At 60.1% G+C, this 57671-nt stretch carries 44 protein-coding genes, 1 tRNA gene, 1 rRNA gene and 1 pseudogene (1 of these 47 running past the window's edge); 27 read left to right on the top strand and 20 right to left on the bottom strand.

All coding sequences use genetic code 11. The features are described from left to right. The 4 genes from AC1EJZ_RS09090 to AC1EJZ_RS09075 form a co-directional block, all read left to right on the top strand. A protein-coding gene (locus tag AC1EJZ_RS09090; RefSeq protein ID WP_480294659.1) for a LacI family DNA-binding transcriptional regulator crosses the window boundary here: on the top strand, nucleotides 1–783 show its 3' portion. 252 nt of this gene lie to the left of the window's left edge; the window shows 783 of its 1035 coding nt (coding positions 253–1035); its start codon lies beyond the left edge, outside the window; it ends in the stop codon at nucleotides 781–783. A gap of 239 nt (nucleotides 784–1022) precedes the next feature. Then, entirely contained in the window at nucleotides 1023–1742 is a 720-nt protein-coding gene (locus AC1EJZ_RS09085; RefSeq protein ID WP_070725670.1) for an L-ribulose-5-phosphate 4-epimerase, read from the top strand. 64 nt (nucleotides 1743–1806) lie between these two features. Then, nucleotides 1807–3315 carry an L-arabinose isomerase gene (gene araA / locus AC1EJZ_RS09080; protein WP_480294658.1) on the top strand — a complete coding sequence of 503 codons (1509 nt, stop codon included), beginning with the start codon at nucleotides 1807–1809 and terminating at the stop codon, nucleotides 3313–3315. Nucleotides 3316–3562: 247 nt separating this feature from the next. After that, complete coding sequence (locus AC1EJZ_RS09075) at nucleotides 3563–3847, top strand: HU family DNA-binding protein (protein WP_070725665.1); 285 nt, start codon at nucleotides 3563–3565, stop codon at nucleotides 3845–3847. 107 nt (nucleotides 3848–3954) lie between these two features. Here AC1EJZ_RS09075 and AC1EJZ_RS09070 read toward each other — a convergent pair whose 3' ends face one another. Both AC1EJZ_RS09070 and AC1EJZ_RS09065 read right to left on the bottom strand, forming a co-directional pair. Further along, on the bottom strand, nucleotides 3955–5178 hold the full coding sequence (locus tag AC1EJZ_RS09070; RefSeq protein ID WP_285016132.1) for a GHMP family kinase ATP-binding protein: 1224 nt from the start codon (nucleotides 5176–5178) through the stop codon (nucleotides 3955–3957). Further along, nucleotides 5175–5990 (bottom strand): nucleotidyltransferase family protein, encoded by an 816-nt coding sequence (locus tag AC1EJZ_RS09065; protein WP_285016133.1) that lies wholly within the window; start codon nucleotides 5988–5990, stop codon nucleotides 5175–5177. The genes AC1EJZ_RS09070 and AC1EJZ_RS09065 overlap by 4 nt, the downstream gene beginning before the upstream one ends. A gap of 261 nt (nucleotides 5991–6251) precedes the next feature. On the opposite strand from AC1EJZ_RS09065, the gene AC1EJZ_RS09060 reads away from it, so the two are divergent. The 5 genes from AC1EJZ_RS09060 (at nucleotide 6252) to AC1EJZ_RS09040 (ending at nucleotide 11346) form a co-directional block, all read left to right on the top strand. Then, entirely contained in the window at nucleotides 6252–7679 is a 1428-nt protein-coding gene (locus AC1EJZ_RS09060; protein WP_480294655.1) for a phosphoglucomutase/phosphomannomutase family protein, read from the top strand. 135 nt (nucleotides 7680–7814) lie between these two features. Then, nucleotides 7815–8588 (top strand): glucosamine-6-phosphate deaminase, encoded by a 774-nt coding sequence (gene nagB, locus AC1EJZ_RS09055; protein ID WP_058236061.1) that lies wholly within the window; start codon nucleotides 7815–7817, stop codon nucleotides 8586–8588. Nucleotides 8589–8696: 108 nt separating this feature from the next. Next, entirely contained in the window at nucleotides 8697–9077 is a 381-nt protein-coding gene (locus AC1EJZ_RS09050; protein WP_082628455.1) for a DUF3039 domain-containing protein, read from the top strand. Then, nucleotides 9074–10885 carry a DEAD/DEAH box helicase gene (locus AC1EJZ_RS09045; protein WP_480294653.1) on the top strand — a complete coding sequence of 604 codons (1812 nt, stop codon included), beginning with the start codon at nucleotides 9074–9076 and terminating at the stop codon, nucleotides 10883–10885. The genes AC1EJZ_RS09050 and AC1EJZ_RS09045 overlap by 4 nt, the downstream gene beginning before the upstream one ends. 74 nt (nucleotides 10886–10959) lie before the next feature. Further along, the gene (locus AC1EJZ_RS09040) at nucleotides 10960–11346 is read left to right on the top strand and encodes a DMT family transporter (RefSeq protein ID WP_480294651.1); all 387 of its coding nucleotides are present in this window, start codon (nucleotides 10960–10962) and stop codon (nucleotides 11344–11346) included. Between the two features lie 2 nt (nucleotides 11347–11348). Here AC1EJZ_RS09040 and AC1EJZ_RS09035 read toward each other — a convergent pair whose 3' ends face one another. After that, nucleotides 11349–12692 carry a nicotinate phosphoribosyltransferase gene (locus AC1EJZ_RS09035; protein ID WP_480294650.1) on the bottom strand — a complete coding sequence of 448 codons (1344 nt, stop codon included), beginning with the start codon at nucleotides 12690–12692 and terminating at the stop codon, nucleotides 11349–11351. A gap of 175 nt (nucleotides 12693–12867) precedes the next feature. On the opposite strand from AC1EJZ_RS09035, the gene clpS reads away from it, so the two are divergent. Genes clpS through AC1EJZ_RS09015 form a run of 4 tightly spaced genes read left to right on the top strand, consistent with a single transcriptional unit; the run spans nucleotide 12868 to nucleotide 15474 of the window. Next, nucleotides 12868–13182, top strand: a complete 315-nt coding sequence (gene clpS, locus AC1EJZ_RS09030) for an ATP-dependent Clp protease adapter ClpS (RefSeq protein ID WP_227469160.1) — start codon at nucleotides 12868–12870, stop codon at nucleotides 13180–13182. Then, complete coding sequence (locus tag AC1EJZ_RS09025; protein ID WP_285016139.1) at nucleotides 13179–13763, top strand: DUF2017 family protein; 585 nt, start codon at nucleotides 13179–13181, stop codon at nucleotides 13761–13763. Before clpS ends, AC1EJZ_RS09025 begins: the two co-directional genes overlap by 4 nt. A gap of 9 nt (nucleotides 13764–13772) precedes the next feature. Further along, on the top strand, nucleotides 13773–14687 hold the full coding sequence (gene murI, locus AC1EJZ_RS09020; RefSeq protein ID WP_070725660.1) for a glutamate racemase: 915 nt from the start codon (nucleotides 13773–13775) through the stop codon (nucleotides 14685–14687). A gap of 10 nt (nucleotides 14688–14697) precedes the next feature. Continuing rightward, nucleotides 14698–15474, top strand: a complete 777-nt coding sequence (locus tag AC1EJZ_RS09015; RefSeq protein ID WP_058236230.1) for an MBL fold metallo-hydrolase — start codon at nucleotides 14698–14700, stop codon at nucleotides 15472–15474. A 59-nt stretch (nucleotides 15475–15533) separates the two neighbouring features. Here AC1EJZ_RS09015 and rdgB read toward each other — a convergent pair whose 3' ends face one another. Further along, nucleotides 15534–16169 carry an RdgB/HAM1 family non-canonical purine NTP pyrophosphatase gene (rdgB, locus tag AC1EJZ_RS09010; RefSeq protein WP_070725657.1) on the bottom strand — a complete coding sequence of 212 codons (636 nt, stop codon included), beginning with the start codon at nucleotides 16167–16169 and terminating at the stop codon, nucleotides 15534–15536. 1 nt (nucleotide 16170) lies between these two features. Next, complete coding sequence (rph, locus tag AC1EJZ_RS09005) at nucleotides 16171–16953, bottom strand: ribonuclease PH (RefSeq protein ID WP_058236229.1); 783 nt, start codon at nucleotides 16951–16953, stop codon at nucleotides 16171–16173. Between the two features lie 37 nt (nucleotides 16954–16990). Between rph and nudC the strand changes: the two genes are divergently transcribed. Together nudC and AC1EJZ_RS08995 are read left to right on the top strand one after the other, a co-directional pair. Next, nucleotides 16991–18040, top strand: coding sequence for an NAD(+) diphosphatase (gene nudC, locus AC1EJZ_RS09000; RefSeq protein ID WP_480294648.1), 1050 nt, complete (start codon nucleotides 16991–16993; stop codon nucleotides 18038–18040). A gap of 12 nt (nucleotides 18041–18052) precedes the next feature. After that, a complete protein-coding gene (locus AC1EJZ_RS08995; RefSeq protein ID WP_480294646.1) occupies nucleotides 18053–20272 on the top strand; it encodes an ATP-dependent DNA helicase UvrD2 in 2220 nt (739 codons plus the stop codon). A 90-nt stretch (nucleotides 20273–20362) separates the two neighbouring features. On the opposite strand, the gene AC1EJZ_RS08990 is transcribed toward AC1EJZ_RS08995, so the two are convergent. Together AC1EJZ_RS08990 and AC1EJZ_RS08985 are read right to left on the bottom strand one after the other, a co-directional pair. Further along, on the bottom strand, nucleotides 20363–21316 hold the full coding sequence (locus AC1EJZ_RS08990) for a hypothetical protein (RefSeq protein WP_480294644.1): 954 nt from the start codon (nucleotides 21314–21316) through the stop codon (nucleotides 20363–20365). A gap of 131 nt (nucleotides 21317–21447) precedes the next feature. Continuing rightward, nucleotides 21448–23040 (bottom strand): zinc-dependent metalloprotease, encoded by a 1593-nt coding sequence (locus AC1EJZ_RS08985; RefSeq protein WP_480294643.1) that lies wholly within the window; start codon nucleotides 23038–23040, stop codon nucleotides 21448–21450. A 126-nt stretch (nucleotides 23041–23166) separates the two neighbouring features. Here AC1EJZ_RS08985 and AC1EJZ_RS08980 point away from each other — a divergent pair, with 126 nt between their 5' ends. Then, a complete protein-coding gene (locus AC1EJZ_RS08980) occupies nucleotides 23167–24495 on the top strand; it encodes a YlbL family protein (protein WP_480294641.1) in 1329 nt (442 codons plus the stop codon). 78 nt (nucleotides 24496–24573) lie between these two features. Here the strand turns inward: AC1EJZ_RS08980 and AC1EJZ_RS08975 are convergent, their stop codons facing one another. Then, the gene (locus AC1EJZ_RS08975; protein WP_058236053.1) at nucleotides 24574–25146 is read right to left on the bottom strand and encodes a PPA1309 family protein; all 573 of its coding nucleotides are present in this window, start codon (nucleotides 25144–25146) and stop codon (nucleotides 24574–24576) included. Nucleotides 25147–25547: 401 nt separating this feature from the next. Between AC1EJZ_RS08975 and AC1EJZ_RS08970 the strand changes: the two genes are divergently transcribed. After that, nucleotides 25548–28580 (top strand): UPF0182 family membrane protein, encoded by a 3033-nt coding sequence (locus AC1EJZ_RS08970; protein WP_480294683.1) that lies wholly within the window; start codon nucleotides 25548–25550, stop codon nucleotides 28578–28580. Between the two features lie 294 nt (nucleotides 28581–28874). After that, a tRNA-Met gene (locus tag AC1EJZ_RS08965) sits at nucleotides 28875–28948 on the top strand. Nucleotides 28949–29415: 467 nt separating this feature from the next. Here the strand turns inward: AC1EJZ_RS08965 and AC1EJZ_RS08960 are convergent. Beyond that, nucleotides 29416–29796: a YbjQ family protein gene (locus AC1EJZ_RS08960; RefSeq protein ID WP_480294640.1), complete on the bottom strand. Its 381-nt coding sequence runs from the start codon at nucleotides 29794–29796 to the stop codon at nucleotides 29416–29418. A gap of 127 nt (nucleotides 29797–29923) precedes the next feature. Beyond that, nucleotides 29924–30520: a mycothiol-dependent nitroreductase Rv2466c family protein gene (locus AC1EJZ_RS08955; RefSeq protein ID WP_092648322.1), complete on the bottom strand. Its 597-nt coding sequence runs from the start codon at nucleotides 30518–30520 to the stop codon at nucleotides 29924–29926. 139 nt (nucleotides 30521–30659) lie between these two features. Here AC1EJZ_RS08955 and AC1EJZ_RS08950 point away from each other — a divergent pair. Further along, nucleotides 30660–31817, top strand: a pseudogene (locus AC1EJZ_RS08950) (alpha/beta hydrolase); the annotation flags it as partial. 298 nt (nucleotides 31818–32115) lie between these two features. Here the strand turns inward: AC1EJZ_RS08950 and AC1EJZ_RS08945 are convergent. Further along, nucleotides 32116–33174 (bottom strand): glycosyltransferase family protein, encoded by a 1059-nt coding sequence (locus tag AC1EJZ_RS08945; RefSeq protein WP_480294639.1) that lies wholly within the window; start codon nucleotides 33172–33174, stop codon nucleotides 32116–32118. Then, nucleotides 33171–35630 carry a sodium-translocating pyrophosphatase gene (locus AC1EJZ_RS08940; RefSeq protein ID WP_480294682.1) on the bottom strand — a complete coding sequence of 820 codons (2460 nt, stop codon included), beginning with the start codon at nucleotides 35628–35630 and terminating at the stop codon, nucleotides 33171–33173. The genes AC1EJZ_RS08945 and AC1EJZ_RS08940 overlap by 4 nt, the downstream gene beginning before the upstream one ends. A 371-nt stretch (nucleotides 35631–36001) precedes the next feature. Here AC1EJZ_RS08940 and AC1EJZ_RS08935 point away from each other — a divergent pair, with 371 nt between their 5' ends. Beyond that, a complete protein-coding gene (locus AC1EJZ_RS08935; protein WP_285016162.1) occupies nucleotides 36002–37312 on the top strand; it encodes a DNA recombination protein RmuC in 1311 nt (436 codons plus the stop codon). On the opposite strand, the gene AC1EJZ_RS08930 is transcribed toward AC1EJZ_RS08935, so the two are convergent. From AC1EJZ_RS08930 to AC1EJZ_RS08910, 5 genes are all read right to left on the bottom strand, one after another. Beyond that, on the bottom strand, nucleotides 37281–37910 hold the full coding sequence (locus tag AC1EJZ_RS08930) for a dihydrofolate reductase (RefSeq protein WP_058236047.1): 630 nt from the start codon (nucleotides 37908–37910) through the stop codon (nucleotides 37281–37283). The genes AC1EJZ_RS08935 and AC1EJZ_RS08930 overlap by 32 nt on opposite strands. Beyond that, nucleotides 37907–38740, bottom strand: coding sequence for a thymidylate synthase (locus tag AC1EJZ_RS08925; RefSeq protein WP_070725633.1), 834 nt, complete (start codon nucleotides 38738–38740; stop codon nucleotides 37907–37909). The genes AC1EJZ_RS08930 and AC1EJZ_RS08925 overlap by 4 nt, the downstream gene beginning before the upstream one ends. A 36-nt stretch (nucleotides 38741–38776) precedes the next feature. Beyond that, nucleotides 38777–39544 (bottom strand): VPDSG-CTERM exosortase interaction domain protein, encoded by a 768-nt coding sequence (locus AC1EJZ_RS08920; protein WP_480294638.1) that lies wholly within the window; start codon nucleotides 39542–39544, stop codon nucleotides 38777–38779. Between the two features lie 4 nt (nucleotides 39545–39548). Then, a complete protein-coding gene (locus tag AC1EJZ_RS08915) occupies nucleotides 39549–39998 on the bottom strand; it encodes an OsmC family protein (RefSeq protein WP_070725630.1) in 450 nt (149 codons plus the stop codon). Nucleotides 39999–40166: 168 nt separating this feature from the next. Next, a complete protein-coding gene (locus AC1EJZ_RS08910; RefSeq protein WP_480294637.1) occupies nucleotides 40167–40667 on the bottom strand; it encodes a DUF2505 domain-containing protein in 501 nt (166 codons plus the stop codon). Nucleotides 40668–40734: 67 nt separating this feature from the next. On the opposite strand from AC1EJZ_RS08910, the gene AC1EJZ_RS08905 reads away from it, so the two are divergent. Continuing rightward, nucleotides 40735–42198 (top strand): sensor histidine kinase, encoded by a 1464-nt coding sequence (locus AC1EJZ_RS08905; RefSeq protein ID WP_058236043.1) that lies wholly within the window; start codon nucleotides 40735–40737, stop codon nucleotides 42196–42198. Nucleotides 42199–42310: 112 nt separating this feature from the next. Here the strand turns inward: AC1EJZ_RS08905 and AC1EJZ_RS08900 are convergent, their stop codons facing one another. Both AC1EJZ_RS08900 and AC1EJZ_RS08895 read right to left on the bottom strand, forming a co-directional pair. Then, complete coding sequence (locus AC1EJZ_RS08900) at nucleotides 42311–42559, bottom strand: WhiB family transcriptional regulator (RefSeq protein ID WP_058236042.1); 249 nt, start codon at nucleotides 42557–42559, stop codon at nucleotides 42311–42313. A gap of 254 nt (nucleotides 42560–42813) precedes the next feature. Then, the gene (locus AC1EJZ_RS08895) at nucleotides 42814–46446 is read right to left on the bottom strand and encodes an FtsK/SpoIIIE domain-containing protein (protein WP_480294636.1); all 3633 of its coding nucleotides are present in this window, start codon (nucleotides 46444–46446) and stop codon (nucleotides 42814–42816) included. 195 nt (nucleotides 46447–46641) lie between these two features. Between AC1EJZ_RS08895 and ligA the strand changes: the two genes are divergently transcribed. Next, nucleotides 46642–49239 carry an NAD-dependent DNA ligase LigA gene (gene ligA / locus AC1EJZ_RS08890; protein ID WP_480294635.1) on the top strand — a complete coding sequence of 866 codons (2598 nt, stop codon included), beginning with the start codon at nucleotides 46642–46644 and terminating at the stop codon, nucleotides 49237–49239. Here ligA and AC1EJZ_RS08885 read toward each other — a convergent pair. Next, nucleotides 49162–50430: a phospholipase D-like domain-containing protein gene (locus AC1EJZ_RS08885; RefSeq protein ID WP_285016173.1), complete on the bottom strand. Its 1269-nt coding sequence runs from the start codon at nucleotides 50428–50430 to the stop codon at nucleotides 49162–49164. The genes ligA and AC1EJZ_RS08885 overlap by 78 nt on opposite strands. Before the next feature lie 109 nt (nucleotides 50431–50539). On the opposite strand from AC1EJZ_RS08885, the gene gatC reads away from it, so the two are divergent. The 5 genes from gatC (at nucleotide 50540) to AC1EJZ_RS08860 (ending at nucleotide 57521) form a co-directional block, all read left to right on the top strand. Continuing rightward, nucleotides 50540–50836: an Asp-tRNA(Asn)/Glu-tRNA(Gln) amidotransferase subunit GatC gene (gene gatC, locus AC1EJZ_RS08880; protein ID WP_058236039.1), complete on the top strand. Its 297-nt coding sequence runs from the start codon at nucleotides 50540–50542 to the stop codon at nucleotides 50834–50836. After that, entirely contained in the window at nucleotides 50836–52344 is a 1509-nt protein-coding gene (gene gatA / locus AC1EJZ_RS08875) for an Asp-tRNA(Asn)/Glu-tRNA(Gln) amidotransferase subunit GatA (RefSeq protein ID WP_058236038.1), read from the top strand. Before gatC ends, gatA begins: the two co-directional genes overlap by 1 nt. Continuing rightward, nucleotides 52344–53846, top strand: a complete 1503-nt coding sequence (gene gatB, locus AC1EJZ_RS08870) for an Asp-tRNA(Asn)/Glu-tRNA(Gln) amidotransferase subunit GatB (RefSeq protein ID WP_058236223.1) — start codon at nucleotides 52344–52346, stop codon at nucleotides 53844–53846. The genes gatA and gatB overlap by 1 nt, the downstream gene beginning before the upstream one ends. Nucleotides 53847–54102: 256 nt before the next feature. After that, complete coding sequence (locus tag AC1EJZ_RS08865; protein ID WP_285016178.1) at nucleotides 54103–55530, top strand: NAD(P)-dependent malic enzyme; 1428 nt, start codon at nucleotides 54103–54105, stop codon at nucleotides 55528–55530. Nucleotides 55531–55969: 439 nt separating this feature from the next. After that, a 16S ribosomal RNA gene (locus AC1EJZ_RS08860) occupies nucleotides 55970–57521 on the top strand. The last annotated feature ends 150 nt before the right edge of the window (nucleotides 57522–57671 follow it).

The following is a 57671-nucleotide window of genomic DNA, read 5'->3' as shown; positions in this document are numbered from 1 at the left end:
ATGCTGGTGTCCATTGAGCTCGCCGCCAGCCGGGCCGGCTATTTCCTCGCCGTGACGCCGATTGATTCGTGTACACCTGACACGCTGGGCGACGCGATCGACCACATGCTCGGCCTGGCAGTTGAAGGCATCGTTATTTTGGCTCCCATCGAAGACATTGCGGAGGATCTGGGAACGATCCGCGTGTCTGTTCCCGTGGTGGCAGTGACGTCGGCCAGCACAGCAGAATCCCTGGGCGTCGTACCGGTCGCGGTTGACCAGTATGAGGGGGCACGCCTGGCGGTTGAGCATCTGGTCAGCCACGGGCACACGGCGATCACCCACCTGGCAGGCCCGTCCGACTGGTTCGAAGCTCAGGGGCGCGAAAAGGCTTATCGTGACGTGATGGCTCGCCATGGGCTAACGCCCTGTGTCTATTCCACGCGAGGGTGGGAAGCCTCTGTCGGATTCGAGGTTGGCACAGCGATCGCGAACGGCACCTTACCCACCGCTGTTTTTGCGGCAAATGACCCGCTTGCGCTGGGCCTGATCAACGCGTTCACCAGTGCGGGCATAACGGTGCCGGGCGACGTGTCGGTGGTCGGGTTCGATGATGAGCCGGGCGCACGCTACTTCATGCCACCGCTGACCACGGTGCGTCAGGATTTTCGCGGGCTGGGAGAGGCGGTCGTCACCGTCATGATGCACGCGTTGGAAGGCCGGGCCCCAGATGCGCCCACGCTGCTCACTCCTGAGTTGGTCGTGCGCGCCTCCACCGCCGCCCCGCCTCTTTCTGCGCATTGACGAGGGGAACGAGGCGCACTTCGTCGCGTGGCATCTGGAAAATTGATTGCGTGAAAAAGGTTCCATCCCTGGACACAGTGTGTTAACGTTAACCTCACCGGATCAAACAAAGCAGAAACGGCGTGGTGGCGTGCTGGGGAGGACATCGAAGCCGATGTCTGATCAACGCATGATCAGGTGGGCGAGTCGCCCTCGGCGCTCACACTACGACCGAGACGAATGCTGATGTGGAGGACTCAATGGACGTGCGAAACCCGGACACGTGGAGCGCTGAACTGACCAGCCGTGTAGCCAGGACGCGTGCCCTCGTCGCTGAACTTCATGCGGAACTGCCCAAATGGGGGCTGATCGTATGGACGGCAGGGAACGTGTCGCAGCGAATCAGAGGAGAAGCCGAAGATGGCTCCCAGGACCTGCTCGTCATCAAGCCGTCGGGAGTGTCCTATGACGAGCTGGACGCTGACGCGATGGTGGTGTGTGACCTGGAAGGAAACCTGATTCTGGGGGAGGGCTCACCCTCCTCAGACACGGCGGCGCACGCCTATGTCTACCGGCACATGCCTGAAGTGGGCGGCGTCGTGCATACCCATTCCACCTACGCGACCGCGTGGGCAGCGCGCGGCGAAGAAATACCGTGCGTGCTGACCATGATGGGCGACGAATTCGGCGGCCCCGTTCCTGTTGGTCCGTTCGCATTAATCGGAGATGACTCCATCGGGCGCGGAATTGTGGATACCTTGAAGGATTCTCGCAGCCCGGCAGTGCTGATGCAGAACCACGGGCCCTTCACGATCGGCAAAGATGGGCGCGCCGCAGTCAAAGCCGCAGCGATGGTTGAAGAAGTGGCGCGAACCGTCCACATTGCCAGACAGCTGGGCGAGCCGATCGCAATCCCTCAGGACAAAATCGACAGTCTCTACGCGCGCTATCAAAACGTGTATGGGCAACACAGCAAGTAGCAAGGTCGGCCAGCCACACGCGCAGGCACTGACCACAACATCATGAAACTAAGGAACAATACTCATGACGAGTTTCTATGACTCACGCGAAGTCTGGTTCTTCACCGGAAGCCAGGACCTTTATGGAGAAGACACCCTCAAGCAGGTAGCCGACCAGTCGCAACAGGTCGTGACGCTGCTGAACGAATCCGGGCTGATGCCTGCACCAATTGTGTGGAAGCCGGTGCTCAAGGATTCCGACTCGATTCGTCGCGCCATGCTGGACGCCTCCGGTGATGACTCGGTGCTCGGTGTCATCACGTGGATGCACACGTTCTCACCGGCAAAAATGTGGATTCGCGGCCTCGAAGTCCTCACGAAGCCAATGCTGCATCTGGCCACCCAGGCCGACGTGGAGATCCCATGGGACAGCATTGACATGGACTTCATGAACCTCAACCAGGCAGCTCACGGAGACCGTGAATACGGCTACATCCTGGCGCGCCTGGGCGTCGCACGCACCACCGTCGTGGGCCACGCATCCAACCCGAACGTCGCTCGAAAAGTCTCACGCTGGATCCGTGCCGCAGCAGGGTGGGTTGCCGCTCACGAGCTGCGCGTCGTGCGCTTCGGTGACAACATGCGCAACGTCGCGGTGACCGAAGGGGATAAGACCGAGGCTGAGCGCCGACTGGGAGTATCTGTGAACACGTGGGGAGTCAACGATCTTGTCGAAGCAGTGGAAGCGGTCAGTGACGCTGACATCGACACCCTCCTTGACGAGTACGACGAACTGTATGACATCGCACCTGAACTGAAGAAAGACGGTGAACGCCACGACTCATTGCGGTATGCCGCCCGTCAGGAAATTGCGATGCGCTCATTCCTTGAAGCGCGCGGAGCCAGCGCATTTACCACGAACTTCGAAGACCTTGGAGCCCTTCGGCAGCTGCCCGGCCTGGCCGTGCAACGCCTGACAACAGACGGCTATGGGTTCGGTGCCGAGGGCGACTGGAAAACAGCTGTTCTTGTGCGCATCGCCAAAGTGATGGGTGAAGGTCTGCCGGGCGGTGCCTCCTTGATGGAGGACTACACCTATAACCTTGTCGAAGGCGAAGAAATGATCCTGGGTGCGCACATGCTGGAAGTGTGCCCGTCGTTGACTCAGTCGCGCCCGCGCCTCGAAATACACCCACTCAGCATCGGGGATCGTGAAGACCCTGTGCGCCTCGTGTTCAATGCTGATGCGCGGCCAGGAGTCGTGGTGTCACTGGCCGATATGCGTGACCGCTTCCGCCTCACTGCCAATGCTGTTGACGTCATCGAGCCGCCGCATGACATGCCGAAGTTGCCGGTTGCCCGGGCAATGTGGAAGCCGAAGCCTGACCTGTACACTTCGGTTGAAGCATGGCTCACTGCCGGCGGAGCGCACCACACGGCGATGTCCACGCAGATTGACGTCGAGACGTGGCAGATGTTCGCTGTTATGGCTCAAATGGAGTTGCTTGTCATCGACGAGGACACGACGGCACGTTGCTTCGCCGATCACGTGCGCTGGAATCAGGTCTATTACCGACTGGCGGAAGGCCTCTAAAGCGCGCTGCCGGGGCACCCTCTGCAGGTTTACGCCGAGTGACGAGGGTGCCCGGACGAGTGCTTGAGGGTGCCAAAACGCCTCCGCTGCGCCGTTTAAAAGCCAAAAGCGGCGCAAAAAACTGAGATTCGCCACGAAAATCGCCAAAAAGTGGTGTTGAACCTGACAAAAGGCCGTTGGACTGTTTAGGGTTTTCTCAGTGGTCATGTCCAGTGACCCCCAATGAACTGCAAGAGGAGATATATACATGTCTGTCAACCGTACCGAACTGGTTGCCGCCATTGCTGAGCGCGCCAACCTCACCAAGGTCCAAGCCGATGCCGCACTGTCAGCATTCCAGGACGTTCTGATCGACTCACTGTCCAAGGGTGAGCCGGTCAAGGTCACCGGCCTCATGTCAGTGGAGCGCGTTGAGCGCGCTGCCCGCACCGGCCGCAACCCCCGCACGGGTGAAGAAATCCAGATCCCCGCTGGCTACGGCGTGAAGATCTCGGCCGGTTCGACCCTGAAGAAGGCTGTTTCGAACAAGTGAAGATGATGCCACGTTGACGGTGGCATGATCGGCAACACTGTTGCCACTTCATACGATGTGGGGCAGGTATCGCACGCGATACTTGCCCCACACTCGTCTGCCAGTCGTCAGAAAGAAGCGTCGTTGAGGCCATCCACCCGGCGGGCAGGCACTCCGGGCCGAACCGGCAGAGCCGACGCGCGGCCCCCGGCATCAGGAAACGCACGGCGATACCCCTCAATCCAGGCGCTCGCAAACTCATCAGCCGAACTGCGCTCCACGAGCGCCCACACCGACCCGCCAAAGCCGGCACCGAACGCCGACGCAGCCGGCGCACCCAGTTCGCGAGCACGGCGCTGCAGATCATTCGTCTGAGGAACCTGATTGCCCAGATTCTCATCCGCATTGCGATGCGACGCATCAGCGGCAGCACCAAACGCATCGATATCGCCAACATCCAGCGCATCGAGTGCCTGCGGCACCAAAACGGTCGATTCACGGATGAACGCATCCAGTCGCGTGAGCAGGTCCGGCTCGTCAGCAAGTATGCGGCGCATCTGCTCCACCGCATCTCCGGAGGACGCCAACGCATCAGCCAGGCTGGCATCTGCGCGCCTGGTCGCCTTGTTCCACTGCGTCACAATTGCCGCAATCCGAGCCGACAGTGCGTTGTACGAATCGCGCGCACTGCCCGTCTTTTCCGCCAGGACACCGCTGACCGCCACGACGAACGTCCACGTGTCGTCGAGTGTCACCGAACGGTGCTCCTGGATCGGGCAAAACGAAAACTCAGTGAGCCGACCGTCGTGGCAACACATCATGGCGGTGTGATCCTGCGAGCCACCGAAAGTGCCCACGCCACGCACACCCTCCAACGACCCGAACGATAAACCGTTCTCGCAGCACGAGTAGTATCCGGCCTCATCGGCGCGCGAGTGAATGTTCGCCTTCCACTCTTCACGCTCACGCAGATCGTTGTGATCAATCAAAGCCAGCGCCGACGCCACGACCAGCGCAGACGACGAACTCATTCCGGAGGCCAACGGCAAATCGGAATCAAAGCTCAGGTGCGCAGGTTTGAGCTGGCCGAAATTGAGTGTCAGGCGATCCACCACCGCCTGAACGTAGTGACCCCAGTGGCCGGCAGGAAGAGTGCTCGCCGCACCTGCACCAACCTCAACGCGATCCGGCAGTGCGGTCGTCTGAGCTGAAATGCCACCGTCTGGCGAGTCCCCCTCGTCCAACGTGACGCGAATGCCGCGATCGACTGCCGCGACGATGGAATGACCACCGGCGTAATCCGTGTGCTTGCCGAACACTTCCAGTCGGCCGGGAACAAACCAGGAAGTCACAGGCGGACCTCGTGATTCTCCAGTGCTGCCGCCACCGAAGCGATATCGCCGCGATTCGACATATCCAGTACGCCCTCATCACAGCGGATCACCGCGTAAGAATCACCATCGGCAATGGCTTGACGTACAGCATCGGTGATCTCATACTCACCGCGAGCAGACGGCTTGATCGTGCGGGCTGCCTCGAAGATTGCCGGCGAGCACTTCCAGCAGTTCATCGAAATCAACGCACCTTCACCCAGGCGCTCAATCGTGGCGGCATCGGGCTTTTCCACCAGCTCATCGAGGTTGCCGTCCGCATCGGCCGTGGCCAGCGCGAAAGCCGCAATACGGTCAGCCGCAATGTTCGAACGCTCCACCATCGCCTCGCGCGTGAAACCGGCAAGACCCGACCCGTCGACCTGTGCGAGCTGGAGCAGAGCATCAACGGGATAGAAGTTATCCGAGTTGAGCACCAGGATCGGCTCACCGGCCGCGAAATCCTCAGCAGAGAGCACCGCGTTCGCCGTGCCGAGCGGTTTGTCCTGGATCGCGTAGCTGACGGTGATGCGCTGTTTGTCCACCGAATCGTAGTAGTCGCGAATTATGTCGTGCTCAGGGCCGATCACCAGGCAAATATCAGTGAAACCGGCGTCGGCCAGGGCGCTCATGACGTGGTCGAGGAAAGGGCGCCCCACCGAAATCATGGCTTTGACACCGGAATCAGCTGCGCGCTTTTGCTCAGCCGACAGCTGCGTGTCCCCAGAATCCTTGCGCATGCGCGAACCGAGGCCGCGCGCCAAAATAACCGCTTTGTGATGTGCCTGTGCCATGTCATCCTCCTGTGGACGTCGAGGCGTGATCAAACCTTCCAGCAAAGTGCCGGTTCCAGTGTAGTGGGATCGCAGAAGGTAGCGCAGGACTGCCTCGGCAATGATGCGTGGAAAAACGAAGGTGGGCAAGATTTATTGAAGTGTCAAGACGAGGAGGGTAAAATGTGTCACTCACTGACAATGATGGAACGACCGCGGGGCGGCCATCGAATTGACGAGGGCGTCCCTGCAGTGTCTGTCCGTTCAATTCAAGAGGACATGATGTCACGAATTCATTTCGGTACAGGTGGCTGGCGCGCGATTATCGGCGACGAGTTCACACGCCACAACGTTCGCCTCCTGTGTGCAGCGCTGGCAAGCCGCATTAAAGACGAAAACAACGCAGAAAAAGGCCTGGTCATCGGCTACGACAGGCGATTCCTGTCGGATCTGGCAGCTTCGTGGGCGGCCGAAGTCTTTGCCGGTGAAGGAATCACCTGCCAAGTCATCCGCATCACGCAGGCCCCCACACCCATGATCATGTGGACGGTCAAGAACTTGGGACTGCCCTACGGCATGGCGATCACCGCCTCCCACAACCCCGCCATCTACAACGGCATCAAGGTCTTTACCGAGGGCGGCAAGGATGCCAACGAAGATGTCACCGCTGACATCGAACGCCGCATGGAAGCCATTGAAGGCGCAGGGGAAGAACAGATCCCCTCGGTCACCTACCAGGCTGGGCTGGACAGTGGCGCCATCACTGAAATTAACCCCTTCAATGGATATATCGACTCGATTTGCGAACAGATCGATATGCAGGCGATCCGTGAAGCGAACCTGCATATCGCCCTCGACCCTATGTATGGCGTCTCGCGCACCTCGCTGCAGACGATTCTGATGACCGCGCGCTGCGAAGTGGACACGATCCATGACCGCCACGACACACTGTTCGGCGGACGCATGCCGGCGCCGACGAAAGCCACGCTGGACGCTCTGACACAGTACGTGCTGGACAACAACTGTGCGCTGGGACTGGCTACCGACGGCGACGCCGACCGTATCGGCGTAATCGATGACCAGGGTGAATTCCTGCACCCGAACCAGCTGCTCGTCCTGCTGTACTACTACCTGCTCAAATACAAGGAATGGAAAGGTCCGGTGGTGCGTAACGTCGCCACAACCTCACTGCTGGACGAAGTGGCCGCAAAGTTCGGTGAGACCTGCTACGAGGTGCCCGTCGGATTCAAATGGGTGTCCTCGAAGATGCTGGAAACAGATGCGATCCTGGGTGGTGAATCCTCCGGCGGCATCACCGTGCGTGGACACATCCACGGCAAGGACGGCATCTATGCGGCCGCACTGCTGGTCGAGATGATCGCCGTGATCGGCAAGCCCATGAGCCAGATCTACCACGAAATCACCGGACAGTTCCCGCCGCACTACATGGCGGAAACCGACTTTGCATTCGCACCCGAACGCAAGCTCGAAATCCTCAAGACACTGATGGAAGACAAGAAACTGCCTGAATTCACCAGGCCAGTTGAGTCAGTGTCCTACAAGGACGGCTGCAAGGTCTACTTCGACCAGGGGTGGATCATCGCTCGCTTCTCCGGCACCGAGCCGCTGCTGCGTATCTTCTGCGAGATGCCGACCAGGGAAGAAGCCGAAGCCACGTGCGAGCAGCTGCGTGAATTCCTCCACCTGTGACATTCGAACCACGTCACGGTCCCGGGCCCATTGGCACAGGCCGGGACGTGGGTGAACTTCTACAATGAGGGGTGACCCATTTGTCAGGGCGTTGCGTCGCCCTCGTCAATGACACACAACTACGAAGGAGTTGGAATGCTGATCCACGTCGCCTCGAGCGAGGAAGAAATCGGATCCCTGGGTGCAGACCTGATCGAAAAACTGTACGCAGACAAGCCCACCGCAGTGCTGGGCACTGCGACAGGATCATCACCCGTGCCGCTGTACCGCGAACTCGTCGCGCGTCACCAGACGGGCACACTTTCATTCGCCAAGGGACAGTTCTTCCAGCTCGATGAGTACGTCGGAGTTCCGCGCGAACACCCGCAGTCCTACTGGCGTTTCCTGTGCGAGAACATCGTCGACCACATCGACCTGCCCAAAGGCGGCCTCAATGTACCTGACGAACGCGACGGCAACACCCTGGATGAAGCCGCTGCAGCATACGATGCGCGGATCCGCGAAGCAGGAGGCGTTGACCTGCAGATCCTGGGAATCGGATCAGACGGACACATCGGATTCAACGAGCCCGGCGGATCCCTCTCATCACGCACTCACTCGGGCGCACTGTCACGCCAGACCCGTCAGGACAACGCACGTTTCTTCGACGGCGACCTGGAGCAGGTGCCCACCCACTGCATCACGCAGGGACTGGGAACGATTATGGAGGCCCGTCAGCTGCTTATGATCGCCACAGGTGAAAACAAGGCCGAGGCTGTGAAGGAACTGATCGAAGGCGGCGTGTCAGCGCGCTGGCCTGCCACCATTATCCAGTTCCACCCCGCAGTGACTGTGCTGCTGGACGAAGCGGCAGCCTCTCAGTTGGAGATGGTGGAACTGTACGAAGCGGAATGGGCATCGCGCCACTGACCTGCTTCACAGCTGCCGTACCATGATCGCGGCGGCGAGACTTTTCACACTCAGGCTCTCGGCCCGAATCAGGTCGAGGGCCTGAGCCGTCCCACTTACAATGAAGGTATGTGTGACGTCGAAGCAGTGGCCGAAACAGTGACAGACCCAGGCGAACCCGTAAGCCCGGCAGATCCTGGCAGTCCTGCCGGCGGTGGTGCAGGTCCGTCGACCAGCACCGGCCTGTTGGAACGCACCGAGGTCAAAGAGAAGGAAAAAGACCCCGGTGATGGCGATCGGTTCGCACACTTTGTGCGAAAGGACCGCGTATCCTCCTCGCTGATTACCGGACAGCCGGTGGTGGCACTGTGCGGGAAAGTGTGGATCCCCTCGCGTGAGGCCTCACAGTACCCGGTGTGCCCGACCTGCAGGAAGCTGCGCGATCAAATGGGCAAGAACGGCGGAAACTGGCCATTTTCAAACGGAGGGCGGGGCGGTTCCGGCAAGTGAAAGACCAGGGACATTCCTCCGCTTCACCATCGGTTTCCGCGGCGGCCCAACTTCCACCTGCTTTCCCGGCTCGCGCCGCGTGGGGCACCGCTGGAAGTCTGCGTGCCTGGCAGGCAGCCGCACTCGAGCAGTACCTGAACGCCCAACCTCGGGACTTCCTTGCTGTCGCCACACCCGGAGCCGGAAAAACGACATTCGCGCTGCGCGTAGCGGTCGAACTGATGGGCGCAGGTGTCGTCTCGAAAATCACCGTGGTCTGCCCGACCGAACACCTGAAAACCCAGTGGGCCGACGCGGCGGCGCGCGTCGGTATCCACATTGATCCTGCTTTCTCAAACTCCCAGGGACGTGCAGGCTCGCATTTCGACGGCGTGGCGGTGACCTACGCTCAGGTCGCTGCAAACCCGCACGTCCACTCCTCACGTACCCGTGCATTTCGCACGCTGGTGATCTTGGATGAAATCCACCACGCCGGCGACGCGCTGACATGGGGTGACGGCATCGGGGTCGCATTCGGGGAAGCAACCAGGCGCCTGTCCCTGACCGGCACCCCCTTCCGCTCGGACTCCTCTCCCATCCCGTTTGTGCGATACGTCGAGGGGAGTGACGGTATCCGCCGCTCACAGGCCGACTTCACCTACGGGTACGGAGATGCGCTGCATGACGGTGTCGTGCGACCGGTCCTGTTCATGTCCTATTCCGGTGACATGGCATGGCGCACCAGCGCCGGCGATGAGTACCACGCCCGACTGGGGGAGCATTCCACCAAGGACATCATGAAGCAGGCATGGCGCACCGCCTTGGATCCGAAAGGGGAGTGGATCTCCGCTGTCCTGCAGGCAGCCGATCAGCGCCTGTCACAGGTGCGGCGCGCAATTCCCGACGCTGGCGGACTGGTGATCGCCTCCGACCAGTCGGCGGCACGCACCTACGCGCAGCGCCTGCGCGCCATCACAGGAAAGCCGGCCACTGTCGTGCTCTCCGATGATGCGGACGCCTCCGATCGTATCGATCACTTCCGCGAATCCACTGACCGATGGATGGTTGCTGTGCGCATGGTGTCTGAAGGGGTAGACGTGCCGCGACTGTCAGTTGGCGTGTACGCCACAAACACCTCGACCTCGCTGTTCTTCGCGCAGGCTGTCGGCCGTTTTGTTCGAGCCAGACGACGAGGCGAAACATCCACCGTCTTTATCCCTTCCGTAGTGCCGCTGCTGGATCTGGCAGGGCAGATGGAAGTGGAACGCGACCACGCCCTCGACAAACCGCATCACGGCCCTGATGACCCGACCGTGATGGACACCAGTGCGGAAGACCTGCTGATGGCACAGGCCAACAAGGTGGAAAATGCGAGTTCGGAACTGATCGGAACGTTCGAAGCACTCGGCGGGGATGCCGAGTTCGACGCAGTCTTGTTCGAAGGATCGTCGTGGGGATCAGGCGCTGAGGTCGGATCGATCGAGGAGCAGGAATACCTGGGGATTCCCGGTCTGCTCGATGCCGACCAGGTGACGACGCTGCTCAAAGCCAGGCAGGCGGAGCAGATCAAGACCCAGCGCCGTCAGAGCGATGCGAAGAACCTGCGCGACGCAAATGCAGGGATCTCGGATCACCGGGCACGCGCCGCGAAACGCAAGGAGCTGTCGCGTCTGGTCGGCCAGTGGTCGCGGCGCTCAGGCGATTCACATGCACTGATTCATTCGCAACTGCGTCAGCGTTGCGGCGGACCAGAGGTGGCGCGGGCAACCACCGCGCAGATTGACGCACGTATCGCTCTTTTGAGAGGCTGGTTCGTAGGGCGCGCATAAAGGTGCCCAGCGCTTTGGGACGACCCGGATGCGGTGATCACGTGGGGACGGCCCCAATTGAAAGGGGCTGCATCATGCATTGGCTCGTTCTTGTTCTCTCCGGCGTTTTTGAGGCAGTGTGGGCCACCGCGCTGTCCAAGTCTGAAGGGTTCACCAAGGTGGTGCCCATCATCGTGTTTATCCTCGGAGCTGCGATCTCGATGGGCGGTCTGGGGTGGGCGCTCAAAGAAATCCCCGTGGGCACCGGCTACGCGGTGTGGGTCGGGATTGGTGCAGGCACGACTGCGCTGTGGGCAATGCTCAGCGGTGCAGAACCTGTGCGCGTGGTCCGCATCCTGTTACTGTGCGGAATCATCGCGTGCGTCATCGGCCTCAAGCTCGTGTCCGGTGACGACGGTGTCGCTGCTGCTACGCCATCAGAGGGCGCACGGGTGACGTCCACCGCCGCCGGCGACAACTGAGATCAGTCCAGCTCCACGTAGCGCGTGGAGACTGCAGCTTCACCTTCAGACAGTCGCCACGCCTGGTAAGGCAGCTCGTTGCGTGATTTCAAGTGATGGTCGCGTGCCTGCTTAAGCGCATCGATGCTCCACAGTTCACTGCGAATCTCACCGTCGACAACCAGCGGCATCTGCAGAGGGCGCGCCTTCTGCTTCGTCAGCTCTTCTTCGGCAGCCTTCCGTGTCGAAGCCGTGACCAGGAGTTCCTCGTAGGCGTAGCCTTCCTCGTCGTAGAGGCGGCCGGCGTACTTGCGGCCACCGACCGTGCTCTTAGACTGCGATTTCTTGGCAACGGGCTGCATGACGCCGTCCGAATCTTCACGAGCCACCATCTTGTACACCAGCGCCGCGGTCGGAACCTTGGACCCGGTCACCAGGCGAGTGCCCACGCCGTAGGAGTCCACGGGTGCCGCGCCCAGGGCGGCTATCGCATACTCGTCGAGGTCGGACGTGACGGTGATCTTCGTGGATGTGGCGCCCAGTGAATCAAGCTGGCCGCGCACCGTGAACGCCTGCGCCACCAGGTCACCGGAATCGATGCGCACGCACCCGAGCTCCTGACCCACTGCGCGGGCAGCCTCAACAGCGTTGACGACCCCTTGCGGAATGTCATAGGTGTCAACCAGCAGCGTGGTCGAGGCGCCAAGCAGATCGATCTGCGCGTCGAAAGCTTCGCGCTCGCTGTCATGGAGCAGCGTGAACGCGTGAGCGGACGTGCCGATAGTCGGAATGCCGTAGCGGATACCTGCTTCCAGATCCGAGGTGCCGGCAAATCCGCCGATCACTGCGGAGCGGGCAGCTGAAACGGCGGCGCGTTCATGGGTGCGGCGCGCACCCATATCCAGGCAGGGACGGCCGTGAGCTGCGATCGTCATGCGGGATGCCGCAGATGCGATCGCACAGTCATGGTTGAGGACCGACAACAGCAGCGTTTCAAGCAGCACACATTCTGCGAAGGTGCCTTCCACGGTCAGCAGTGGCGAGCCGGCGAAATAGCATTCGCCTTCCTGGTAGCCGTCGATCGTGCCGCCGAAACGGAAGTCTCTGAGATAATCCAGCGCGTCGTCGGACACGATTTTCTGATCGTGGAGCCAGTCGATTTGCTGGTCGGTGAATTCGAAACGCTCCAGCGCCTCGAGGATGCGGCCGGTGCCCGCAACGACACCGAAACGGCGGGTTGCTGGCAGGCGACGACCGAACAGTTCGAAGACCACTTTGCGGGACGCGGTTCCGCGCTTCATCGCAGCGTCCAGCATGGTCAGCTCATACATGTCTGTTAACAGAGCAGTTGAAGGTGAAGCAGGCATACCCTCAATCTACTCTCTTCTCACCGGAAAGACCCACTCGCCGGCAATCTGCTTGCCACTCAAAAGGCCAGTGGGAGCGCCATGAAATGAGTGTAAATGGCCAGAAGCGGCGCGCGCGAAAATGCACTGCGTCAAAACGGCACGGCTAAACCTGCGGGGCCATACGCTTAGGAGCATGAGCGGGAGGTCTATGACAACGTCGTTTCACGACCGTGCGGTTCCTGATCAGCCGCGCGAGGATGCCTCGTCATGCCCATTGGCACAGTGGCAAACCGTGGTGTGGGATGACGTGGTGAACCTGAACGACTACGTGGTAGAAGTGCTGATTCGACACTTCGGATACTCGCGTCACGCTGCCGACGAACTGACTGCGCAGATCCACACATTCGGCCGGGCCGTCGTGTCAACTGGAATCAGAGAACGCATGGAAGCTGATGTGCTGGCCATGCACGGATACGGCCTGCACGCCACGCTGGAGCAACTCACATGATCACTGCGTTCGCACTGCAGGAAGCCGGATACGTCTGCAACGTGTCGACGCAGTTCCTGCACCTGTTGCGCCAGCTCATTGAAGAAATACTGGTCGTCCTCGACGAGCCGGGCGAACTGTCCACCTTCGTGCTCGCCGCCACCGAAGTGGAAACCACGCGCGACGAGCCACACGACCCGGCACTGGGGAGCCTGCTCCCTCCCATGAGCGACGACCCACCGGAGGCGGCGAATCTGCGAGCCCTGACCGAAGACTTCCTGCGTGCGGAAAAAGCGGCGCGACTGCGGCGGATCCACACCGAACTCTCGTCTGCAATCGGCACAGACACGGTGGTGATAATGGTCACCCACCAGGAAGTGTGGGACTGGCTCGCTGCCCTCAATGACGTGCGACTGGCTCTGGCGGGTGAACTGGGTATTGACTCACGTGAAGCGGAGAATAAAGTCGCTGAGCTTGCGCACGCATGTGACCTGGAGCAGCCGCGCAGCGAGGCAACGATGAGTGCCGGAATGTACATGATGGTCACGTGGTGGCAGGATTCACTACTGACAGCGGTGCGCGCGGAGGCCTGGTCGCATTAGTCTCCAAACATGGACAGTGCTCCGATAGGGATCTTTGACTCAGGTTTAGGCGGCTTGACGGTCGCCCGCGCCGTCATGGACAAGCTCCCTCACGAACGCATCGTCTATCTGGGAGACACAGCCCACACGCCGTACGGTCCGCGCCCAATCGCACAGGTCCGCCAGCTCGCGTTGACCTGCCTGGATGAACTGGTCGAACGCGGCGTGAAAGCACTGGTCATCGCCTGCAATACGGCGACCGCAGCAGCGCTGTCAGATGCCCGTGAACGCTACACGGCGCAGCAGGGAATCCCGGTCATCGAAGTGATCACACCGGCCGCGCGCTCAGCGATCCGTGCCACCCACAACCGCCGGATCGGCATCATCGGCACCTCCGCAACCATCCAATCCCAGGCTTACAACCAGGCGCTCGCAGCAGTTCCGGACGTATCCGTCTTTTCAGCCGCATGCCCCCGCTTCGTGGAATTCGTCGAAGCAGGCATCACCACCGGGCCGGAGCTCGAGGCCGTCGCACGCGACTACCTGGCACCACTGATCGACGCCGACGTCGACACCGTCATCCTGGGGTGTACGCACTACCCGCTGTTGACTGGCATCATCAGCCAGACGATGGGTGAGGACGTCACCCTCGTCACTTCGTCGGAAGCAACGGCCAACGACACGTACAAACTGCTGGTGGAGCGCGACATGACCGCTCCCATCCCCGAACAGGCCAGCACAGAGCAGTCGGTGCTCACCGAGCCTGCCCACGAATTCCTGACAACGGGAGCTCCTGAGACGTTCGAACACCTCGCGCGCCGATTCCTGGGACCGGAAGTGCGCTCGGCTCATAACATTCACGGTCCTGCATCTACCGCCGATGCACGGCTTGCGCGAGACGGAACGCCTCCGGATGCCGCACCCGACACACCACGGAAAGAGTGATGACATGTCAATGACGCTGACCATCATCGGATGCACCGGTTCAATGTCCGGCCCGCACTCACCTGCGTCCTGCTACCTGCTGCAGACGCAGGAAACACGTGAGGACGGCACGACGCGAACGTGGAATATTGCATTGGAGATGGGGCCGGGTGCCTTCGGGCAGCTCTGGCGCGTCATTGACCCGGCAGACCTGGACGCAGTGATCTTTTCGCACTGCCACGCCGACCACATGGGCGACGTGATTTCCCTGCACGTGCACCGCAGGTGGGGGCCGGGACGAGGCTGCGGCACACTCCTGCTGGCAGGTTCAGAACAACTGCCTGAACGGGTGCGCCAGATTGACGGGTGTGACCCGGCGGAGACGTACACCGATGAATTCGAGTTCTACCGGATGCGCCCGGGCGTTCCCTTCAACGTGGGCCCCCTGACCATCACGCCCAGCACCGCTCAACATACCGTCGAAGCCTTCGGCGTGCGCATTGAGGACGAGGGTGGCGCCACCATGTTCTTTACCGGCGACACCGACCAGTGCGACACGATTATTGAGGGTGCGCGCGGTGTCGACCTGCTGCTCAGCGAAGCCGGATTCACCGAGGCTGACACGACGCGCGGCATCCACATGTCGGGTGTACGTGCGGGCGAGGTCGCCACGCAGGCCGGTGTCAGGCGAGTGGTGCTCACTCACATTCAGCCGTGGACCCCGGTCGACACGGTGATGAGTGAACTGCGCCAGACCTGGCAGGGGGAGGCGCAGATCGCCCGCGCTGGTGACGTGTTCGAAATCTGAGGCGACCAGCCTGCGGCTGTGGGCAGTGAGCCTGCGGCTGAGGCCAGTTTCTTCAGAAACTAGGACGCCAGTACGCGTGCCACATGCGGGGCAAGCGCACGAAACGCAATGCCGCGGTGACTGATCGCATTCTTGTCCTCGGGGCTCATCTGGGCGGTTGTGCAGTCGAAGCCGTCGGGAACAAAAATCGGGTCGTAGCCGAATCCGCCGCTGCCGTGGCGTTCGCGCAGCAGGTGGCCGTGCACCTCGCCGCGTTCCACAAAAGTCTGCCCATCAGGTGTGACGAGCACTGCCGCTGACACGAATGCGGCACCGCGATGCCGATCGGGCACATCCGCAATCTGAGCGAGCAGCAAGTCCAGATTCGCCGCGTCATCACCGTGATGTCCACTCCAGCGCGCTGAGAAAATCCCGGGCGCCCCGCCCAGCACGTCCACCGTGATTCCTGAATCGTCAGCGATAGTGGGCAGGCCGGTCAGTTCACACAGGTGACGCGCCTTGATCAGCGCATTGTCCTCAAAGGTGATGCCGTCTTCGACAGGTTCATCTGCGCCGGCCTGCGCCAGCGTCACGATGTATCCGTCGTGAACTCCCGGCACGAACGGATCCAGGATTGCGCGCAGCTCTGAGACCTTATGCGCGTTCGACGTGGCAAATGCCAGGACTGGTGTGGCCAGCGCGTCGCCCTCGTTCATCTCAATCCTCCAACGAGACGGTTGTGCCGACCTCGGCTTCCAGTGCGCGCTGCTGCAGGTTATGCAGCGTCGCATTGCCGGCGGTGGCCAGGTCGAGCAGCTGCCCGAGCTCCTCCCGGTCAAAGAGGGCGTGCTCAGCGGTGCCCTGAACTTCGACGAATTTACCGGAACCGGTTTGCACGACGTTCATGTCAGTCTGGGCGCGCACGTCTTCCTCGTACGGCAGGTCCAGCATGGGAACGCCGTCGATGATTCCCACTGAAATGGCGCTGACTGAGTCGGACAGCACGGGAGCGGACGCCTGTGGATGAATGAGGCCGTTTTCAGTTCCCCACCTGACAGCATCGGCCAGCGCAACCCATGCGCCGGTCACAGATGCGGTGCGGGTGCCACCGTCGGCGCGCAGCACGTCGCAATCCAGCACGATCGTGTTCTCACCGAGGGCTGCCATATCCACCACTGCGCGCAGTGAGCGACCGATGAGCCGGGAAATCTCCTGAGTGCGCCCCGAAATCTTGCCTTTGACAGATTCACGCTGACTGCGGTCCGACGTTGCGCGCGGCAGCATCGCGTATTCGCCGGTCACCCAGCCCAGGCCGGAGTCCTTCCGCCAGCGCGGGACGCCGGCAGTCAGGGATGCCACGCACAGGACGCGGGTGTTGCCTGATTCGATCAGTACGGAGCCTTCACCGGTCCCGGACCATCCGCGGGTCATGCGAACGGAACGAAGCTGGTCGAGTGCGCGCCCGTCGGCGCGAGTTTCTTCATTATTTTCAAGTGTCATAGTGACCACGGTAGTGCGAACCGTTACTGTGGTCATTATGGAACTCGATCTTCCACTGGCGCGCGGCGCACTCGACGCGATGACGACGATGCGCGAAAAAACCACCATCTCGCAGATTCTGAACGACGGTCCTGCCGCATTTCACGGCCTTGTCGACGGGGAAGTCAGCAATATTCGTCTCTTCTTCCTCGATTCGACAGGATCTGTCGGACTCATCCCATCAGGTGACGGACTTCACGTCTTCAGCGTGCCTGCCTCGTGCGCGTCCCTCTTCTCTTTCCCCATTGACGAGGGCGACGCTGCCCTGATCGGACGCACTGGCAACGGGGTTGCCTACATCGCCATTGCACTGCCCACAGGACAGGAAGATGCTCTTGAAGAAACGCTCGGCGAGAGTGGGCAATCAGAGGGCATTGGCGATCTGAGTTGGCACAGCGTGCGCCGCGTCGGGCACCTGCTGAGTGACGATGACAGTGCCATGACAACCGCCGCAAGCGCCCTGCTGTTCTGGCGCGCCGCCACCAGCTTTTGTACCCGATGCGGCGCAGCGGTGCGGCCCACAGGCTGCGGCTGGACCGTCACATGCAGTCAGTGCGATCACATCGAATACCCGCGTCAGGATCCGGCAGTGATCGTCGCCATCGTTGATGACGATGAGCGATTGCTCCTGGCACACAATTCAGGATGGAAGGCGGGGTACTACTCGTTGATCGCCGGCTTCATGGAAGCGGGTGAGGCACCCGAACGTGCAGTGGCGCGTGAAGTGCGTGAAGAAGTCGGACTGGATGTGAGGCAGGTTCGATATCAGGGTGCGCAGCCGTGGCCATTTCCGCGCTCGCTGATGCTGGGATTCACCGCTCATGTCACGGGCGGGCACGACAGTGAGCCGGACGTGCGTCCCGATGGCTCCGAAATAACGAATGCCGCGTTCTATTCGCGCGACGAGTTCGCTCAGTGTCTGCGCGATGGTCGGATCATCGCATCAGGGCCGACGGCGATTGCACACGGGCTGATCGAACAGTGGTTTGGTGGCCCGTACCTGCATCTGCAGCAGGGCACACGGTCCGCAGATGCACGTGCCCACTGAGACAATGCCTCTATGACAGACAGCATGATGGAAGCGGAGCGGCTTCTGGACGCCCTCGATGAGGATCAGCGGCGCGTTGCCCAACAGGTACGCGGCCCGATGGCTGTCCTCGCGGGGGCAGGAACAGGGAAAACTCGCGCAATCACGTACCGCATCGCATACGGTGCGGCCACCGGCGCGTACGATCCGGTGAGCGTCCTGGCCGTAACCTTCACACAGCGCGCTGCAGCTGAGATGCGTCAGCGACTGCGGGATCTGGGCGTGGCTGCGGCTCAGGCGCGCACTTTCCATTCCGCTGCGCTGCGCCAACTGACGTATTTTTGGGAAACAGGGTTTGGCGGTAGGCGCCCGGACTTGATCGAACACAAGGCATCACTGGTTGCGTCAGCTGCCGCGCGCTGTGGGATCAGGGCGGACAAGACCACGGTTCGTGACCTGGCGGCAGAAATTGAATGGTCAAAAGTCTCCATCGTAGATGCCGAACGCTATGCGCCAGTGGCGCGCAGACAGGGACGTATCCCCCCGGCAGGCCTGGAGCACTCAGAGTTCGCTCGCCTGTTTGACGCTTACGAGGAAGCGAAAATGGATCGCGCCGTCATCGACTTTGAGGACGTGCTGATTTTGATGTGCGGCCTGATGGAAACACGTGAGGATATTGCCCGGCATATCCGCTCTCAATACCGCAATTTTGTGGTCGATGAGTACCAGGACGTGTCCGCGCTGCAGCAGCGCCTCCTGGACCTGTGGCTGGGGGAGCGCCATGACGTGTGCGTGGTCGGTGATGTCGCTCAGACGATCTATTCCTTTGCCGGGGCAGACGCATCCTATTTGGCCAGGTTTGCGCAGCGCCATCCAGGGACGCGCGTAGTGGAACTGACCCGTGATTACCGCTCAACCCCTCAGATTGTGTCGATAGCGAACCGAGTGATGGAACGGGCTGGCAGGTCGCGACTCAGTGCAGGCACCGCAGCAAGTGGTGCTTCGGGTGACGGCTCAGGGGCCCGTCCCTCGACAGGAGCGATGGCAGGTGCCGTCCACCTGGTGTCGCAGCGGCCATCCGGCGCGGCAGTGGCGTTTCGGACCTATGGCGATGACATGGAGGAAGCTGCTGGTGTCGCGCAGCGCATCGCAGCACTGGTCAAGTCCGGTGATACCTCCTTGCATTCGTGTGCGATCCTGTACCGCACGAACTCGCAGTCAGAAGTTTTTGAAACGGCCTTGTCGCAGGCCGGGCTGTCATGTGTTGTTCAGGGCGGCAAACGTTTCTTTGAACGTGAAGAAGTCAAACGCGCCATGCTGGTTCTGCGGCGCGAGGCAACCGCGCAGCGCCGTCACGACGGTGAAGACTTTACCGACGGAGCAGATGACGGCGCAGACGGGGCGCACGCCCCTGATTCTGTGGACGTGAGCGGCGACACCGGACTGGTTGATACGGTCAAAGAACAGCTCGCCCTGGTGGGGTGGAGCCCGGATGCTCCACAAAATGCCGGTGCTGAACGTGAACGGTGGGACAACCTCAATGCTCTGATCAGCCTGGCTGAAGAACGCGCACACCTGACGTTGCCCAAATTCGTCGATGAGTTGGGGGAACGCTCTGTTGCTCAAGCTGCCCCCACAGTCGATGGCGTCACGCTGTCCACGCTGCATGCAGCGAAAGGACTGGAGTGGGACAACGTGTTCTTGGTCGGTGCCAGCGAAGGGTTGCTGCCGATCTCACTGGCCGCTACTGCGCAGGCACGGGAAGAAGAACGACGCTTGCTCTATGTCGGGTTGACGCGTGCGCGTGATCGCCTCGAAGTGTCGTGGGCGCGTTCCCGTGGCACTGGCCGCAGCCATAAGAACAGGTCACGCACATCGTTGCTCGATGGTATCTGGCCCAGGGAAGATGAATCCGCGCGCAGCGCCTCCCGTTCACGTGCGCGATCATCTCAGCCACGCCGCAAGGCTGACGATATGGAAGCCTTTGAACACGAGTTCGGGCCGCAGGCAGTGGCAGCATTTGAAGCGCTTAAACAGTGGCGTCTTGAACAGGCCCACGCCCAGTCGAAACCAGCATTTACCGTCTTTGTCGATTCCACGCTGCGTGACATTGCGTCGGCTCGTCCCAAGACGCTGCGTCAGCTTGGAGTCATCCGAGGCGTGGGTCCTGTCAAACTTGATGCCTATGGTCCTCAGGTTCTGGCTATTCTGCGCGGTCTGGACGACGCGGAGTCTGACGGGGCCTCGAAATAAGCAAGAAACCGACAGTGGGCGCGGATCCTGGTCGACCACACGATCTGGCACTTCACCACGTATCTTGCCGGGCGCGGCTCCAGAGCAGATTCACGAATAGGCGCGGATAGCGACCGGCTCGCGGGATGGAACGGCGTCTTCAAAGGGTGTGCCGTAAGCCCCGCACCCGCAGCGCTCATGTGGTGCGATCGCACTGAGCCTCACCTGCCCGTCGGAATCAACATGCGCGGTTAAGGCATCTGGCCCGCACATTTCGGACTCACCAAGTACCGAGTACCCCAACGTTCGGGCGACGGCCGTGGCCGCACACAACGCTGCCTGACACTCACATGCCGGTGGCAAGGGGCCAACTGGCCACTGTTCCATCTGCGTGGCCAGCAGCGGCCACGACGCATCAGTATCAACTAAAGCCAGTGCCGCACACTGCGCGCACGGGGTGTGCCCAGGTATCACCAACGGTCCGATGACTACGGAGCGTTCATGGCGCGTCATCACCAGGTGCTGCTGGTCATCAGCCAGTAAGAACCCGCACGCAGCCAGGTCAAAACTTCTGGGCCGAGACACCACCGTCAGATCACTGCGCGACAGGGAACCGACAAACACGTGTGGAAAACGCGCTCGGATCATCTCGCCTGCAGCGTACGCGCGGCACGTTGCGAACGTGTCGGAGGGCATCAGATCAGCGAACCTCCCGATCGATGGTCGCGGATCTCGAAACTCAAAACGTGAAAAACCGCTGCGTATCAGCAGTTCAACGAGGCGCACGCTCAGGGCATCCAATCCGTCAATGCAGATCCCTTCACGCATAGCGGGTGCCTCACCCTCGTCAATGAGGTGAGCCGCGCGCAAGCGGGAGACAAGAGGAAGCACGTGCGGCAGCATGCGGACAGGAGGGGCCTCAGGTGAGGAGGATGCGGCCTGCACGAGCCACTCGCGTTGCGCGGATGTGACCTGGGTGAACACGACACACTTGGATGGATCTGAACCAATCTGAACGGTCGTCGGGTCGCGCCAAAGGACCGCTGTTCCTGGGGTGATGCGCATACTGCCTCCTCGCATGTCATGGTGTCCTCATGGTCGGGACGGTCACCGGTAGTGCCAGTCCAGATTGTGACGCCCATGCATGCCTGAAGTCAGCAGCAGTGCGAGATCTGTGGATAACTGCGGGGCGGCGGCTAGTCGCGTGAGTCGGAGTCGTCAGGATCCGTCGGGTCAGAAGTGTCAGTGTCTGACGGGTCAGCGTCGGGGCGGTCGGCCTCGTCGGATGCGCCGGTATCCGCCTGGCCGTCTGACTCAGGCTGATCGTCGGGGATCACACCGGCTTCGCGCAACGAATCCATCTCCGGATCGTCACTCGGGCTCAGACCCTCCGCCCAACCGAGCGTGCCATCCAACATGGCGCTCAACGCTTCATCAATGTCAGCCGATTCCTCGCGCTCGCGGGCACGTCGATCCAGGAACTCGGTCGGCTCGTCAAGATCCTGAGCGGTCGGAATCATGTCAGGATGGTGCCACAGTGCTTCGCGCGCCTCGGTGTCCTGAGCCTGCTCAACGATAGTGAACAGCTTCGCTGCACCGCGCGCGCGACGCGGACGCATGGTCAGGCCGATCAGCGACCCCAACATCTGCTCGGCGGGACCACCCGTTGCGCGCCGGCGACGCATCAATTCACGCAGGCGATCCGCATGAGGCAGATACGGAGCGACGGCGCGGGCAGTGGTCACCTCCACCCAGCCTTCGACCAAAGCCAGCAGCGTTTCCAGGCGTTCGAGTGCTTCGGTCTGACGCTCAGTTGGCTCTGTGGCAAAAATCTGATCAGTCATCGACGTGCTAAAGGATGACGGGTCCGCCGGATCGATGTTGCGAGCCGCGTCAGCGATCGCGTCCGTGTCGATCGCAATCTCAGCAGAGTACTTTTCCACCGCGCGTACAAGATCGGAACCAAGCCACGGAACGGATGCGAAAAGACGCTGGTGAGCGCATTCGCGCACGGCGAGGAACTGCTGGACTTCCTCACGCGGCATTTCCAGATCCTTGGTGAATTCGTGAATATTGCCAACGACGAGTGCGGTCTGATCCAGGCCCGCCAATGGAATACCCACATCGGTTGAACTCAGTGCTTCGCCGGCCAAGCCTCCCAGTGCCTGACCGATCTGCATGGCGAAGACCATCGCCGCCAGTTTCGGCATCATCTCACTGGTACGCCCGGCCAGCTCTCCAATTCCTTCGGGCATTCCGGGCATGTGGAGCTGTGCCATCATCTGCGAATCACCGAACTGTTCCTGCATGGCCTCGACCAGTGCGCGAGACACATTCGACGCGACCGGTTCGCACATGCGTTTCCACATGTCGAGCGTGTGATCAATCCAGTCGACACGCGTCCACGCCTGCCGGTCGCCGCCGCGGTGCGTAAAAGACGTCACCGGGTCAAGCCACAAGTCGGCAACCGTCATCGCTTCACGTGCCTGCGCAGCTTCAGTTGCCGTCACGCTGGGTGACTGACCAAAAGTACTCTGACGTGCCAGATCGGAGGCAACTGACCAATTGACTGGGCCTGACGTCGTGTTCATCAGCGCGTTGAACTGACTCATCATCGCCTGCAGCTGGCCAGGATTACTCATGAAAGACGGCATCTTCGATGAGTCAAACCCCTGCTCGCGCATAGCGCGTGCGGCCTCCTCGCCGGCATCTTCACCAAGCAGGCGGCGCAAAATTTCTTCCAACGGGTCGGGGGCAGAGTCATCCGGGCGGTCAGTTTCATCGCTCATGCCCTGAGCCTACTCGTTCAGATGCCCCAGCGGAACACGGGCGCGATGCGTGCGCTGTCAGCGGAAAAGCAGGGGAGCTACGTATCGATTGATGCCGGGCGCCCGACAATATGTCACGATTGAATCGTGCACATTCAACGCAATGACTCATCTGCCGACTTTGAGACGACACCGGGCGACACAGGAAACCGGCCCGAAGAAGCACTGAAAGACAGCGCCGAGACGGCGAACACTGCGCGTGAAGTGACAGCTGCAGATGCTGAAAACGACGAGAACCGGCCGCCGGGTGCGACCGACAAGAAACCCCACGGTCTGCTGCGAAACCTGTGGTGGATAGTGCCGGGCATCGTCTTTCCGATCGTGTGCGCCCTCATCACCCTGATCCCGGTGCCCTATGTGGTCAATGCCCCTGGTCCCACAGTCAACATTCTCGGAACTCACGAGGGCGCCCCTACCATTCAGATCAGTGGAAATGATCCGAAAACGGGCAAACCTGTCGAACTGGATCCCGTGCACGAAACTGAACAAGACGACGGTGACCAGACCGGGCAGTTACGTATGGTCACGGTCCTTCAACGCGGCGGACCGGGAAACAGTCTGGCAACGCTCGATCTGATTCGGGCATGGTTCTCCGGTCACGACGAAATCATTCCGTACCGGGAGGTTTTCCCTCCGGACGTGACCAGCGAAGAGGCCAAGGAAGCCGCTCAGATGCAGATGAAATCATCGGAATCAGCAGCGTCCGTGGTTGCCCTCGAGCATCTGGGATGGGACGTGCCCGCTGACGTGCAAGTTGAGGGCGCCGTTCCCGGATCAGACGCTGTAGGCAAGGTGGAGCAAGGTGACCAGATCGTGTCCATCACCACGCCAGATGGCACAGTGCATCCAGTTGATTCGGGATCTGTCCCATTTGCGCTGATGCGGACAGTTCCGCCCGACTCGCAGGTGACGCTCACGGTTGTGCGTAACGGGAAAACGATCGATATCCCGATCGTATCCAGCAAGAAAGCGCTGCCGGATCCTGACTCTGAAGAAGCCACCTCGTCATCGCTGCTTGGCGTGTACCTGTCTGTTCATCCGCAGCTCCCACTCGATATCGACATCACGCTTCAGGATGTGGGCGGTCCTTCGGCAGGAATGATGTTTGCACTGGGAATCTATGACCGGCTGACCCCGGGAGACCTGACCGGGGGAGTGACAATCGCCGGCACCGGAGCCTTGTCATTTGACGGCCAGGTGGAGCCGATCGGCGGCATCCAGCAGAAAATGGTGGGCGCGAACAACGACGGTGCTCAGTGGTTCCTGGCCCCCGGCACCAACTGTGACGAGGTAGTGGGGCATATTCCCGACGGACTGAACGTGACGCGCGTGGATACGTTCGACGATGCGCTCACCGCCGTCACAGCAATTGCGGCTGGAACAACGGATTCGTTGCCCACCTGCGAAGCCAGGTAACAGCGCGCAGGTTCCCTCGTCACTTCGCTGTAGGCGCCGTGACACGCCACAACATGACGAGCTGCGCAGGTCCCCTCGTCAATCCTGACCGTCGTCACTCAGGGACGCGAGCAGTGCCTGCGACAGGCCCGGAACCAGATCCTCACCCACCGCAACCGCTTCATCCGTGTCGAAGGTACGCGTGCGCACCGCAGACCACGTCAGCCCCGTTCGCATCGCACCGACGACCAGGCGCACCTCCGTGCGAGACGGGTGCTCCGCGATGAACGCCAACGCCTCATCGGGATCATCAGGCGCCGCAGCCTCCACCTCAGGGGGCACCACGATGCGTTCAACGCTCAGAGCTGCGCCCGCAACGGAGCGCGGCCATGCCAACTGTGCCAGCACCGATTCCAGATCGTCAGAGTCGAGCGGCTCCTGAGCGATGGCAGACAGGTGTTCAGAGGAACCATCCCACCCACTCTTGAGCTGCTCGACCACGTCAGCTGGCATGGCGGGTTCATCTATAAGCTGACGCGTGGGGACCAGGGCGTACAGCATCGGCGGGCGGTCCCACCCCAGGCGCGCAGCAGCCCGCTCAATTTCACGCACACACGCCGCGAGGGCGCGTTGAGCAGGAGACAGGTCACGGTCACGTTCAGCTTCAGTCATGGTCTTATCGTGGCACGAGGGCGGCCCGGATGCGAGGAACGACCAAGCTTGAGGCGCCTAATAACGGTAGAATGGACAGCACATGCGGAAATCGAGTAAGAGAGGATGACGCGGTGAGCGCCTTCCCGACTAGCAGGTCCAGCTCCGGTGATTCGAAGCCTTCGGACGGAAACGGGCCATTTGATACCAGCGAGATCCTGTCTGCGCTGTTCGGCCAGCAAGCCGGCTCAGCAGCCGGACGATTCAAGGGGACAGGCCCCTTCCGTCAGCGTGCCGAAGACGGTGATGACGGTTCAGGCGACTCCGGATCAGGAGACGGCGGCGGTCGCGGTTCAGGTGGTGGACGCGGCTCAGGTGGCGGCTCCCACAGCTCATCATCCGGTAAGAGGCGCTTCGGTCCGCTGGCGACGACTCTCGCGATCCTGGCTGCCATTTTTGTGATCGTCTACGTTGCGTCATCATTTTGGACGGAGATCCTCTGGTTCAGCCAGATGAAGTCTACGCGCATCCTGTGGACCCGGTGGGGAACGATGGCGGGCCTGTTCGTCCTCGGTTTCGCCATCATCTTCGCTGCGATCTCGGCGGCGGTTCAGATTGCGTACCGTCACCGCAGCGATTCCAGTCGAGGTGACGAGGGAGCCAACCTGCGGCACTATCGCGACACCATCGAACCGATGCGCAAACTCGTTTTCTGGGGAGTCCCGGCGCTCATCGCGCTCATCAACGCCGGACGACTGTCCTCGCAGTGGGACACGTTCCTGATGTTCTTCAAACGTCAGCCCTTCGGCAAGTCTGAGCCGATCTTCGGAATCGACAACTCGTTCTTCGTTTTCACGCTGCCTTTCTTCCAGGCAATCGTCTCATTCTTCATGTCAGTGACAATCTGGTCGCTGATCGCCGCGGTGATCGTGCACTACCTGTACGGCTCATTAGCCCTGAGCCCGCGCCCGCATGCCACAAAATCCGCACGCATCCACCTCGGTGTCATGGCAGCAATCATCTCCTTGCTTTTCGGCCTGAACTACTGGCTGGGTCGCTACGGTCTGCTGACCAAGATGGGTGAGCCAACCGACGGCGCGCTCTACACCGACATCAACGCTCAGTTGCCCGCCCAGTCCATCCTCGCCGTTATTTCCGTGCTGGTGGCAGTCCTCTTCCTGGTCGCCGCATTCAAGGGAACGTGGCGTCTGCCCCTGACGGGGGTGGTGGTCACAGTGGTGTCCGCCCTCGTCATCGGGATGGCGTACCCGGCTCTGATTCAGCGTCTCTACGTCACGCCGAACGCCCGAAACGCAGAGGCTCCCTACATTCAGCACAACATCGATGCGACGCTGGAAGCCTACGGGTTGAACGACCTCGAGTTCCAAAGCTACGAGGCGCGCACCACCGCTGCGCCCGGGCAGTTGCGCGAGGACACGGAATCAACCTCGCAGATCCGACTCCTGGACCCGCAGGTCATCACCCCCACCGTCACCCAGCTGCAGCAGTCGCGCCCGTACTACGACTTCGGATCGGGCATGGCCGTGGACCGTTACGTGGTTGACGGCGAGCGCCGCGACACGGTAATCGCCATGCGTGAGCTCAATCTTGAGGGCCTGTCATCTGAGCAGCAAACATGGGTGAACCGCCATACGGTCTACACGCACGGGTTCGGTGTTGTGGCCGCATACGGTAACCAGGTCACCACGGATGGCCTGCCCGCCTACTGGGAAAAGTCCATTCCATCTGAAGGTGAAATGGGAGACTACGAACCGCGCATCTACTTCTCGCCCTCGTCTCCGAACTATTCGATTGTGGGCGCACCTGAAGGCGCTGAGCCGCAGGAACTGGACTACCCCGATGACACGGCGGCGTCCGGCCAAGTGCGCTACACCTTCCAGGGCGATGGCGGCCCCTCGGTCGGTAACCTGTGGAACAAGCTGCTGTACTCGATCAAGTTCGGGTCCTACGACATTTTCTTCTCCTCGCAAACCAACTCGCAGTCACAGATTCTGTACGATCGTGATCCGCTGACTCGTGTGGCCAAGGTTGCGCCGTACCTGACGCTGGAGCAAAAGCCTTATCCGGCAGTTGTCGACATGGACGATGATCCGTCTACGCCGAAGCGTCTGGTGTGGGTCGTTGACGCGTACACAACGTCAAACGCCTACCCGTATTCGGCGCACCAGCAGCTGGATCAGTCGACAGTGGATTCGCTGTCCTCCGACGCCAGCCAGTTCGTCAGCGCCGGTAACACGGTCAACTACATGCGTAACTCCGTCAAGGCTGTTGTCGACGCATATGACGGGCATGTGCGCCTGTTCCAGTGGGACAACGAGGATCCGGTTTTGAAGACCTGGATGGGTGTCTACCCGAACACAGTGGAGCCGTTGTCTGAGATTTCCGGTGATCTGATGGCGCACCTGCGCTACCCGGAGGATCTGTTCAAGGTGCAGCGCGACCTGCTGACCTCGTACCACGTGACCGAGGCTGCCCAGTACTACACTGGTGGTGACCTATGGAGGCTGGCGCAGGAAACGTCAACGGCCGCGCTGGCGAGCGCTCAGCAGCAGGGCGTGGAGGGTATCCAGCAGCCCGGACAGTCCACTCCTCAGATCCCGCAACCGCCGTACTACCTGACCATGCAGATGCCTGGGCAGGAAAGCGCAGAGTTCTCGCTGACATCGGTATTCGTGCCGGGCGGTGCGTCCAAGCGTGAAGCTATGGCAGGCTTCCTTGCGGTTGATTCGGAGACGGGCAATGAGCCGGGCAAGGTGCGTGAGGGGTACGGCAAGCTTCGACTGATCGCGTTGCCGTCTGACCTGACGGTGCCTGGCCCCGGTCAGGTTCAGAACGCTTATGACTCGAACCAGCAGATCGGTTCGCAGTTGAACCTGCTGAACCAGTCGGATTCGACGGTTATCCGCGGCAACCTGCTGACACTTCCTGTTGGCGGCGGTTTGCTGTACGTCCAGCCTGTCTACGTTCAAGGTAAGGGCACGGCCTCGTATCCGGTGCTGCGCATGGTGCTGACAGCGTTCGGTAACCAGGTCGGGTTTGCGCCCACGCTGCAGGAATCGCTCGATCAGACCTTTGGTGGTGATTCAGCGGCGACAGTTGCTGACGAGGTTGGAAGTTCGGGCGACGAGGGAGACTCCACTTCTCCCGCTGTTCAAAGTGCGCAGGAGAAACTCAATGCTGCGCTTGTTCAGGCATCCCAAGCCATGCAAGAAGCCGATGCGGCGATGAAGGCCGGTGATTGGGCTGCCTACGGTACGGCTCAGAAGAAGCTGGACACTGCGCTGACGAACGCGTTGAACGCTCAAGCTGAGATGGGTGAGGACGTCAGCGGTGCTGCGGTGCCGGGACTGGGAGGAGCCGATGGCGCTCAGTCGGGCGCGACGAACAGTCTGACCGGAGACTCGCAAAGCGATGACGGGGGTGGAAACGGCTAAGGAGGTAATCGCGCGGGCTGACCTGCCTGACCGGTAGGCCGGACAGTCGAACCCGTAGCGGAAGGCACGCACCAGTGGCGGCTTGCAGGAAGGTTGTCAGACCTGAAGCAAGCCGCCACTGGCATATCTGACGCCATGTCTTCTTCTTGCTCGACATCTTGTGCGCTGCCACAAGACTTCCTGGAAGGCGAGGCAGTTGACAGATGCGCAGTCCTGTCATGATGCATCTCACCGCTGCAGCTCTTGCCGGGCTGGAAGCGCCCTATTACAGTAGAAGACACAAGGAAATACAGACGCGGGGTGGAGCAGTTCGGTAGCTCGCCGGGCTCATAACCCGGAGGTCGGAGGTTCAAATCCTTCCCCCGCTACGAATCGAAACTCTTGATCAGCATTCGCGCTGATCAAGAGTTTTTTGTTGCCGGCCGCGCTCTGGGGGCAGATGCGATCCTGCGGCCCCTGATCCGCCTCCAATCCGGGCATTAACCCCGATCCGGCCTGCGAGGTCCCGAGACTCTGAAGGTGTCCCTTCAACGGCAGGCGTCAGCAGACGTCAACGAGTCAAGGTAGGAGTCAACCGGTCAAGGCCTTATAAGAGCGCGCAATCAACCGGTCAAGGTAAGAGAGCTGGTATGGTGCGTCTCGGCATGTGAGAACCGCATGATCATGCGGAAAAGTCGATGTCGGTTCCGCCGCAGTAGTGCGTCGATGGCGCTTCTACCTTGACCCGTTGACGATCTGGCAAAATCCAAGGCGTTTGCCTACCCTAGACGCACCTTGAAAGGCCGCGTTAGTGTTTGCGTGGGCAGTAGTCGATTCCGATCCAGCGGTAGGCGACTCACCGGTGGGCACCTTGGGTCTGATCCATGGACTGCAGTGTGGCACCGGCTTGGCCCTGAGGAATCGGTGAGACAACAACTGCCGTTCCATACACGCAAACCTCCGTCATTTGCTCGGCAAGCTCGCCGGTGTCGAAGCGCATCGCGATGACCGCGTTGGCTCCTCTGCGGGCAGCCTGATCCACCATGCGTGACATCACCTGTTCGCGCGAGTCGATCATGATGCGGGTGTACTCCGGGATTTCGCCTCCGCCGATGGTGCGGAACGAAGCAGTAAAGGTCTGGCCTATACTCGCGGAGCGAACCGTCAGGCCCATCACTTCTCCCAGAACCGCATCGATTCGGTACCCGGGAATGTCATTTGTTGTTACAACGATCATTTGAAATACAGTAAAACACTCCGGGCGATAACGGTATACCTCAGGGGGGATTCCGCGGCCACTTCTCCTGACGGCTACCTCATCTGGCAGGGCGGCTGTTAGCGCACTGCGCCAGGTGAGAATCAGATCAGTCGAACTGCGGGCCGGTTGTGCGCGTGCGCTTCAACTCGAAGAATCCGGGCGTACGTGCCAGAGCAACGCAGCCGTCCCAAAGATCCAGTGCCGCCTGACCATGCGGAGCAGGAGAGATCACCGGCCCAAAGAACGCGACACCGTCAAACGCGATGATGGGAACGCCAACCTCGTCACCGACCAACTCCAACGCGTGCGCTACAGAGGAACGCAGTGCCTCGTCCGATGACTCCACACCGTTGGTGATAGCCTCGGGAAATCCGGCTGCCTTCACCGCGTCGGCGATGACATCACTTCCCAACTCTTTTGACTGATTATGCAGGCGCGTACCTACCTCGGTGTAGAGGGAGGCTACAGCCTCACTGCCGTGAGTGTCCGCGACCTTCTGAAACAATAACGACAGGCCGCGCCCCTGCTCGACATGTGCACGATACTCCGCATCAATGTCCTTGCCTTCATTCAGAATCGCCAGAGAGAACGGGTGCCATGTCACTTCAAAATCGCGTGCGCGAGCCACTTCTTCGACCCAGCGAGACGTGATCCACGTCCACGGGCATGTTGCATCGAACCAAAAATCTACGTGAGTACTCATATGTCTATCGTGGCGTATAAACCACGATCGCGCATTGCATTCTTGAAGGAAGGCCCGCTCTTCGCGCTGATTTCGCGAGGCGAGTCGCGCTTTACGGCATTCTCACAGGTAAGTAGTGCACACTGAGCCTGTGAATCTCATGAGTGGTTGGGTCGTCCTATTTGCCGGAGTACTGGCGCTGTGCGCACTTATTGGCACGTCCACGCTTTTGCGCCCTGCCGGACATCTTTCGCCCAATCGCGAGGGAGCGCGCACGTCGTTCATACGTATCCTCAGACGCCAGATGACAGCTTTTATCGCCCTGTGCATTACGACGACTCTCATGTGCACCACATTCGCTTTGCTGGCCAACCGCACCATGTCATTCCTTCGTACTCCTTCTGAGGTTGTGGGATTGGTCAAGAATGCGCTCGGTGCAGGCGACACTCGCGTATCAGCGTTTGCGCCACCCAGACAAGGCGAACAGGACCAACGCGTCGATCCACCGGAACTCGCCTACGACGCGCAGCTGCACGTATGGCGAGGAACGCTGAGCGGCGCGCAGTCCGGCTTGACGCGCGAAGTTGCCGTCTGGGCGCCACCCGGCTACGCTCCGGTCGGAGCGATACCTACTGCCTCCCAGAGTGACAGCGCCGACACGCCTATCCCGCTTTCGCGGGCCATCGTGCTTTATCACGGGTACGTGGGAACAGCGATTGGCACAGTTCAGTCACTCGAACTCACCGAACGCATAGCACCACTGGTCGAACGAGGCGAGATTCCTCCAACGCTGCTGATCTTCCCTGACCTGTCAATGGGTGGGGCAGAGCCGGACTGCGTTGACGTTGACGGGCACCCCAAAACTGAAACCTTCGTTGTCACTGATCTAGTCCCAGCGATCCGCGCAGCATTCCCAAGTATTCCGTATGATCCCGACCATTGGGCCGTAGGCGGATTTTCATCAGGCGCATACTGTGCGCCTGTTATACATGTGCGCCACCGTGACGTCTTTGGGGCAGCTGTGGCGATGGGCGGGTACGATACTCCAGAATTAGGCGCTCTGAAAAATGCCGATCAGGCGACAAGGGACGCATTCACCATTTCACACTTGCTCGCTCAGCCGCATGATGTGCCCCTCAGAGTCCTCGCGATGGGCGCATATGCGGACAGGGATGCCATGACTTTTGGCACTGCCTTGCAGAAACTGGCGCGCACACAACCTAACGATACCTTCGTATCGGTCATGAAGTCCGAGGGAGCCCACGGCTGGACAACATGGCGCGAGGATCTGCCCTCAGCGTTGAAATGGTGGAGCGGTAGGGAAGTGCAGTCGGACGCTCCGACAGCCCCGCCATGGTGGCAGATCACCCAAACTGTGCCGCTGATCGGGAGCTTTAGCGCGTGGGGGATTGCCATGGCGACATCCCTGATGCGTGTGCGTATGAGGATGCGTACCGGACGGGTGCGGCGCGCTGTGACGGACTTTTTCCTCGCGGCACTCACCTGCATACTCGGGGCGCTTGTAGCGCTCCTCTTGGTCAATAACTCCGAGGTTTTCTTCTACTCGTGGGATGATCTGTGGACGAATTTCCTCAACTTCCTGCACTAGCCTGTGATCAGCTGAACCACTCCTTGACCGCGGCGAGTATCTCACGGTCGAACGCGTCATCACTGTGACGGTCGTGGATCCACGACACGAAGCTGCCCGACACAAGCTCATCGAGCTGCGCACGACACCGATCAGTTTCCGTCAATGCCCGGCGCAGCAAGTCAGCGGCCGCATCCTCGTCACCATCGGGATACATGAAGGGATACCCGTCCGGCAGCAAAGCCCTGGCCCACGGAAGATCCGGGAAAATACCGATCGCTCCGGCACCCATCGCCTCCACATAGGACAGGCCGTAGGATTCCTCGCTGGCGGTCGCCACAAACGCCGTCGTGTGCGACAGCGCCTGCCAGTATGACGCGCGCGAGGCAGTCAGCGGCCCCACCCAGATCCACGGCAGCTGTGAATACTCCATCGCCTTCTCAGAAACCAGGTGCGACTCGTGCAGTCGCATCTCCACACGCAGATCCGTGTCTTCCTGCACGGCGGACACAATATCCATGAACATGTCAGGGCGCTTGCGGTTGGCAAGGTAGATTGCCGGATACAACACCACGGGCGTGTCAGGTTCGTGACGCGGCTGCACATGCTCCAGGCGGAATCCCAGGTTCACCCACGACAACTCAGCCTTCTGAGCTAACGGTTGAACGGTCCACCGCTCCACGACTTCACGTACTTCAACCGCTGTGCGTTCCGAGTTTGCGAACGTGGGGAACAGAGCGCACGACAACGCGAGGGCACTCACCTGGACGTGCTGTTCAAGCGTGTTAACCGGGAACCACACGAAGTTCATGATCTTCGGAATATTGCCGCCCGAGGCATGGTAGACGGTGTTCCATGTGCCCAGTGAGTCCACCACATCCATATTGATGATGACCGTGTCATCGGGATTGATTGATTCGAGCGGCATCACGGTGAAACCCTTGCAGCGCCGTGCCACAGGGCCGATGATGCTGGAATCGGGGAAGATGCGCAGGAGTCGCCTCACCAAAGTGGCACCGGCGTCATGACCGGTGACTCGGCCGCCCTCGTCAATGAGGGTCGCATCGCGTTTGATGGCAATTCTCATTGCTGTGCTCCAATCTGAGATGCAGGGGAATCAGCGGGGGAGTCCTCGCCGTCGGCCGGATCCTCCATCGGCGCCTGTATGCGCATGTGGTAGAAGGAGCGGTAGACGAAGAACGCGGACACCAGTGCGAAAATGACGGCCAGCGTGTAGACGAGGGCGCTCAATCCCTGTCCAGTCAGTGACACTGCCAGTTCCACTGCCAGCAGACCGAACAGCGTGGTGAACTTGATGATCGGATTCAGGGCAACGGAGGACGTGTCCTTGAACGGGTCGCCGACCGTGTCACCCACGATCGTCGCGTCATGCAGAGCGGTTCCCTTGGCGTGCAGGTCGACCTCGACAATCTTCTTCGCGTTATCCCATGCACCACCCGCGTTCGCCATGTAAATAGCCTGGTACAGGCCGAAGATGGCGATCGAAATGAGGTAGCCGATGAAGAAGTACGGCTCAACGAATGCGAATGACAGAGTGGCGAAGAAAACCGCCAGGAAAATCGTCAACATGCCTTGTTGCGCGTACTGTGTGCAGATCTCCACTACGCGGGTCGAATCCTTTTCGGAGGCTCGTTCCGTGTCATCGTCCAGTTTGATGGACGTCTTAATGAACTCGACGGCACGGTAGGCACCTGTGGTGACTGCCTGAATCGATGCGCCGGAGAACCAGAAGATCACCGCCCCACCCATAATCAGGCCCAGCAGGAACGGAGCGTGCAGGATCGACAGATAGTTCAGACCTTCTTCGAGGCGATTCGTCAAACCGATGATGATCGAGAAAATCATCGTCGTCGCGCCCACGACAGCGGTGCCGATGAGGACCGGCTTCGCAGTGGCTTTGAAGGTGTTACCCGCGCCGTCGTTTTCTTCCAGCATGAGTTTGGCGTTATCCCACTGCGGGGCGAAACCGTCGGAGCGCTGAACTTCCTCATCAATTCCGTCGATTGCTTCAATGCGGGAAAGCTCGTAGACAGATTGCGCGTTGTCGGTCACAGGGCCGTACGAGTCGACTGCGATCGTCACTGGCCCCATTCCCAGGAAACCGAAGGCCACCAGGCCAAAGGCGAAGACAGCAGGTGCCAGCATGTAGTCGCCCAACGTGACCTCGGAAATCAGGAACGCGCCACCCATCAGGCCAACAATCGTGATGCCCAGCCAGTAGGCGGAAAAGTTGCCGGCGACCACGCCTGACAGAATGTTCAGCGATGCTCCGCCCTGGCGTGAACTCTTCACCGTTTCGCGCACGTGGCGCGACTTTGTGGAGGTGAAGACTTTTACCAGTTCGGGGATGAGTGCGCCAGCCAACGTGCCGCACGTGACGATCGTGGCCAGTTCGATCCACAGGGCGCCGCCTTGCGGTGCGAGGACCAGCCACGACATCAGGTACGTTGCAGCGATGCAGATAATCGAGGTGAACCACACCAGCGAGCTCAACGGGGCCTCAAAGTTCATTGTTGTGGCATCGCTGTATCGCGACGCCACGATGCGCGCGTTGATCGCGTAGGCAAGAGCCGAAGCCAGAATCATGGCGACACGCACGGAGAACACCCACACCAGCAGCGTTGCCTGAAGGACGGGGTCATTGACGGCCAGGATAATGAACGTCACCAGAGCCACGCCTGTCACACCGTAGGTTTCAAAACCATCAGCGGACGGTCCTACCGAGTCGCCTGCATTATCGCCCGTGCAGTCAGCGATAACACCGGGGTTGCGCGGGTCGTCCTCGTCAATTTTGAACACGATCTTCATCAGATCCGCGCCGATGTCGGCAATCTTTGTGAAGATGCCGCCGGCTATACGCAGGGCCGAGGCTCCCAGAGACTCACCGATGGCGAAGCCGATGAAGCAGGCGCCTGCGACGTCATTGGGCAGGAACAACAGGATGATCAGCATCATCAGAAGTTCGAGGGAAATGAGGACCATTCCAATCGACATGCCGGACTTCATGGGGATTTTATGGATCGGCAGCGGTTTGCCCCGCAAGGAGGCGTAGGCGGTGCGCGCGTTGGCGAACGTGTTGACGCGGATACCGAACCACGCCACGGAGTAGGAGCCAGCCATTCCCAGAAGCGAAAATGCGACCACAATGAGCATCTTCCCCCACGGGAAGCCGACCAGAACCTTGTAGTAGATGACGATAACTGCGGTGATGAAGACCCACAGAATCAGCAGGAAACGTCCCTGTTTCTTCAGGTAGGCCTGGCATGTTGCGTAGATCAGCTCCGCGACCTCCAACATGGAGGCGTGTACCGGCATCTTCTTGAGCTGCACGTAGGTGGCGAGGCCGAATCCCAGTCCAAGCAGGCAGACGATCAGGCCGATAATCAGCAGAGTCTGTCCCGAAAATCCACCGATGACAGTGACTTGTGACAGGTCAGGGAGCACGAGGTTTGCTTCACCGCCGTGCACGTTTGATGACGGGTCTTCGACGGCGGGAAGGGGTCTGGCGAATCCGCACAGCAGCAGTGCGAACGGCAATGCACCCAGCGCACCCAGGAATGTACGGCGCGAGCGCGGCGGCGTGGGCGAGACGGAGCACACGGCGCTGTGACGCGAGCGAAGTGAAGTGAGGGGAGGCCATATGGGGGTATGAGTGATGCGTGTCATCGGTCCTCGATTTACAGGTAGAGCATCATTGCTGTACTTGTCACCCTAGACATTTGTTGCTCACCCCGTTCGCAAACAATGCGGCCAATGTCACACGACGATTGGAAGAATGTGAGCCAGGTCATTATGAGGGTTGTCTGCTGGGTCCTTGGTCCCATTTGAGTGCGGAGTGGCTGGTGAGAGACCTATGGGCTCCAGATGCACACGGTGGTTCGTACAGTGAAGCCATGAATATATGGATGGTTGTGGTACCCCTTCTCGCACTGGTGGTGGGCCTCGTTTCAGGGTGGTTTGCCGGGGTCAACCTGGGGGCGGGGCGTGCGCTCGATTCGCTGCGTATACGCGTATCGCAGGCTGAACATGAGCGTGATATGCGTGGTGAGCAGACACGAGCCGTTCATGACCAGCTTCGTCAGCGCCTGGAAGAGGCGCATGAACAGCTCGCCGATGAGCGCGAACGATCCGAGCGCATGCGCGTGGAATATGAAGACCGCCTGGCAGATCAGGCTCAACGCAGCCTGGGGCAGCAAAAAGAACGCGCACGGATTATGGAGGCGCTGGTACCTGTCAGCGACATGTTGACGAAAATGACGCATTCCATGTCGGCGATGGAACGATCCAGAGCTGAGGAGTACGGGGTTATCCGCGCGCAGCTTGAAGCATCGACCACGATCGGCGAGCAATTACGGGTGACCACCTCTCAGCTGCATGACGTCATGGGTTCGACGTCTGTGCGCGGCCAGTGGGGCGAGATCCAGCTGCGACGCCTCGTTGACATGTGTGGCTTGATGGAACACGTTGATTTCGATGAACAGGATACGCAGCGCTGTGAGCGAAACAGCGGAGAGGCATCGGGGCGTCAGCGGCCCGACATGGTGGTGCACTTGCCGCAAGGGCGCACATTGATCATCGACTCCAAAGTGCCCTTCGACGCGTACATGAAGGCATGCGATATTCCCGACTCGGCAGGGGAGAGAGAAGCAGAACAGAAGAAGAAACTGCTTGCCCAGCATGTTCGAGCCGTGCGGTCCCACGTGGACACACTGTCGAAGAAAGAGTATTGGAAGAGGTACGAGCAGTCACCTGACCTGGTCATTGCCTTCATTCCCCTCGAATCCCTGCTGTCAGCCGCGCTGCGCGAAGATCCGCAGCTGCTGGAATACGCCTTTTCGCGAGGTGTGGCTTTGGCGTCTCCCAGCGCACTGTGGGCGTGCCTGAAGGCAGTGGCATATACGTGGCGCGAAGAATCAGCCGTTGCGCAGGTTCGCGAGTTCTACGCTCTGGCCAGCGAACTGTATTCGCGCTTGTGCACCCTCGCAGACCATGCTGAGCTTGTTCGAAAGACGATTGATGATCTGACTGAACGGTGGAACAGATTCGTCGGCTCGTTGGAAACGCGGGTGCTGGTCAGTGCCCGCAAAATGTCCCAATTGGATGAATCACATGTCATCGCGCACATCGAACCAGTAGAGAAGAAAGCGCGCAGCTTGCGGATCAGTGATCAGCTCAGCGGTGAGAAGGGCGAACAAATGTCGTGATTCTCCACCGAGCGTCACCTGACACGTCTCGCCACGACGAATCGGACCGATCAGGATCCACGTGCCAATGCTCGGGATCGACGTGCGGCGCGTACACCAGCGGCGTGTTCTGCCCGCTGAGCGGGCGCACATCCAGATCAAGGTCTGTTACGACCAGTTCATCCACCCGATCCATCGTCTGCTCATAGATCTGGGCCCCGCCGGTAATCCACACCACGGGAGCTGGGTCCCTATCCATGTCGGGTGTCGTCGCAGTGCTGGCGGTGATGGCTGCTCGCTGGTCACGGTGATCCGCCAGGTGAGCGGTTGCGACCTCGAGCGCCTCATCCAGGTTGGCAACGACCAGTGCCCCGGGGGTCTCGTAGTCGCGCTGGCGCGTCATGACGATGTTGGTGCGTCCAGGCAATGGCTGACCGCCCAGAGCCTCGTAGGAAGAGCGCCCCATGATGATCGGGTAGCCCAGCGTCATCTGTTTGAAATGCGCAAAATCAGCCGGAACATGCCACAGCATCGATGTGCCAGTTCCCAAGATGCCGTTTCGATCCTGCGCCCAAATCGACGCCAGCGTGAAATTGGGGCGCGCCACAAGTGTGCTCATACGGCGACTGATGCCTTGATCGTCGGATGGTGCTGATAATTGTCGATGTGCACATCATCAAAGTCATACTCGAACAACGAGGGTGCCTGATCCAACGTGAGCGTCGGGAACGGATACGGATCCCGTGAGAGCTGCTCGGTGACCTGGTCGACGTGATTGTTGTAAATGTGGCAATCTCCACCCGTCCAGATGAAGTCGCCCACTTCAAGCCCAGCCTGCTGGGCAAACATATGTGTCAACAGGGAATATGAGGCGATATTGAAGGGGACGCCCAGGAACAGATCCGCGCTGCGCTGATACAGCTGCAGGCTGAGACGCCCATCGGCCACGTAGAGCTGGAAAAGAGCGTGGCACGGTTCCAACGCCATATACTCCAGGTCGCCCACGTTCCACGCGGACACAATCATGCGTCGTGAGTCCGGATTTGTGCGCAAGGTGTCCATGACGTGCGAAATCTGGTCGAAGGTTCGGCCCCCCTCCGCATGCCATGAGCGCCACTGGACACCGTAAACAGGTCCCAAATCCCCCTGATCGTCGGCCCACTCGTTCCAGATGCGGATACCGTGATCCTGCAGCCACTTCACATTCGAATCGCCTCGCAGGAACCATAAGAGCTCACCCACAACCGACTTCATGTGGACGCGTTTCGTCGTAATCAGTGGGAACCCCTGGGACAGGGGATAGCGCAGCTGCGCGCCGAAAACGGAGCGGGTGCCTGTGCCGGTGCGGTCAGCCTTGGAAACGCCTTCGTTCATGACGCGCGTCAGCAAATCCTCGTACTGGCGATCCGCGCCCACAGGTGTCTCACGCCCTTCAGATGTCTGAGTCATCAATCGTCGCTCACTTCTTCATTTGGCTTGATCGTATTATTCCTCATCAGGTAGGACGATCGCCTCGTACAGTTCATCATCTGCGGCAGGATCCTCAACCGGCTGCACATCGATCACAACGTCTTCAACGTTTTCCGAAGGTGCGGGTCCCAGCGCTGTCTGCACGCCCTCAACGACAGACTTGGCCATCGAGCGGCCCAACTGCCAGCCCACAACAGCTCCCACACCGAAGGGCAGCAGGCGTTCCAGTGTTGTGGTTGCAGCTTTCGAAACTGCCTTCTTGCGCAGCCACTTGGACAACAGACGGTTGAACTGCTGGGCGGTGCCCGTGCGAATCGACAGGAACGAGTTGCGGAACCAGGCCAAAGTCTGGATCCCGACCTGCGCCGTAATCATTTCCGCACCTTCCCGCCCAGTCAAGGCGGCCAGAACCAGTGCCGTGCGCTTGGCGGGATCCCTCAGATCAATGCCATACAGGTGCGCCACAGTCATCGCGTAGTGAGCAGACTCTGACACGAAGGCGGCAAGCTGAGCGCCCGATGCTGCTGCAGAAACTGCGGTGCCGGCACCAGGGTAGGCCGCCGCCGCACCCACAGCACCTGACTCCATCCCGATGCGCCGCAGGTACGAGCGGGTGGCGAGCTGAACCAGCTCGCCTGGAGCAAGGTCAGGGAACTGTTCACGCAGCTTGCGCGCCGCCTTTAAACTGGTTGCGTGAGGAACGTTCAGCGCCTTCTGCCACACACTTTCCGGCAGAGACAGCGGCATGCGTGAGCGCTCAGAATCTGAAAAACGAGGTGACATATCGTTACATTTTCTCTGATGTGAAAGTTGCCGAATAGGTGGCCGACTGTTCAACCGTATGGCCCACCGTACAGTTCTTGTGAATAGCGCGCGTGGCTCGTTCGATCAGGTCAGCGCGATCCTCATCGCTCAAGGCTGACAGGTCCTGCACCAATTCAACCTGGAACGATTCGTAGCGGTTCTCCTCTTTGTTGGAGACCGCGGAAACGCCGGTGAACTGCTGGAAGTCGTCACCAAGCACGGAGCTCAGACGCGAATCGGACGACATCGCATTGCATGCTGCCACGGCGATCTTCAAGAGCTCACCAGGAGTGAACTCTCCCGGTCCGTCTCCGATATTCACGGCCGCGTCGCGATGGTTGCGCGCAACGTATTGCCTTTTCCCGGTGCGCTCAATGAACAGTGACTCAGTTGGGCCGCCCTCGGCAGCCGGTGCCGTCGTATGTGTATCCATAGCTATATTGTTTCACTCTTGTTCGAGGAGGACCGTCTTTCGCCCTCGTTCATTTCCAAGGGCGAACATGCAGAGGTGATTTCCCTTAGGTCCTGGCCGGACTGAGCCTTGCCGGGTCAGGCAAGCGCGCCTCGTCGTCACCCTTTATCGGTGAGGTCGTGCCGATTCCTAACGGGCCTGATCCTGGTTCCATTTCTCAGCCAGGCCGACCTCAGCCTCGAAGATCCGGGAGATCTGCTTCATTGCCATATTCTCGATCGTCTTACCCACCAGTGGAATCTTGACGGTAAATTCGCCGTCCATCTGGCGCACAGCTTGCGCGTCATTGCCGGAAAGTTTCGAGGTGAAGTGGCTGCTCGCGTTCACGCCTTCGACGGTCAGCATGGTCGATCCCACCCGTTCGCGACCGCTGATCGGCTCCCACTGCTCCTTCATAGTGATGGCGGGTGACTTCTTGAGGAACCGCTGCGCCGCCGGGGGAAGCTGATTGACGTCAAGTGTGCACGAGGCTTCAATAAGGAGGCCTCCATCGGCGGTGGAATGCACATTGGCCTGAGGGTCAGTCACTCCGGGCTGATCCAGACGCGCGTAAGTGAACGCGGGATCTGCATACATCGCGTTGACCTTGTCAAAACCCAGGGGGTAGGCGTAGGTTTCGTTAATTCGCATAGTTTCTCCGCTCCGGTTTGCGTGTTCGAGGCACCCATAATGGCCTCCATACCACTACAGTGGTGCCATGCGTTCCCTGATGCAACTCGCCGGACAGGCTTCCTCGCGTGTCCTCGCGGAGCAGGATCTTGACTGGCTCCACCTCTTGCTTGCAGATTGGCAGGTCCTGGCCGATTTGGCTGCTGCCGACCTTGTGTTGTGGCTTCCCACCGATGACGGGCGTTTCATTGCTGTTGCGCACTGCAGGCCATCGACCGCTACGACGGTGCACCTCGATGACATTATCGGCCTGTATCTACCGGCCGCGCGCGAAGCAAACCTGCGCCAGGCAATGGAGACCAACTCGATTGTGGAGCCGTCAGGGACGCGCTGGGCCGGCACCTACTCCATGACGGAGGTGTGCGTCCCGATCAGTCACGGAGGCTCAGTCATTGCGGTCGTGACGTGCGAATCGAACCTGGCCTCACCGCGCCCGACCGTCGGGATGGGTGCCTGGACGCAGAATGCCTCGCGAATCCTGCTGGAGATGTGCGCGCGTGGTGAGTATCCCTACACGTCTACACCAACAGTTCTTGCGCACGGCGTGCCACGCGTTATGGATGGCGTGATTCTCATTGATGGTGACGGCACGGTTCAGGAGCTGACTCCTAATGCGAGCTCATGCCTGAGGCGCCTGGGGATTCGACACTCGGTCATTGGGCGCGTGCTGGCCGAAGACATCACAGACGTTATATCCAATGACGCGCTTGTTGAGGAAACACTGGCTGTCGTTGTGATGGGGCGGGCAGCGTGGCGCGTGGAGATCTCGGCGCACGCCTCGACAGTCAATATGCGCGCATTGCCTCTGACCAATGGGCGTCATCGTCTGGGGGCGGTCATCTTGACACGCGACGTGTCTGAGATGCGTCGGCGTGAAGAAGAGCTGATGACGAAAGATGCCACGATTCGGGAGATTCACCACCGCGTCAAGAACAATCTGCAAACCGTGTCGGCCCTGCTGCGACTGCAGGCCCGCCGCTCTGATTCGCAGGAAGTCAAGGATGCCCTCAAAGAGGCCGAACGCCGAGTGCAGTCCATCGCCACAGTTCACCAGGCGTTGTCGCACACGGTCGATGAGGAAGTTGATTTTGACGAGGTCGCCCGCTCCGTGTTGCGCCTGTCTGGCGCGGTTGCCTCAACGGACCATTCTGTTGAGGTTATTACGACGGGTAAATTTGGCGTGATCAGCGCGGATCAGGCTCAAGCCCTGGCCACAGTGCTCAACGAGCTTGTTGCCAATTCTGTCGAGCATGGTCTGGCAGGGCGAGACGGCGTGATACGCATCGATGCGCAGCGCGACCACGACAACGACAAACGTATGACGGTTCGCGTGATTGATAACGGCGTAGGATTTGAGCCAGGTACTCCACTCAGCGGCTTGGGCACGCAGATTGTGCGGCAAATGGTTCGAGGGGAACTGGGAGGCACGATCGAGTGGGAACCGGGAGAAGAATCGGGCACAGTTGTCACGCTGCGTCTACGCGTGGAGTGATGCAGAGGTGTGCTCGGTGGAATGGGCATGTGAGGGCAGTGTTCGTGCACTGAATAAACGCGTAGCCGAGTTCGTGGTGAACCCGGCTACGCGTTGAAGTCAGTGAGGAGTTTCAGGAAGCGCGGCGTGCACGTGCGGCGCGGCGTTTCATTGAGCGGCGCTCTTCTTCGCTCAGACCGCCCCACACACCGGAATCCTGGTTGTTGTCCATTGCCCACTGCAGACACACGGTCTCAACGGGGCAGTTATGGCATACAGCTTTGGCTTCCGCAGCTTGTGTCAGGGCTGGACCAGTATTGCCGATTGGGAAAAACAGCTCCGGGTCAACACTTAAGCAGGCTGCTTTACTCCGCCAGTCCATCTTCCCTCAAACTCCATTTCCGTTAACGTTTTGTTAAACAACTCGACGCTTAACGTATAACTTGTCGATAACTTGATCAATTGTCGACGAATCATCACCGAAGGGCAAGGGGAAAAAGGGCCCAACTCCCGTTTCACGCATGTGTCAATAGTCACGAGGATTTACGCGCGGCGGTGTGAGGGGACGAAAATGTGGAGAAGACCAGTGTGACGCGCGTGTCTCGAACGCCTGCGGATGACCGAAGCCGGTGTGCCTTAGGAATCGAAAGGTCTGGATCTTTCCTGAAGAAGGGCTGTGTTGAGACGGAAGCGCTCAACTCGTCCTGCATGCATGATGATCCCATTGTGAGCTCCCCACCGCTCCGCACGAACAGCGACAGGAACGCTGCGCGCGACCTGTGCCAATGCTCGAACCAAATCAGGTGACGGATCCAGCGCGATCACCGTGTCATGCGCGTGTGAGCGTAGTTGTGTCCACTGATGAGATCCAAGCAGCGTGATCTGGGCTGGATCAAAGCCTGGCCGACAATCGCGTGGGCCTGACACCATATGCCAGTGCGTCTCGAGAATGCGGCGCGCATCCTCCAGATCATCACCGATCAGCACGCACGACCCGTGCGGACAAGAGAGTGACTCAAGTGAGGCTCCTACCCAGCCCAGACATGGCGCAGCGGGCTCCCCGTTCCCTGCTGGAGCTGTCCTATCTGCTCGCCGCGCCTTGCCCTCCGCCTTATCTCCTTCTGTCAGCTCGGCCCCTTCTGTCGACAATGCTGTGTCAGGGCGAGTCCGCAGCATTGAAAGAGGGGCATTCAAAGACAGCACCGTCCACGGCTCCGCACTCTCAGTGACAGAGGTTGCATGTGTGTCGCGCTCGGCATTGGTGGGGATCGCGTGGGGGAGTGCACATAACACCCCTGTCAGGTCAACAGGTTCACCGATTCCTCCGTCGCATGAGGAGCGGATACGTGACGGAAGAGAGGCAAGAATGAAATGGCCATCGTGGCGAGTGAGCGGTGTGCGCACACCAAGTCCTGCGCGCAGCGCTTCATCTGACGAATGGGCTGCGACAAAACGGGTAGAAAAAGCTGAACTGCAGCTTCCCCCGGTGCCAAACTCACCCGGAGTTGCGGCAACGATGGTGATACCGCTGGCACGAGCCTGCGACAAGCACTCACTCCACACAGTGTGTGCCGTGCCCGCTGACAGCACGCGGTCCAACGATCGCATCATGTCGGGAACATCGGTGACGATCAGGACGGATGGGCCGTGTGCCGCAATGCCGGTGAGCAGGTGCGTAACGGCGCCTGCATCATCGAGTGAGAGACGGGAAGCAAACAGCTGCGTGCTCATCGCGTGGCCGGCCAGCGATGTGCTGTCACACAAGTGGATTGGTATCCCGCGAGCTTGCCCGATCCTCACGCCCAGCGCCTGTGCACACTGCGCCAGATCAGCGCTGCGATAGTGAGGCCCTTCCAAGCGGATATGCCCATCCTCAAAGAGCACGCTGTAATGGCGTCCGATATCGATCCCATCAGCCACCCCAATCGCAATGCGCCGATCAGCCTCCCCGCTGCATCCACGTACTGCCACCTGGCTAAGGTAGGTGGCGTCAACCTCGTGCCATGAAAGGGGCGAGGGAAGCTCGGGCGTCCATAGCGGCGGGCAGTCATTTTCACGCCCCCACCTGTCGCGCACGCGCCGAACCACCCGCTCTATGTCACCACAGTACGCAAACTGTATGTGCGTCCCACCATTGATAAGCGCACGACCAGGGTGACGAGGAAGTGAAGCAGCTGCCGGGGTGCCGATCGCATCGAGCGAATCTGCCTCGGTGGCACAGCGCAATGCGATGCGAATGTCAATGTTGGAGCGCATGGCCGGCGTGATCGCCCCTGACGGGCGCTGGGTCGCAGCAATGAGATGCAATCCCAGGGAGCGTCCCTGGGCAGCCAGCCTGACCAGCGCATCCAAAGTGTCGGGATGCGAATCAGCGAGGACCCGGAACTCATCGATCGCGATAATGATGCGCGCGGGAGGTTCGGGCGCCGCACCTCGGCAATGATCCTCATGCCAGCGGCGAATGTCGGGAAAGCCGAGGCGCGCAAGGTCGCGTTCGCGTTCTCGCAGGAGCGATGACAGTCCTCGAATCGCCCGACTCGTGGCATCAGGCTCCAGGTCTGTCAGGACCTGGCGGGTGTGGGGCAATCGCGTCAATGGCGTGAATGTGGCTCCTCCCTTGTAGTCAATGAGGACGAGTTGCACCTGGCGCGGGCTGAAGCGTTCACACATCTGCGCCAGCCACGTCGTCAGCGCTTCCGATTTTCCAGATCCCGTTGTGCCGGCAAGCAACGCGTGAGGACCGTCTGAGACAAGGTCAATGCTGACGAGTCGGTGTCCGTCGTGTCCGATGGGTACGCGCAGGCACTGAGAGTGCGATTCGTCCGGCTCCCACTGAGCAAGGTCCTCCCATGTTACCGAGTCCGGAACACTGTTGTGGGTGCCTTCATCAGCAGACTCGGTGCACGTATCCCACCATCGGTCAGTTACGAGGACGTGGTTCGGGCGAATGATGTGGTCACACCATTCGGGTAAATCTGCATATCCTGCTCCGACACCAATATGTACCACGTGCCGACCATCTCCAGCACGTCTCAGTTCGGATCCGCCTCTATCTGCACATGCCACGCAGACGGACCCGCTGACAATGTGAATGTCGATTGCGGGCGAACCGATGCGGCGCGCGTGACTATCTGGATTGATGATGCGGGCGCCGCCCAGTCGGGCAGCGATTTGAGCTGCCCACCAGTAGGCACCCGACACAGCGTGCTCCCCGATGAAACCGACGACACGCACCTGCGCTCGCTCTCCAGTTCGGCGCGAATGGCCCCGACGCATCGGCGCGCGTCGGGGCCCTGAAACGAGGGAAACAGGTGCAGGTGACGAGCCGTATATCTCGCTCAGATTCAGCTCCAGTGCAGGGGATTTTCCAGGCATGCCGGGCCACACAGGAAGTGCATCTGGCAACGTACGATCCCCGCTGCCGCTGTGTTTGTCTGGAGACGACAACGGCGCTGAAGATGAGTGCGAATCGCCGCGAGGCAGTGCGCTGAGCGCGACGGCGAGGGAGGCTGCGTCGTAGTGCCTCCAGAATCTCCGACGCCTGAGTAAGCGAAGCGCGAATATTCCTGCCGCCAGCGCCATCGCCACACCCAATGCGCCGACCAGCCACCCACGCGCAGCACCTCCCCACATGGACAGGCGCCACACCATCATGGGGATGATCAGCATCATGGGGATGATGCCCCATCGCACGAACCGATTGCGAACGGGGTCAGGCTGTGGCCAGGAGGAGTTGAGAGGCCTGGCACGCACCTCGAATACGTTTCCACCAGCGAAAATACGATGCCCCACTGATAGGGGCAGCGCACGTGCGCCGACTTGTCGAGAAAAGCGCCGCGGAAGCATGCCGACGAGGGGGAGGCGCCGCGCCACACGTGTTCCGTTGGTGGAGTCGCAATCGGTGATGGACAGTTGTGCGCGCTCGCGGCGCAGCCAGGGCCATCGGGGTACGTGATCTGATCGCACTCGTCGTGTAAGTGAGCGGGCCACGGCACCGTGTTCCTCAAGAATGGCGTGCGTGCGGGACAAATGTTGCGAGGTCAGACCGTGCCCATCTGCTCTGCCAATCAGCGTACAGGCTTCGATCGGCACCACCAGTCCCACATCCGGACCACTCACGCACGCCAGATGAAAAGCTGTCTTTAACGGGTGAGCGGCAGCCGCAGTGTCGTCCTCTCCGGCCGGCGCTATTTCAGCGCGGGTGAATTTCGCCGCGCGTGCGGGTGCGTCCTCTCGTTCGCGAAGCATAGGAAGTGTCAACGTCATCATGTCAACATGGTGATGTCCTCACCGCCGCGCCTCCACTCAGATGACCTGGAATGTGGACAGGCAGTAACACGCGTACGTCCTGTGGATAACAGTCGCCCTCCACAGCACCTACGTCGATTCGCGCAATTCGCGCCCAGACATCCACAGGTCGCCCTCGTCGACCAGCCGGAACGCGAACAGTGGAACAATAGTCGTATGGAAGATCAGCATGCCGCCACCGCGGGCACCCCCGCAGCTCAGCCGCCCAGCATCTCGCAGAGCCCCCAGTGCGATCAGAGCGTCCCACCGTCGGCACGCGAGCAGTGGGTCGACCTGGTTGAACGGATCGAGCAGGCACGCCACGACTACTACGACAAGGATGCGCCTCAACTGAGCGACGCGGACTACGACACCCTCTTCCGCCAGCTGGAGGACATAGAGCGCACCTACCCGCAGCTATCAGGACCTGACTCGCCTACGGCCACGGTCGGTGGCACACGCAGCGAAGCATTCGCGCCGGTCGAGCATGCAGAACCCATGATGTCGCTCGAGGACGTCTTCTCCCTGGACGAACTGCGCTCGTGGTGGCAGCGCACGATTGACGAGGTTGGCTCTGCGAGTACCGCGATGACGACGGAAGTTAAAATCGACGGCCTGGCAGTGTCGCTGCTGTATCGAAACGGGTTCCTCATCCAGGCGGCAACCAGGGGTGATGGGCGCGTGGGTGAAGATGTGACCGCGAATGTGCGCACTATTTCGTCCATTCCGCATGTCCTGTCCGGCGGTCCGCACCCTGAAATGCTGGAAATTCGCGGCGAGATCTACATGCCGTTGGAAGACTTTGCGCAGATTAACGAGCAGCGCGCTCGCGCGCACAACGAGTACGCGGAAAAACTTGAGCAGTACCGTGCTGGAGAACTGAGTCGTCAGCCCCACAAGCCTCCGGCACCTTTTGCCAACCCACGCAACGCTGCAGCCGGATCACTACGGCAAAAAGATCCGGCGATCACTGCGCAGCGCTCGCTCGCTCTGTTGGCGCACGGCATTGGCGCTATCGAGGCTGGTGAGTCTTTCACCGCCCCTACACACCTGTTCGGCTGGTACGAGCTGTTCCAACAGTGGGGAATCCCGGTGTCGCCTCACACGCGGCTGGTGCATTCCTATGACGAGATTGCTCAACGCATTGACGAGCTGGGTGATCAGCGTGCCGGACTGGATCATGAGATCGACGGCGTCGTGATCAAAGTTGACGATCAGGGGCTTCAGCGTCAGATGGGGGCCACCTCGCGCGTGCCGCGATGGGCAATTGCCTACAAGTTCCCACCTCAGGAAGTCACGACGCGCCTGCTCGACATCCACGTCCAGGTTGGACGCACGGGTCGCGTCACGCCCTACGCGGTGATGGATAAGGTGTTCGTGTCCGGCTCGCATGTGCAGAGAGCGACACTGCACAACGCGGGCGAGGTGGCGCGCAAGGGAGTGTTGATCGGTGACCTGGTGATTGTGCGCAAAGCGGGAGATGTCATCCCTGAAATTGTTGGACCGGTGGTGGACGAACGGGATGGAACTGAGCGGGAATTCGTCATGCCGACCGAGTGCCCGTCGTGCGGCAGTACGCTCAGGGCCGAGTCTGAAGGCGATGCGGACCTGCGCTGTCTGAATCGCGCGCTGTGCCCGGCGCAGCTGACTGAACGCATTGAACATATTGCGTCACGGTCCGCATTGGACATCGAGCATCTGGGAGCTGAGGCCGCCCTCGCGCTGACGCAGCCTGAGAACTATCGTGACGAGGTCGCGGCGGCGCTGATTGCGGGGCATCGAGTCGTGCTCGAAGACGGCACGCATATTGTGCTCACCGACGTTGACCACTTAAGTCACGGTGAGCAGATGGAAGCGGCAAATGCGATGCTGCCATCCGCTCAGGACCCGGTTGTCACCTCTGAAAGCGAAATCTTTACGCTCACCGCCGATGATGTGAAAGATGTGATGATCTGGCGCCAGGTACCTTCCAGCGAGGACTGGGCGTACGTCCACTTTTTCTGGACACAGCCGTGGGTCACCAGGACGCGGTCAGAAAACAAGGTGAAGATCAAGTTCCGCGAACCGGCTGAGTCTCGCCCTCGTGACACGCTGACGCAGATGCTCGAACTCATGGACAGGCAGGCACGCACTCAGCCACTGTGGCGCGTGCTGGTTGCACTGTCGATTCGCCACGTCGGCCCCACGGTCGCCAGGGAACTGACAGCGGCAATGCCTTCGATGGAGGCGATTTCCTCGGCCAGTGAAGAACAACTCAGCGCAATCGACGGGGTAGGCCCGATCATTGCGCGCGCGATTGGTGACTGGTTCACACAGCCTGACAATCAGGAGATTGTGCGCCGGTGGGCAGCCTCAGGGGTGCGCATGCACGACAGTGACGAGGGTGGATCCGCATCCACTCACGCAGCCACACTGGAAGGACTGACGATCGTCGTCTCCGGATCGGTGGAAGGGTACACGCGTGACAGCGCGAAGGAAGCCATCACGGATCGGGGCGGGCAGGCAACCAGCTCGGTCAGCAAGAAAACGTCACTGGTTGTGGCAGGCCCTGGGGCCGGGTCAAAAGTGGCGAAAGCCGAAGAACTCGGCGTCCCGATTCTTGACCAGTCCCGCTTCGACGAACTGCTGGCACGCGGTATGAGTGTCCTCGAAGAAACTGACGCGCAGGCTGACGAGGCACACGCTGCTTCAGTCGACTCAGACGACCCACTCGAAGGGGTGGAGGAGCCGCTCAATGATGCGGGTGGGCAGGCCTCGTCTCTCCCACTCTTCTAGCGTCAGCTGCCTGGACGTCGTGAGGTCTTTGGCGAAGATCTCTTCCATGCGCTCTGCCAAAGCGGTGGAACGGAACTGCAGATTGACTTCAAAATTGCCCTGCATCGACAGGCGATCAATGTTGGCAGTACCAATCGTTGACCAGTGCGAATCAATCGTCATGGTCTTGGAGTGGATCATGGCGTGCTGATACAGCCAGATTTCAATACCGTTGCGCAGCAGCTCTCCGTAGTAGGGGCGCGCAACCCAGTCCGCCATGATGTGGTTGGAATATTCAGGGATCAGCACCTTCACGCGCACGCCTCGCTGCGCAGCCGCAACCAGGTTGTGCAAAATTTCCTTATCGGGAATGAAGTAAGCAGTGGTGATCAGGATCTGGTCACGCGCGCGGTCAATGGCATCCAGGTACAGGCCCCGCACGGGGAACAGTAATCGTGAGGGCAGATTGAATTCGGCACTGATGGGTGGGAACCAGTCCTTAACCCCGCCGTCAGGTAGAGCCGGCTGCCACGGCCGCTTGAAATGATTCCAGAATTCAGCGAACCCGTCCGCCAGCTCCATCACCGCCGGACCGGTGATACGGACGTGAGTATCTCGCCATTCGACGCCGAAACGCTCACCAATGTTGTAACCGCCAACGAAGCCGTACTTCCCGTCGGTGACGAGAATCTTGCGGTGATCACGCCCTGTCTTGCGCAAATTAAGCGTGAACAGGCCGGAACGAATCTCAGGGATACGCCGGTGGAACAGGTTCGGGTGCCTGGGGAAAATCTTGAACAGTGGATTCTGATTCAGCACTCCGAAACCGTCGTAAACGATGTAGACCTGAACGCCTCGATCAGCAGCGGCATAGAGTGCATCCTTGAAGGCGCGTCCAATCTCGTCGGCCGCCCAGATGTAGGTCTCAAAGCAAATCGACTCACGAGCCTCGTTGATCGCGTCCAGCATGTCGGTATAAAGCGACTCGCCCTCGGTGTAGGTCCGCACAACGTTCGAATCGATTTGGACATCGCTGGGGGGCAAAGTGGGGAAGCCGTGACGGCCACCGGGAATACGTGCGATTCGGACTCGGTCAACGGCATGAACCGTGACGACGGCAGCAGCTTGCGCAACGAGCAGCCCGATACCGACACCTTTGAGAATCTTCCACCCCGTCTGGTGGTTTAAACGCCACTTCCGTGCAACTGCCATGCCGTTAGCCTAATTCCTTCCCGACAATTTGAGAACTTATACATGTCAGACACGTGCCTTCGGGCCCGCTGGGTCGAATATCTGCTTCGTGCCACATAGAATTGGCACCATGTCACGCATCAGTACTGAAGAAGTCGCCCGCGTCGCCGGGCTGGCCAGGATTGCGCTGACGCAAGAAGAAATCGAGCGCTTCGCCGGTGAACTTGACGTCATCGCTACATCCGTTGCACAAGTGTCCGAAGTTGCCACCCCTGACGTTCCCGCAACGTCGCACCCCATTCCGTTGGCGAATGTGTGGCGCGAAGACGAAGTCGGCCCCACCCTCGACCGTGATGAGGTCCTGGCGCAGGCGCCGGCTCAGGACCGCGGAATGTTCCTCGTCCCGCAGATTCTCGAGGAGGACTGATGAACGACCTGCTCAAGAAATCCGCACTCGAACTCGCCGACATGCTCGAGGCAGGTCAGATCACATCCGTTGAACTGACGACAGCATGCTTGGACCGGATCGACGCTCTGAATGAACACGTCAACGCCTTCCTGCATATTGACCGCGAAGGTGCCCTCGAAACAGCTCGCCGCGTTGACGAGCGCCGCGCAGCGGGGGAGAAGCTCCATCGCCTTGCAGGCGTCCCCATCGCAGTGAAAGACAACATGGTCGTACGTGGCATGCCCACCACCTGTGCCTCCAGGATCCTCGAGGGATGGCTGCCACCGTACGACGCAACGGTCGTCGAAAAGATTCACGAGGCCGGCCTGCCGATCGTCGGCAAGACCAACATGGACGAATTTGCCATGGGATCCTCAACTGAGCACTCCGCATATGGCGCAACAGGAAACCCGTGGGATCTTGGCCGTATCCCCGGCGGATCCGGCGGCGGGTCAGCTGCCGCTGTCTCAGCGTTCATGGTGCCGCTCGCCCTCGGCTCCGATACTGGCGGGTCGATCCGTCAGCCAGGTGCAGTGACGGGAACTGTGGGGGCAAAGCCCACCTACGGTGCGGTTTCACGTTACGGTCTGGTTGCGATGGCCTCGTCGCTCGATCAGATCGGGCCTGTCACCCGCACAGTTGCGGACGCTGCCGCCTTGCAGGAACTCATCGGTGGTCACGACCCACACGATTCCACATCCTTGACTGACCCGGTGCCGCCCCTTGCTGACAGTGTGCGCGCCGTGGCAGACCGGGGCAGCATTGCCGGACTGAAGATCGGTGTCGTGACGGAACTGTCCGGCGAGGGGTATGAACCCGCAGTGCTCGACGCGTTCAACGCCAGTGTGGAGGCCCTCAAGAACGCAGGCGCTGAAGTCATCGAAGTGTCCTGCCCGAGCTTTGCATACGCGCTCGCGGCCTACTACCTGATCATGCCGGCCGAGGCATCCTCGAACCTGGCACGTTTTGACGGCATGCGCTACGGCATCCGTGTTGAACCCGCCGAAGGTAATGTCACAGCCGAACGCGTCATGGCTGCTACCCGCGAGGCTGGTTTCGGTGATGAGGTCAAACGCCGTATTATTCTGGGCACTCACGTCCTGTCGGCCGGTTACTACGACGCGTATTATGGATCCGCGCAGAAAGTCCGCACCCTCGTGCAGCGCGATTTTGCGCGCGTCTTCGAACAGGTCGACGTCCTCGTCTCGCCGACCGCGCCGACCGTCGCCTTCGAGATGGGTGGAAAGATCAACGACCCGATGGCGATGTACCTCAACGACATTGCCACCATTCCGGCCAACCTTGCAGGCGTCCCCGCAATGACGATTCCGAATGCCGTGACCGAACAGAATCTGCCCGTCGGATTCCAGGTGATTGCACCGGCACGTCATGATCAGAAGATGTACGAGGTGGCAGCGCTTGTTGAACTGCTCAGCGATGATGTTGCGGGCAGATGCCCGGCTGCCGACTGGAAGGTGAGCGAATGATGGAAGACCTCATGGATTATGAAGACGCGGTCAAACAGTTCGACCCTGTTCTCGGTATCGAGGTTCACGTCGAGCTGGGCACGAAGACCAAGATGTTTGACGCTGCGCCCAACGCGTTCGGTGGCGACCCGAACACCTTTGTTACGCCAGTGTCCCTCGGATTGCCAGGTTCCTTGCCGGTCGTCAACCACAAGGCTGTTGAATACGCCATCAAGATTGGCCTGGCACTGAACTGTGAAATCGCGGAGTACTGCCGTTTTGCCCGAAAGAACTACTTCTACCCGGATCTGACGAAGGCATTCCAGACTTCGCAGTACGATGAGCCGATCGCGCACGACGGTTATGTCGACGTCGAACTCGAAGACGGCGAAATGTTCCGCGTCACCATCGAACGTGCCCACATGGAAGAAGACGCTGGCAAGAACACCCACGTCGGCGGCGCGGACGGCCGTATCCACGGTGCCGACCACTCGCTGGTGGACTACAACCGCGCCGGCGTGCCCTTGGTTGAGATCGTCACGCGTCCAATCGAAGGCGCCGGCGAACGCGCTCCGGAGGTTGCCGCAGCATACGTGCGCTCACTGCGTGACATTTTCCGCACGCTGGAAGTCTCGGAAGCTCGAATGGAACGCGGAAACGTGCGCGCCGACATTAACGTGTCGCTGCGTCCCAGCCCCGATGCGCCGCTCGGCACGCGCTCAGAGACGAAGAACGTGAACTCTTTCCGCGGTATCGAGCGCGCTGTCCGATTCGAAATTCAGCGCCACGCTGCGATCCTGTCGGCGGGGGGCACAGTCATCCAGGAAACGCGCCACTTCCACGAGGAGGACGGGTCGACCTCGTCAGGCCGCGAGAAGTCTGATGCGGAAGACTACCGCTACTTCCCTGAACCAGACCTGGTTCCGCTTGCTCCGTCGCGCGAATGGGTCGAGCAGTTGCGCGCCGAGCTGCCTGAATTGCCGGTAGCGAAGCGTCGGCGCCTGCGCACCGAGTGGTCTTATTCGGATAAGGAAATGCGCGACGTCGTCAATGCCGGAGCGCTTGAGCTGATCGAAAGCACTGTTGAGGCCGGTGCCTCACCTGCCGCTGCACGCAAGTGGTGGATGGGTGAGCTGGCACGCACGGCGAAGCAAAATGAGGTTGCGTTGGAGGATCTGACGGTCGCACCCGAGCAGATTGCGCAGCTTCAGAAGCTCGTTGACGATGGACGCCTGACCGATAAGCTTGCCCGCCAGGTCCTCGAAGGTGTCCTGGCCGGCGAGGGCGATCCCGAGCAGGTCGTGCAGGCGCGTGGCCTTGAGGTGGTCAGTGACGAGGGCGCACTGACGTCTGCCGTTCAGGAAGCACTTGACGCCAATCCCGACGTCGTTGAGAAGATCAAGGGTGGCAAAGTGAAGGCCGCTGGCGCCCTGGTCGGAGCAGTGATGAAGGCGACTCGAGGCCAAGCCGACGCTGCGCGCGTGCGTGAACTCATCATGGAAATGGTGGGTGTCGAGGAGTAAAACCCGACCGATTTCAGCCCCTGGAGTGGGAATGTGAGGTGGCGGCGGAGCTGGCAGGCTCTGCCGCCACCTTCTTGTTGTCTGCCCTTCAAACAGCTGATGAAGGCAGATGAGCGGCGGACGAAACATGGCTCATGCGAGCACATGTCCACATAGTGCGATCGTTAACACCGTCGTTCCGAAAGGCTTGTACGATACAAAACGAACGAACTGACATACCGCGTGAACATTACGCTTTTGAGGAATGATTGTTTGTATGCGTACTTCTCCGTCATATACCGCCTCCTACAGGCTTGAATTTGATGAATCACAAGCGTCCATCGCCACCATCATCGATACGGTGACCGCCACAGGTGCCCAGGTGAAGGGATTCGATGTCGCGGATTCAGATCGCGGCCATATGACCATTGATCTGACTTGCGATATGCGTGATTCAAACCATCGACGCGAAGTGGAAGCTACCCTCGACGCCCTGCCTGGCATTCATACTGCAGCCGTGTCAGATCAGACCTTCCTCGCTCATATCGGCGGAAAAATCGCCATCGCTCCGCGCGTCCCGCTGCGTAACCGCGACGACTTGTCGCGCATCTATACCCCGGGTGTGGCTCGTGTATGCACTGCCATTCACGACATGCCGGAAAAAGCCCACCTGTTGACCATGAAGTCCAATACGGTGGCCGTCGTTTCAGACGGGACGGCTGTGCTGGGGCTGGGAGACATTGGTCCTGCTGCTGCGCTTCCAGTGATGGAGGGCAAGGCGGTCCTGTTCAAACAGTTCGGTGGTGTGGACGCGTGGCCAGTCGTCCTCGACACAAAGGACACCGAGGAAATCATCTCGATTATCAAGGCGATCGCACCGGCCTATGCGGGCATCAACCTGGAGGACATTTCAGCACCTCGCTGCTTCGAGATTGAGGAACGCCTGCGCGAGGAACTTGATATTCCGGTTTTCCACGACGATCAGCACGGCACCGCGATTGTTGTCCTGGCAGCTTTGCTCAATGCGCTCAAGCTGGTGGACAAGAAGATTGACGAGGTCCGCATCGTTGTGTCGGGTGTGGGGGCCGCCGGGTCAGCGATTATCCGTCTCCTGATGGCTCAGGGAGCAAAGGATATCGTGGGGTATGGCCGCACTGGAGCGCTGTGTGCGGATAACGTTGAAGGCATGCATGCTTCGCGTCGCTGGCTTGCTGAGCATACGAACCCGCGTCGGGTGACCGGCAACCTTAAGGATGGTCTGCGCGATGCTGATGTGTTTATCGGTGTCTCACACGGCGGCCTGATTACCGGCGAAGATGTGGCGACGATGGCTGATGACGCGATTGTCTTCGCGCTTGCCAACCCGACACCCGAGGTTGACCCGCTCGATGCCGCTCGATACGCACGCATCGTTGCGACGGGGCGTTCCGATTACGCTAACCAGATCAACAACGTGCTGGCTTTCCCAGGGCTGTTCCGCGGGTTGCTTGATGCGAAGGTCTCCCAGATTACGACGGAAGTCCTGAGGGTTGCCGCCGTGGCGATCGCATCCGTCATTTCGGATGACGAGCTTTCGCCCAGCTACATCATTCCCGGTGTCTTTGATGACCGCGTGCCGGTGGCCGTGTCCAAGGCGGTTCGCCAGGCTGTTCGTGATCTTCCCACCGTGGACATTCCGAACCAGGAGCACCTGGGTACTCGCTGAGTACAGTGCAAGCGCGCGTGGCCGCTTTCGTTGATCGTGCATCAGGATTGACGAGGGCGGCCGCCGCATGTTCCACGCACTTCACTGTGAGTGGAGACCGTGGAACGGTCGCGACCCGGAGGAGTCGTTTTCGTTGGAAATAAGCGCTTTTGATTCGATGTGTCGATGCTCACCCTGCCAAAGTTTGACCTCGAGTGGGAAGGTGAGTATATTTAATTCTCGCCGCTGATGGTGGAGCCGAGAGGTTCTGGTGTTAGTGGTTTTACTACGCTAGAGGGCTTTCTTAAAAGTTCTTGACCGTATGTAGGTGTTGTTTGTGAACTCGATAGTGTGTTTGTTTTGTTGATGCTTGTTTTTGTTTTTTGAGTTTTTTTGGTTGGGATTGGCTGCCCTGTTGTGGGGTGGTTGTTTTCTGAGCAGATTATGGTTTTTTGTTTTTTGTTTGGAGAGTTTGATCCTGGCTCAGGACGAACGCTGGCGGCGTGCTTAACACATGCAAGTCGAACGGGATCTGCGTGGCCTTTGTGGTTGTGTGGTGAGAGTGGCGAACGGGTGAGTAACACGTGAGTAACCTGCCTTTTTCTTTGGGATAACGCTCAGAAATGGGTGCTAATACTGGATGTTCTGCGCTTTCCGCATGGGGGGTGTGGGAAAGGGGCCTTTGTGGTTTCTGGAGGGAGATGGGCTCGCGGCTTATCAGCTTGTTGGTGGGGTGATGGCTTACCAAGGCTTTGACGGGTAGCCGGCCTGAGAGGGTGGGCGGTCACATTGGGACTGAGATACGGCCCAGACTCCTACGGGAGGCAGCAGTGGGGAATTTTGCACAATGGGGGGAACCTTGATGCAGCGACGCCGCGTGAGGGATGGAGGCCTTCGGGTTGTGAACCTCTTTCGCTCGTGTGCAAGCCGCTACTTGGGTAGTGGTGAGTGTAGCGGGTAAAGAAGCGCCGGCTAACTACGTGCCAGCAGCCGCGGTAATACGTAGGGCGCGAGCGTTGTCCGGATTTATTGGGCGTAAAGGGCTTGTAGGCGGTTTGTCGCGCCTGTCGTGTAATCCTCTGGCTTAACTGGGGGTGTGCGGTGGGTACGGGCAGGCTTGAGTGCGGTAGGGGAGATTGGAATTCCTGGTGTAGCGGTGGAATGCGCAGATATCAGGAGGAACACCGGTGGCGAAGGCGGGTCTCTGGGCCGTTACTGACGCTGAGGAGCGAAAGCGTGGGGAGCGAACAGGATTAGATACCCTGGTAGTCCATGCTGTAAACGTTGGGCACTAGGTGTGGGGGCCGCCCTTGGTTTCTGCGCCGTAGCTAACGCTTTAAGTGCCCCGCCTGGGGAGTACGGCCGCAAGGCTAAAACTCAAAGGAATTGACGGGGGCCCGCACAAGCGGCGGAGCATGCGGATTAATTCGATGCAACGCGAAGAACCTTACCAAGGCTTGACATGCGCCCTGAGCGCCTAGAGATAGGTGTGCATTTGGTTGGGGGTGTGCAGGTGGTGCATGGTTGTCGTCAGCTCGTGTCGTGAGATGTTGGGTTAAGTCCCGCAACGAGCGCAACCCTTGCCCTATGTTGCCAGCGCGTTATGGTGGGGACTCGTGGGGGACTGCCGGGGTTAACTCGGAGGAAGGTGGGGATGACGTCAAATCATCATGCCCCTTATGTCTTGGGCTTCACGCATGCTACAATGGCAGGTACAGAGGGTTGCGATGCTGTGAGGTGGAGCGAATCCTTTAAAGCTTGTCTCAGTTCGGATCGGGGTCTGCAATTCGACCTCGTGAAGGTGGAGTCGCTAGTAATCGCAGATCAGCTACGCTGCGGTGAATACGTTCTCGGGCCTTGTACACACCGCCCGTCACGTCACGAAAGTTGGTAACACCCGAAGCTTGTGGCTTAACCTTTTTGGGGGGGAGCAGGTGACGGTGGGATTGGCGATTGGGACGAAGTCGTAACAAGGTAGGCGTACCGGAAGGTGCGGCTGGATCACCTCCTTTCTAGGGAGCCCTGTTTGTGCGTTTGTTTCTGCTCTTTTTGGGGTGGGGCGCGTTGTGGGGTTGCAAGTGTTGGCGGGGCAGACACATTGTCGGGTTTTCTTTCAATTCCTGTGTGTTTTGGAAGTGTGTGTTGCCTGCGTCTGGCTGCTG

This window comes from Pauljensenia sp. C0170B5 (assembly GCF_056590195.1).
The sequence above is the reverse complement of the archived record's forward strand: the minus strand, read 5'-3'. Positions and strand labels throughout refer to the sequence as shown.

Bases quoted from the DNA above. Each gene is read 5' to 3' on its own strand.
- gatC (WP_058236039.1), top strand. From the start codon at position 50,540: ATGTCACGCATCAGTACTGAAGAAGTCGCCCGCGTCGCCGGGCTGGCC.
- AC1EJZ_RS08905 (WP_058236043.1), top strand. From the start codon at position 40,735: ATGCGTTCCCTGATGCAACTCGCCGGACAGGCTTCCTCGCGTGTCCTC.
- AC1EJZ_RS09040 (WP_480294651.1), top strand. From the start codon at position 10,960: ATGCATTGGCTCGTTCTTGTTCTCTCCGGCGTTTTTGAGGCAGTGTGG.
- AC1EJZ_RS09025 (WP_285016139.1), top strand. From the start codon at position 13,179: ATGATCACTGCGTTCGCACTGCAGGAAGCCGGATACGTCTGCAACGTG.
- gatB (WP_058236223.1), top strand. From the start codon at position 52,344: ATGGAAGACCTCATGGATTATGAAGACGCGGTCAAACAGTTCGACCCT.
- AC1EJZ_RS08910 (WP_480294637.1), bottom strand. From the start codon at position 40,667: ATGCGAATTAACGAAACCTACGCCTACCCCCTGGGTTTTGACAAGGTC.
- AC1EJZ_RS08960 (WP_480294640.1), bottom strand. From the start codon at position 29,796: ATGATCGTTGTAACAACAAATGACATTCCCGGGTACCGAATCGATGCG.
- AC1EJZ_RS09050 (WP_082628455.1), top strand. From the start codon at position 8,697: ATGTGTGACGTCGAAGCAGTGGCCGAAACAGTGACAGACCCAGGCGAA.
- AC1EJZ_RS08865 (WP_285016178.1), top strand. From the start codon at position 54,103: ATGCGTACTTCTCCGTCATATACCGCCTCCTACAGGCTTGAATTTGAT.
- clpS (WP_227469160.1), top strand. From the start codon at position 12,868: ATGAGCGGGAGGTCTATGACAACGTCGTTTCACGACCGTGCGGTTCCT.
- AC1EJZ_RS09060 (WP_480294655.1), top strand. From the start codon at position 6,252: ATGTCACGAATTCATTTCGGTACAGGTGGCTGGCGCGCGATTATCGGC.
- AC1EJZ_RS08945 (WP_480294639.1), bottom strand. From the start codon at position 33,174: ATGAGAATTGCCATCAAACGCGATGCGACCCTCATTGACGAGGGCGGC.
- AC1EJZ_RS08900 (WP_058236042.1), bottom strand. From the start codon at position 42,559: ATGGACTGGCGGAGTAAAGCAGCCTGCTTAAGTGTTGACCCGGAGCTG.
- rph (WP_058236229.1), bottom strand. From the start codon at position 16,953: ATGACACTTGAAAATAATGAAGAAACTCGCGCCGACGGGCGCGCACTC.
- AC1EJZ_RS08925 (WP_070725633.1), bottom strand. From the start codon at position 38,740: ATGACTCAGACATCTGAAGGGCGTGAGACACCTGTGGGCGCGGATCGC.
- ligA (WP_480294635.1), top strand. From the start codon at position 46,642: ATGGAAGATCAGCATGCCGCCACCGCGGGCACCCCCGCAGCTCAGCCG.
- AC1EJZ_RS09085 (WP_070725670.1), top strand. From the start codon at position 1,023: ATGGACGTGCGAAACCCGGACACGTGGAGCGCTGAACTGACCAGCCGT.
- AC1EJZ_RS08975 (WP_058236053.1), bottom strand. From the start codon at position 25,146: ATGACTGAAGCTGAACGTGACCGTGACCTGTCTCCTGCTCAACGCGCC.
- AC1EJZ_RS09035 (WP_480294650.1), bottom strand. From the start codon at position 12,692: ATGCCTGCTTCACCTTCAACTGCTCTGTTAACAGACATGTATGAGCTG.
- AC1EJZ_RS08935 (WP_285016162.1), top strand. From the start codon at position 36,002: ATGAATATATGGATGGTTGTGGTACCCCTTCTCGCACTGGTGGTGGGC.
- AC1EJZ_RS08930 (WP_058236047.1), bottom strand. From the start codon at position 37,910: ATGAGCACACTTGTGGCGCGCCCCAATTTCACGCTGGCGTCGATTTGG.
- nagB (WP_058236061.1), top strand. From the start codon at position 7,815: ATGCTGATCCACGTCGCCTCGAGCGAGGAAGAAATCGGATCCCTGGGT.
- AC1EJZ_RS09075 (WP_070725665.1), top strand. From the start codon at position 3,563: ATGTCTGTCAACCGTACCGAACTGGTTGCCGCCATTGCTGAGCGCGCC.
- AC1EJZ_RS08885 (WP_285016173.1), bottom strand. From the start codon at position 50,430: ATGGCAGTTGCACGGAAGTGGCGTTTAAACCACCAGACGGGGTGGAAG.
- gatA (WP_058236038.1), top strand. From the start codon at position 50,836: ATGAACGACCTGCTCAAGAAATCCGCACTCGAACTCGCCGACATGCTC.
- AC1EJZ_RS08995 (WP_480294646.1), top strand. From the start codon at position 18,053: ATGACAGACAGCATGATGGAAGCGGAGCGGCTTCTGGACGCCCTCGAT.
- rdgB (WP_070725657.1), bottom strand. From the start codon at position 16,169: ATGAACGAGGGCGACGCGCTGGCCACACCAGTCCTGGCATTTGCCACG.
- AC1EJZ_RS08985 (WP_480294643.1), bottom strand. From the start codon at position 23,040: ATGAGCGATGAAACTGACCGCCCGGATGACTCTGCCCCCGACCCGTTG.
- araA (WP_480294658.1), top strand. From the start codon at position 1,807: ATGACGAGTTTCTATGACTCACGCGAAGTCTGGTTCTTCACCGGAAGC.
- AC1EJZ_RS08895 (WP_480294636.1), bottom strand. From the start codon at position 46,446: ATGATGACGTTGACACTTCCTATGCTTCGCGAACGAGAGGACGCACCC.
- nudC (WP_480294648.1), top strand. From the start codon at position 16,991: ATGGAACTCGATCTTCCACTGGCGCGCGGCGCACTCGACGCGATGACG.
- AC1EJZ_RS09065 (WP_285016133.1), bottom strand. From the start codon at position 5,990: ATGGCACAGGCACATCACAAAGCGGTTATTTTGGCGCGCGGCCTCGGT.
- AC1EJZ_RS08915 (WP_070725630.1), bottom strand. From the start codon at position 39,998: ATGGATACACATACGACGGCACCGGCTGCCGAGGGCGGCCCAACTGAG.
- AC1EJZ_RS08955 (WP_092648322.1), bottom strand. From the start codon at position 30,520: ATGAGTACTCACGTAGATTTTTGGTTCGATGCAACATGCCCGTGGACG.
- AC1EJZ_RS08990 (WP_480294644.1), bottom strand. From the start codon at position 21,316: ATGCGCATCACCCCAGGAACAGCGGTCCTTTGGCGCGACCCGACGACC.
- murI (WP_070725660.1), top strand. From the start codon at position 13,773: ATGGACAGTGCTCCGATAGGGATCTTTGACTCAGGTTTAGGCGGCTTG.
- AC1EJZ_RS09015 (WP_058236230.1), top strand. From the start codon at position 14,698: ATGACGCTGACCATCATCGGATGCACCGGTTCAATGTCCGGCCCGCAC.
- AC1EJZ_RS08920 (WP_480294638.1), bottom strand. From the start codon at position 39,544: ATGTCACCTCGTTTTTCAGATTCTGAGCGCTCACGCATGCCGCTGTCT.